At 62.6% G+C, this 56,258-nt stretch carries 52 protein-coding genes and 5 tRNA genes (1 of these 57 running past the window's edge); 37 read left to right on the plus strand and 20 right to left on the minus strand.

All coding sequences use genetic code 11. The annotated features are described in order from the left end of the window. Positions 1–367 precede the first annotated feature (367 nt). A complete protein-coding gene (locus tag J5M71_RS03005) occupies positions 368–1,786 on the plus strand; it encodes an amino acid permease (RefSeq protein ID WP_172827514.1) in 1,419 nt (472 codons plus the stop codon). Between the two features lie 176 nt (positions 1,787–1,962). Here the strand turns inward: J5M71_RS03005 and J5M71_RS03010 are convergent, their stop codons facing one another. Then, a complete protein-coding gene (locus J5M71_RS03010) occupies positions 1,963–2,847 on the minus strand; it encodes a LysR substrate-binding domain-containing protein (protein ID WP_207829551.1) in 885 nt (294 codons plus the stop codon). Positions 2,848–2,998: 151 nt separating this feature from the next. On the opposite strand from J5M71_RS03010, the gene J5M71_RS03015 reads away from it, so the two are divergent. Then, complete coding sequence (locus J5M71_RS03015) at positions 2,999–6,019, plus strand: FAD-binding and (Fe-S)-binding domain-containing protein (protein WP_207829553.1); 3,021 nt, start codon at positions 2,999–3,001, stop codon at positions 6,017–6,019. A gap of 140 nt (positions 6,020–6,159) precedes the next feature. Here the strand turns inward: J5M71_RS03015 and J5M71_RS03020 are convergent, their stop codons facing one another. The 4 genes from J5M71_RS03020 to phhA all read right to left on the minus strand — a co-directional run bounded on the left by J5M71_RS03020 (position 6,160) and on the right by phhA (position 9,052). After that, positions 6,160–7,356: an MFS transporter gene (locus J5M71_RS03020; protein WP_207829555.1), complete on the minus strand. Its 1,197-nt coding sequence runs from the start codon at positions 7,354–7,356 to the stop codon at positions 6,160–6,162. A gap of 91 nt (positions 7,357–7,447) precedes the next feature. Continuing rightward, positions 7,448–7,576 (minus strand): hypothetical protein, encoded by a 129-nt coding sequence (locus J5M71_RS29535; RefSeq protein ID WP_256202935.1) that lies wholly within the window; start codon positions 7,574–7,576, stop codon positions 7,448–7,450. 291 nt (positions 7,577–7,867) lie between these two features. Beyond that, the gene (locus J5M71_RS03025; protein WP_003254532.1) at positions 7,868–8,224 is read right to left on the minus strand and encodes a 4a-hydroxytetrahydrobiopterin dehydratase; all 357 of its coding nucleotides are present in this window, start codon (positions 8,222–8,224) and stop codon (positions 7,868–7,870) included. Between the two features lie 39 nt (positions 8,225–8,263). Beyond that, positions 8,264–9,052, minus strand: coding sequence for a phenylalanine 4-monooxygenase (gene phhA, locus J5M71_RS03030; RefSeq protein WP_003260109.1), 789 nt, complete (start codon positions 9,050–9,052; stop codon positions 8,264–8,266). Positions 9,053–9,308: 256 nt separating this feature from the next. Here phhA and J5M71_RS03035 point away from each other — a divergent pair, with 256 nt between their 5' ends. Further along, positions 9,309–10,868 carry a sigma-54-dependent transcriptional regulator gene (locus J5M71_RS03035; protein ID WP_063912891.1) on the plus strand — a complete coding sequence of 520 codons (1,560 nt, stop codon included), beginning with the start codon at positions 9,309–9,311 and terminating at the stop codon, positions 10,866–10,868. 155 nt (positions 10,869–11,023) lie between these two features. On the opposite strand, the gene J5M71_RS03040 is transcribed toward J5M71_RS03035, so the two are convergent. Continuing rightward, positions 11,024–11,278: a DUF2790 domain-containing protein gene (locus J5M71_RS03040; RefSeq protein ID WP_003260110.1), complete on the minus strand. Its 255-nt coding sequence runs from the start codon at positions 11,276–11,278 to the stop codon at positions 11,024–11,026. Between the two features lie 396 nt (positions 11,279–11,674). On the opposite strand from J5M71_RS03040, the gene acs reads away from it, so the two are divergent. The 13 genes from acs to astE all read left to right on the plus strand — a co-directional run bounded on the left by acs (position 11,675) and on the right by astE (position 26,389). Beyond that, complete coding sequence (gene acs, locus J5M71_RS03045) at positions 11,675–13,636, plus strand: acetate--CoA ligase (protein ID WP_207829557.1); 1,962 nt, start codon at positions 11,675–11,677, stop codon at positions 13,634–13,636. A 547-nt stretch (positions 13,637–14,183) separates the two neighbouring features. Beyond that, complete coding sequence (locus J5M71_RS03050) at positions 14,184–14,969, plus strand: ABC transporter substrate-binding protein (protein WP_075045965.1); 786 nt, start codon at positions 14,184–14,186, stop codon at positions 14,967–14,969. An 88-nt stretch (positions 14,970–15,057) separates the two neighbouring features. Continuing rightward, entirely contained in the window at positions 15,058–15,747 is a 690-nt protein-coding gene (locus J5M71_RS03055; protein ID WP_003260113.1) for an ABC transporter permease, read from the plus strand. Further along, positions 15,744–16,442: an ABC transporter permease gene (locus J5M71_RS03060; protein WP_063912889.1), complete on the plus strand. Its 699-nt coding sequence runs from the start codon at positions 15,744–15,746 to the stop codon at positions 16,440–16,442. The genes J5M71_RS03055 and J5M71_RS03060 overlap by 4 nt, the downstream gene beginning before the upstream one ends. A gap of 22 nt (positions 16,443–16,464) precedes the next feature. Further along, complete coding sequence (locus J5M71_RS03065) at positions 16,465–17,229, plus strand: ABC transporter ATP-binding protein (protein WP_025340127.1); 765 nt, start codon at positions 16,465–16,467, stop codon at positions 17,227–17,229. Positions 17,230–17,327: 98 nt separating this feature from the next. Then, positions 17,328–18,308: a transcriptional regulator ArgR gene (argR, locus tag J5M71_RS03070; protein WP_207829567.1), complete on the plus strand. Its 981-nt coding sequence runs from the start codon at positions 17,328–17,330 to the stop codon at positions 18,306–18,308. 431 nt (positions 18,309–18,739) lie between these two features. Further along, positions 18,740–19,960: an aspartate aminotransferase family protein gene (locus J5M71_RS03075; protein ID WP_207829570.1), complete on the plus strand. Its 1,221-nt coding sequence runs from the start codon at positions 18,740–18,742 to the stop codon at positions 19,958–19,960. 142 nt (positions 19,961–20,102) lie between these two features. Beyond that, positions 20,103–21,122 (plus strand): arginine/ornithine succinyltransferase subunit alpha, encoded by a 1,020-nt coding sequence (aruF, locus tag J5M71_RS03080; protein ID WP_063912886.1) that lies wholly within the window; start codon positions 20,103–20,105, stop codon positions 21,120–21,122. Positions 21,123–21,200: 78 nt separating this feature from the next. Further along, complete coding sequence (astA, locus tag J5M71_RS03085; RefSeq protein WP_063912885.1) at positions 21,201–22,229, plus strand: arginine N-succinyltransferase; 1,029 nt, start codon at positions 21,201–21,203, stop codon at positions 22,227–22,229. After that, positions 22,230–23,693, plus strand: coding sequence for a succinylglutamate-semialdehyde dehydrogenase (gene astD, locus J5M71_RS03090; protein WP_207829573.1), 1,464 nt, complete (start codon positions 22,230–22,232; stop codon positions 23,691–23,693). A 23-nt stretch (positions 23,694–23,716) separates the two neighbouring features. Then, positions 23,717–25,066 (plus strand): N-succinylarginine dihydrolase, encoded by a 1,350-nt coding sequence (gene astB, locus J5M71_RS03095; protein ID WP_063912883.1) that lies wholly within the window; start codon positions 23,717–23,719, stop codon positions 25,064–25,066. A 14-nt stretch (positions 25,067–25,080) separates the two neighbouring features. Then, complete coding sequence (locus J5M71_RS03100; RefSeq protein WP_063912882.1) at positions 25,081–25,371, plus strand: hypothetical protein; 291 nt, start codon at positions 25,081–25,083, stop codon at positions 25,369–25,371. A gap of 10 nt (positions 25,372–25,381) precedes the next feature. Continuing rightward, entirely contained in the window at positions 25,382–26,389 is a 1,008-nt protein-coding gene (gene astE, locus J5M71_RS03105) for a succinylglutamate desuccinylase (RefSeq protein WP_207830131.1), read from the plus strand. A 21-nt stretch (positions 26,390–26,410) separates the two neighbouring features. Here astE and J5M71_RS03110 read toward each other — a convergent pair whose 3' ends face one another. Further along, on the minus strand, positions 26,411–27,688 hold the full coding sequence (locus J5M71_RS03110; RefSeq protein WP_207829576.1) for a M91 family zinc metallopeptidase: 1,278 nt from the start codon (positions 27,686–27,688) through the stop codon (positions 26,411–26,413). A gap of 265 nt (positions 27,689–27,953) precedes the next feature. Here J5M71_RS03110 and alaS point away from each other — a divergent pair, with 265 nt between their 5' ends. The 8 genes from alaS to mgtE all read left to right on the plus strand — a co-directional run bounded on the left by alaS (position 27,954) and on the right by mgtE (position 34,788). Next, a complete protein-coding gene (alaS, locus tag J5M71_RS03115; RefSeq protein ID WP_207829579.1) occupies positions 27,954–30,578 on the plus strand; it encodes an alanine--tRNA ligase in 2,625 nt (874 codons plus the stop codon). A 102-nt stretch (positions 30,579–30,680) separates the two neighbouring features. Beyond that, a complete protein-coding gene (locus J5M71_RS03120) occupies positions 30,681–31,916 on the plus strand; it encodes an aspartate kinase (RefSeq protein ID WP_013973645.1) in 1,236 nt (411 codons plus the stop codon). 165 nt (positions 31,917–32,081) lie between these two features. Continuing rightward, complete coding sequence (gene csrA, locus J5M71_RS03125; RefSeq protein ID WP_003254503.1) at positions 32,082–32,270, plus strand: carbon storage regulator CsrA; 189 nt, start codon at positions 32,082–32,084, stop codon at positions 32,268–32,270. Positions 32,271–32,342: 72 nt separating this feature from the next. Beyond that, positions 32,343–32,433: transfer RNA gene (locus J5M71_RS03130), tRNA-Ser, on the plus strand. 106 nt (positions 32,434–32,539) lie between these two features. Next, positions 32,540–32,616 (plus strand) — tRNA-Arg (locus J5M71_RS03135). Positions 32,617–32,687: 71 nt separating this feature from the next. Continuing rightward, a tRNA-Arg gene (locus tag J5M71_RS03140) sits at positions 32,688–32,764 on the plus strand. 72 nt (positions 32,765–32,836) lie between these two features. Next, a tRNA-Arg gene (locus J5M71_RS03145) sits at positions 32,837–32,913 on the plus strand. Between the two features lie 432 nt (positions 32,914–33,345). Next, positions 33,346–34,788, plus strand: coding sequence for a magnesium transporter (gene mgtE / locus J5M71_RS03150; protein WP_025340118.1), 1,443 nt, complete (start codon positions 33,346–33,348; stop codon positions 34,786–34,788). 223 nt (positions 34,789–35,011) lie between these two features. Here mgtE and J5M71_RS03155 read toward each other — a convergent pair whose 3' ends face one another. After that, a complete protein-coding gene (locus J5M71_RS03155; protein ID WP_003254499.1) occupies positions 35,012–35,338 on the minus strand; it encodes an Arc family DNA-binding protein in 327 nt (108 codons plus the stop codon). Positions 35,339–35,407: 69 nt separating this feature from the next. On the opposite strand from J5M71_RS03155, the gene J5M71_RS03160 reads away from it, so the two are divergent. The 3 genes from J5M71_RS03160 to J5M71_RS03170 all read left to right on the plus strand — a co-directional run bounded on the left by J5M71_RS03160 (position 35,408) and on the right by J5M71_RS03170 (position 36,466). Beyond that, entirely contained in the window at positions 35,408–35,695 is a 288-nt protein-coding gene (locus tag J5M71_RS03160) for a hypothetical protein (protein ID WP_207830141.1), read from the plus strand. Continuing rightward, positions 35,685–36,278: a phosphonate metabolism protein/1,5-bisphosphokinase (PRPP-forming) PhnN gene (gene phnN / locus J5M71_RS03165; RefSeq protein ID WP_207829583.1), complete on the plus strand. Its 594-nt coding sequence runs from the start codon at positions 35,685–35,687 to the stop codon at positions 36,276–36,278. Before J5M71_RS03160 ends, phnN begins: the two co-directional genes overlap by 11 nt. Before the next feature lie 111 nt (positions 36,279–36,389). Continuing rightward, positions 36,390–36,466 (plus strand) — tRNA-Arg (locus J5M71_RS03170). 17 nt (positions 36,467–36,483) lie between these two features. Here J5M71_RS03170 and J5M71_RS03175 read toward each other — a convergent pair. From J5M71_RS03175 to J5M71_RS03185, 3 genes are all read right to left on the minus strand, one after another. After that, positions 36,484–36,810 carry an AzlD domain-containing protein gene (locus J5M71_RS03175; protein ID WP_207829587.1) on the minus strand — a complete coding sequence of 109 codons (327 nt, stop codon included), beginning with the start codon at positions 36,808–36,810 and terminating at the stop codon, positions 36,484–36,486. Continuing rightward, the gene (locus tag J5M71_RS03180) at positions 36,807–37,541 is read right to left on the minus strand and encodes an AzlC family ABC transporter permease (RefSeq protein ID WP_207829589.1); all 735 of its coding nucleotides are present in this window, start codon (positions 37,539–37,541) and stop codon (positions 36,807–36,809) included. Before J5M71_RS03180 ends, J5M71_RS03175 begins: the two co-directional genes overlap by 4 nt. 335 nt (positions 37,542–37,876) lie before the next feature. Continuing rightward, on the minus strand, positions 37,877–38,410 hold the full coding sequence (locus tag J5M71_RS03185) for a hypothetical protein (RefSeq protein ID WP_063912875.1): 534 nt from the start codon (positions 38,408–38,410) through the stop codon (positions 37,877–37,879). A 215-nt stretch (positions 38,411–38,625) separates the two neighbouring features. On the opposite strand from J5M71_RS03185, the gene J5M71_RS03190 reads away from it, so the two are divergent. Beyond that, a complete protein-coding gene (locus J5M71_RS03190) occupies positions 38,626–39,624 on the plus strand; it encodes a diguanylate cyclase (RefSeq protein WP_207829596.1) in 999 nt (332 codons plus the stop codon). A gap of 184 nt (positions 39,625–39,808) precedes the next feature. Here the strand turns inward: J5M71_RS03190 and lpdA are convergent, their stop codons facing one another. Genes lpdA through J5M71_RS03210 form a run of 4 tightly spaced genes read right to left on the minus strand, consistent with a single transcriptional unit; the run spans position 39,809 to position 44,755 of the window. Beyond that, on the minus strand, positions 39,809–41,188 hold the full coding sequence (gene lpdA / locus J5M71_RS03195) for a dihydrolipoyl dehydrogenase (protein ID WP_063912873.1): 1,380 nt from the start codon (positions 41,186–41,188) through the stop codon (positions 39,809–39,811). A gap of 2 nt (positions 41,189–41,190) precedes the next feature. Continuing rightward, positions 41,191–42,462, minus strand: coding sequence for a dihydrolipoamide acetyltransferase family protein (locus J5M71_RS03200; protein ID WP_207829599.1), 1,272 nt, complete (start codon positions 42,460–42,462; stop codon positions 41,191–41,193). After that, on the minus strand, positions 42,463–43,521 hold the full coding sequence (locus J5M71_RS03205) for an alpha-ketoacid dehydrogenase subunit beta (RefSeq protein WP_013973637.1): 1,059 nt from the start codon (positions 43,519–43,521) through the stop codon (positions 42,463–42,465). 1 nt (position 43,522) lies between these two features. Then, the gene (locus tag J5M71_RS03210) at positions 43,523–44,755 is read right to left on the minus strand and encodes a 3-methyl-2-oxobutanoate dehydrogenase (2-methylpropanoyl-transferring) subunit alpha (RefSeq protein ID WP_207829602.1); all 1,233 of its coding nucleotides are present in this window, start codon (positions 44,753–44,755) and stop codon (positions 43,523–43,525) included. 198 nt (positions 44,756–44,953) lie between these two features. On the opposite strand from J5M71_RS03210, the gene bkdR reads away from it, so the two are divergent. The 3 genes from bkdR to J5M71_RS03225 all read left to right on the plus strand — a co-directional run bounded on the left by bkdR (position 44,954) and on the right by J5M71_RS03225 (position 48,421). Beyond that, on the plus strand, positions 44,954–45,439 hold the full coding sequence (bkdR, locus tag J5M71_RS03215; RefSeq protein ID WP_012273540.1) for a Bkd operon transcriptional regulator BkdR: 486 nt from the start codon (positions 44,954–44,956) through the stop codon (positions 45,437–45,439). Positions 45,440–45,712: 273 nt separating this feature from the next. Further along, positions 45,713–46,954 carry a glutamine synthetase family protein gene (locus tag J5M71_RS03220; RefSeq protein WP_207830133.1) on the plus strand — a complete coding sequence of 414 codons (1,242 nt, stop codon included), beginning with the start codon at positions 45,713–45,715 and terminating at the stop codon, positions 46,952–46,954. A gap of 126 nt (positions 46,955–47,080) precedes the next feature. Beyond that, positions 47,081–48,421: an MFS transporter gene (locus tag J5M71_RS03225; protein WP_063912867.1), complete on the plus strand. Its 1,341-nt coding sequence runs from the start codon at positions 47,081–47,083 to the stop codon at positions 48,419–48,421. 200 nt (positions 48,422–48,621) lie between these two features. Here J5M71_RS03225 and J5M71_RS03230 read toward each other — a convergent pair whose 3' ends face one another. From J5M71_RS03230 to flgA, 5 genes are all read right to left on the minus strand, one after another. Further along, positions 48,622–49,194, minus strand: coding sequence for a hypothetical protein (locus tag J5M71_RS03230; protein ID WP_207829605.1), 573 nt, complete (start codon positions 49,192–49,194; stop codon positions 48,622–48,624). Positions 49,195–49,343: 149 nt separating this feature from the next. Then, positions 49,344–50,087, minus strand: coding sequence for a flagellar brake protein (locus J5M71_RS03235; protein ID WP_207829625.1), 744 nt, complete (start codon positions 50,085–50,087; stop codon positions 49,344–49,346). Between the two features lie 80 nt (positions 50,088–50,167). After that, positions 50,168–50,635, minus strand: coding sequence for a flagellar protein FlgN (locus J5M71_RS03240; protein ID WP_207829627.1), 468 nt, complete (start codon positions 50,633–50,635; stop codon positions 50,168–50,170). Positions 50,636–50,684: 49 nt separating this feature from the next. Continuing rightward, entirely contained in the window at positions 50,685–50,999 is a 315-nt protein-coding gene (gene flgM, locus J5M71_RS03245; RefSeq protein WP_063912863.1) for a flagellar biosynthesis anti-sigma factor FlgM, read from the minus strand. A 164-nt stretch (positions 51,000–51,163) separates the two neighbouring features. Then, on the minus strand, positions 51,164–51,916 hold the full coding sequence (gene flgA, locus J5M71_RS03250) for a flagellar basal body P-ring formation chaperone FlgA (RefSeq protein ID WP_207829642.1): 753 nt from the start codon (positions 51,914–51,916) through the stop codon (positions 51,164–51,166). A 77-nt stretch (positions 51,917–51,993) separates the two neighbouring features. Between flgA and J5M71_RS03255 the strand changes: the two genes are divergently transcribed. The 6 genes from J5M71_RS03255 to flgE form a co-directional block, all read left to right on the plus strand. Further along, positions 51,994–52,923, plus strand: coding sequence for a chemotaxis protein CheV (locus J5M71_RS03255; protein WP_207829652.1), 930 nt, complete (start codon positions 51,994–51,996; stop codon positions 52,921–52,923). A gap of 51 nt (positions 52,924–52,974) precedes the next feature. Further along, positions 52,975–53,802, plus strand: a complete 828-nt coding sequence (cheR, locus tag J5M71_RS03260; protein ID WP_207829657.1) for a protein-glutamate O-methyltransferase CheR — start codon at positions 52,975–52,977, stop codon at positions 53,800–53,802. Between the two features lie 366 nt (positions 53,803–54,168). After that, on the plus strand, positions 54,169–54,579 hold the full coding sequence (flgB, locus tag J5M71_RS03265) for a flagellar basal body rod protein FlgB (RefSeq protein ID WP_063912859.1): 411 nt from the start codon (positions 54,169–54,171) through the stop codon (positions 54,577–54,579). Between the two features lie 2 nt (positions 54,580–54,581). Then, positions 54,582–55,025 carry a flagellar basal body rod protein FlgC gene (gene flgC, locus J5M71_RS03270; RefSeq protein WP_024087485.1) on the plus strand — a complete coding sequence of 148 codons (444 nt, stop codon included), beginning with the start codon at positions 54,582–54,584 and terminating at the stop codon, positions 55,023–55,025. 12 nt (positions 55,026–55,037) lie between these two features. Continuing rightward, positions 55,038–55,739, plus strand: coding sequence for a flagellar hook assembly protein FlgD (gene flgD, locus J5M71_RS03275; protein ID WP_207829660.1), 702 nt, complete (start codon positions 55,038–55,040; stop codon positions 55,737–55,739). Positions 55,740–55,767: 28 nt separating this feature from the next. After that, on the plus strand, positions 55,768–56,258 hold the start of the coding sequence (gene flgE / locus J5M71_RS03280) for a flagellar hook protein FlgE (protein WP_207829663.1). The gene runs 832 nt beyond the window's last position; 491 of the gene's 1,323 nt are visible here — the first part of the coding sequence; the start codon lies at positions 55,768–55,770; the stop codon falls past the right edge of the window.

Raw genomic sequence — 56,258 nt, forward strand, 5'->3', positions numbered from 1 at the left:
GTGTTATAGCCGTCATTGCCGTGTGCAAAAGCCTGTCCACAGAGCCAGGCTGACAAAACAACAAATGGAGGCGCCATGTACGCCGATCACTCCGCCTTTCAAGGCCCACACCACAGGATCGCTGCGTTTTTTCCCAAGGAAACGATGCAACGCGTTGACGCCTGCGCGTTTGCAGGGGTATACAGTGCGCCGCGTTTTACCTGTGACTCCTTTGCGTACCGCGCACTCTTGATCACGCCTGGTTGACCCGCCCCGGCGGCACCTGAGGTCAAGAAACCCAAGGTAATCACCTTGCCCATTCCGCTGCGCCACGAGCGCGGTGGGTCCGATTCCGTCACAGATAAAAACAATGCAGGTGACTTCGTTCATGAGTGGACAAAACATGCATTCAGGCGAGCTCAAGCGGGGCCTGAAGAACCGCCATATCCAGTTGATCGCCCTCGGTGGTGCGATTGGTACCGGCCTGTTCCTCGGCTCGGCAGGCGTGATGAAATCCGCTGGCCCGTCGATGATCCTTGGCTACGCCATCTGCGGCTTCATCGCCTTCATGATCATGCGCCAGCTCGGCGAAATGATCGTCGAAGAGCCGGTGGCCGGCTCGTTCAGCCATTTCGCCCACACCTACTGGGGTGGTTTCGCCGGCTTCCTGTCAGGCTGGAACTGCTGGGTGCTGTACATCCTGGTGGGCATGTCGGAGCTTTCGGCGGTCGGCAAGTATGTTCACTACTGGTGGCCGGAGATCCCCACCTGGGTCACGGCGGCAGCGTTCTTCGTGCTGATCAACGCCATCAACCTGATGAACGTGAAGTTCTTCGGTGAGGCCGAGTTCTGGTTTGCCATCATCAAGGTGGTGGCCATCGTCAGCATGATCGGCCTGGGTGCCTACCTGCTGACCAGCGGCAGCGGCGGCCCTGAAGCCACCGTGGCCAACCTGTGGTCGCATGGCGGCTTCTTCCCCAACGGTGTCAGCGGGCTGGTGATGGCCCTGGCCTTCATCATGTTCTCCTTCGGTGGCCTGGAAATGCTCGGTTTCACCGCCGCCGAGGCCGACAAGCCGAAGACCGTGATTCCCAAGGCGATCAACCAGGTCATCTACCGTATCCTGATCTTCTATGTCGGTGCCCTGGTGGTGCTGCTGTCGCTGACCCCGTGGGACAACCTGGTCGCCAGCATCGATGCGTCCGGTGGCAGCTACGGCAGCAGCCCGTTCGTACAGGTGTTCTCGCTGCTGGGCAGTGACGTGGCCGCCCACCTGTTGAACTTCGTGGTCTTGACTGCGGCACTGTCGGTGTACAACAGCGGCACCTACTGCAACGCCCGCATGCTGCTGGGCATGGCCGAACAAGGTGACGCCCCGGCGGCGCTGGCCAAGGTCGACAGCCGCGGTGTACCGGTGCGTTCGATCCTGGTGTCGGCAGCCGTGACCCTGATTGCCGTGCTGCTCAACTACCTGATGCCGTCGAATGCGCTGGAACTGCTGATGTCGCTGGTGGTGGCCACCCTGGTGATCAACTGGGCGATGATCAGCTACTCGCACCTGAAGTTCCGCCAGCACCTGGACCGCACCGGCCAGAAGCCGCTGTTCAAGGCGCTGTGGTACCCCTATGGCAACTACATCTGCCTGGCGTTCGTGGTGCTGATCCTGGGCATCATGCTGATGATCCCGGGTATCCAGGTTTCCGTGTATGCAATCCCGGTGTGGCTGTTCGCCATGTTCGTGGCCTACATGATCAAGCCGCGTCGCAAGGCGCAGGCTGTTGGGGCGGCTGGTAGCGTGGCCCGATAAGGCGCTACAGGTAGCCTATGAAAAACCCGAAGTCAGGAACTGGCTTCGGGTTTTTTATTGCCTGTACCGGCCTCTTCGCGGGTAAACCCGCTCCCACAGGGATATCACCTGACCCGAGAGCAGCGCTACATCTGTGGGAGCGGGTTTACCCGCGAAGAGGCCGGCACAGCCAGAAATCAGATCTGCTCCAGCAACCAGCTACGAAACGCCCGCAGCGACGGCAACGCCTCATTCCTCGGCGGGTAGATCAGGTAATAACTGCGCTGGCTGGCAAATGCCCCCCCAGGGCTGTACAGCTCACCCTTGGCCAGTTCCTCCTCCACCAGTATGCGCGGCACCAGGCCGATGCCAATCCCGGCCCGTACCGCCTGGATCAGGTGCGAGGTCAGTTCGAAGCTCGGCCCCAGGCGCATCGCCCGGTGCGCCAGGCCATGGTGCGAGAACCACTCGCCCCAGGCATGCGGGTTGTTGGCCACATTCAGCAGCACCTCTTCACTGATGCGTGCCGGGCTCCAGCCCTGGCTGTCCGCGCCAGCCTCCGGCGGCAATATCACCACCAGTTCCTCGGCATGCAGCCGATGACAGACCAGCCCCGGCAGGTCGTGGCTGGCCACGCCGATGGCGGCGTCGATTTCGCTGGTGTCGAAGTTGATGGCTTCGATACGTGAATGAATGTGCACCAGCATGCCCGGGTGGGCGCTGTAGAACGCATGCAGCCGTGGTAGCAGCCATTTCGAGCCGAAGGTGGGCAGGGTGGCCAGGCGCAAGGTGCCCACCCCCGACTGGTAGGCCAGTGCCTGCAAGGTGGCGCTGCGGATGCGCCCGAGTGCCTCGCTGAGCTCGCGCTGGTACAGGCGACCTACATCGGTCAGCTGCACCTGGCGCCCTTCGCGGCGGAACAGGGTCAGGCCCAGCTGCTGCTCCAGTGCCTGCACCTGGCGGCTGACCGCGCTCTGGGTCAGCGACAGCTCGGCGGCGGCGCGGGTGTAGCTTTCATGCCGGGCGGCGGCCTCGAAAGCCAGCAGCAGCGACATGGATGGGGTCAGGTGGCGGTAATTCATTCATGAAAGTCATCGATAGCGGCAGGATTATCCGTTTGCCCCTGAAGCGAAACTACAGGAACATTGGCTTATACGTCATCCCTGCATGTCATTATCCATGCCGGAACGACAGGAATCCCGTGATTAGCCAATATCAAGAGGCCATCCTTCGATGATCGCCCAGCTGCCGACCATTGCCCCGAGCGCCAATTACCCCGAATTCCTCGAAGCCCTGCGCAACAGCGGCTTCCGTGGCCAGATCAGTGCCGACTACGGCACCCGCACGGTGCTGGCCACCGACAACTCGATCTACCAGCGCTTGCCGCAGGCGGCGGTGTTCCCGCTGGACGCCGACGATGTGGCGCGGGTCGCCACGCTGATGGCCGAGGCGCGCTTCCAGCAGGTCAAGCTGACCCCGCGCGGCGGTGGCACCGGCACCAACGGCCAGTCGCTGACCGACGGTATCGTCGTCGACCTGTCGCGGCACATGAACAAGATCCTCGAAATCAACGTCGAGGAACGCTGGGTACGGGTGCAGGCCGGTACGGTCAAGGACCAGCTCAACGCCGCGCTCAAGCCGCACGGGCTGTTCTTCGCCCCCGAGCTGTCCACTTCCAACCGCGCCACTGTCGGCGGCATGATCAACACCGATGCCAGCGGTCAGGGCAGCTGCACCTATGGCAAGACCCGTGACCACGTACTGGAACTGCACAGCGTGCTGCTCGGTGGCGAGCGCCTGCACAGCCTGCCGATCGACGATGCCGCGCTGGAACAGGCCTGTGCCGCGCCCGGCCGGGTCGGCGAGGTGTACCGCATGGCGCGCCAGATCCAGGAAACCCAGGCGGATCTCATCGAAACCACCTTCCCCAAGCTCAACCGTTGCCTGACCGGCTATGACCTGGCGCACCTGCGCGACGAGCAGGGCCGCTTCAACCTCAACAGCGTGCTGTGCGGTGCCGAGGGCTCGCTGGGCTATGTGGTCGAGGCCAAGCTCAATGTGCTGCCGATCCCCAAATATGCCGTGCTGGTCAACGTGCGCTACACCAGCTTCATGGATGCCCTGCGTGACGCCAATGCGCTGATGGCGCACAAGCCGCTGTCGATCGAGACCGTCGACTCCAAGGTGCTGATGCTGGCGATGAAGGACATCGTCTGGCACAGCGTCGCCGAGTACTTCCCGGCCGACCCCGAGCGCCCGACCCTGGGCATCAACCTGGTGGAGTTCTGCGGCGACGAGCCGGCCGAGGTCAATGCCAAGGTGCAGGCGTTCATCCAGCACCTGCAGAGCGACACCAGCGTCGAGCGCCTGGGCCACACCCTGGCCGAGGGTGCCGAAGCGGTAACCCGCGTCTATACCATGCGCAAGCGTTCGGTGGGCCTGCTGGGCAACGTCGAGGGTGAGGTACGCCCGCAACCGTTCGTGGAAGACACCGCGGTACCGCCAGAGCAACTGGCCGACTACATTGCCGACTTCCGTGCGCTGCTGGATGGCTACGGCCTGGCCTACGGCATGTTCGGCCACGTCGATGCCGGCGTGCTGCACGTGCGCCCGGCGCTGGACATGAAGGACCCTGCCCAGGCCGCACTGGTCAAGCCGATTTCCGACGCCGTGGCGGCACTGACCAAAAGCTACGGAGGCTTGCTGTGGGGCGAGCACGGCAAGGGCCTGCGCTCGGAATACGTGCCGGAGTACTTCGGCGAGCTGTACCCGGCGCTGCAGCGCCTGAAGGGCGCTTTCGACCCGCACAACCAGCTCAACCCGGGCAAGATCTGCACCCCGTTGGGCAGTGCCGAGGGCCTGACCCCGGTCGATGGCGTGACCCTGCGCGGCGACCTCGACCGTACCATCGACGAGCGCGTGTGGCAGGACTTCGGCAGCGCCGTGCACTGTAACGGCAACGGCGCCTGCTACAACTACGACCCCAACGACGCCATGTGCCCGTCGTGGAAGGCCACCCGTGAACGCCAGCACTCGCCCAAGGGCCGCGCCTCGCTGATGCGCGAATGGCTGCGCCTGCAGGGCGAGGCGAACATCGACGTGCTGGCGGCAGCGCGCAACAAGGTGTCCTGGCTCAAGGGCCTGCCGGCGCGGCTGCGCAACAACCGCGCGCGCAGCCAGGGCCAGGAAGACTTCTCCCATGAGGTGTACGACGCCATGGCCGGCTGCCTGGCGTGCAAGTCGTGCGCCGGGCAGTGCCCGATCAAGGTCAACGTGCCGGACTTCCGCTCGCGCTTCCTCGAGCTGTACCACGGCCGCTACCAGCGCCCGTTGCGTGACTACCTGATCGGCTCGCTGGAGTTCACCATCCCGTACCTGGCCCATGCGCCCGGGCTGTACAACGCGGTGATGGGCTCGAAGTGGGTGAGCAAGCTGCTGGCCGACAAGGTCGGCATGGTCGACAGCCCGCTGATCAGCCGCTTCAACTTCCAGGCTACCCTGACCCGCTGCCGCGTCGGCGTGGCCAGCGTGCCGGCCCTGCGTGAACTGACCCCGGCCCAGCGCGAGCGCAGCATCGTGCTGGTGCAGGATGCCTTTACCCGTTACTTCGAGACGCCGCTGTTGTCGGCCTTCATCGACCTGGCGCACCGCCTGGGCCACCGGGTGTTCCTGGCGCCTTACAGCGCCAACGGCAAGCCGCTGCACGTGCAAGGCTTCCTCGGTGCGTTCGCCAAGGCGGCGATCCGCAACGCCACCCAGCTCAAGGCCCTGGCCGACTGCGGCGTGCCGCTGGTGGGCCTGGACCCGGCGATGACCCTGGTGTATCGCCAGGAGTACCAGAAAGTACCGGGCCTGGACGGTTGCCCGCAGGTGCTGTTGCCGCAGGAGTGGTTGATGGATGTGCTGCCGGAGCAGGCAGCGACCGCGCCGGGCAATTTCCGCCTGATGGCGCACTGCACCGAGAAGACCAACGTGCCGGCCAGCACCAGGCAGTGGGAGCAGGTGTTCGCTCGCCTGGGCCTGAAGCTGGTGACCGAGGCGACTGGCTGCTGCGGCATGTCCGGTACCTATGGGCACGAGGCGCGCAACCAGGACACCTCGCGGACCATCTTCGAGCAGTCGTGGGCGACCAAGCTGAACAAGGAAGGCGAGCCGCTGGCCACGGGCTACTCGTGCCGCAGCCAGGTCAAGCGCATGACCGAACGGCAGATGCGCCACCCGCTGGAAGTGGTGCTCCAGTACGCCCGGCGCTGACCTTCAGGGCCTCGGGGGCTGCCTTGCAGTCCTCCTGGTTTACGCCGTCCCTGTAGGAGCAGCCTTGCGCTGCGAAGAGGCCGGTAGAGCCAATAGGTTTTCTTCGGCAGTAATGGCCTCTTCGCAGCACAAGGCTGCTCCTACAAGTCCCGTGCATGCCTTGAAGATGATGCCTGCCGATACAGATACAGACTCAACACCAACCCACAAGCCGCCGCCGCCGCGGCAAACAGAAACATCGAAGCAAAACCGAACCCCGCCGCCACCGCGCCCACCAGCGGCCCGGTCACCCCCAGCGACAAATCGATGAACAGCGAATACGCCCCCACCGCCGCCCCGCGGTTGGCCGCCGACACCTGGTTCACCGCCTCCACCCCCAGTGCCGGGAACACCAGCGAGAAGCCGAACCCGCTCAGCGCGGCCCCCGCCAAGGCCATTTCGGCGTTGGGCGCCAGCCACAACATCAGCAGCCCAAGCGTTTCCACCGACAGGCAGGCGATCGCCACCCGGAACCCGCCAATCCGGTTGATCAGGTTGCCGAACAGCAGTCGCGCGCTGATGAAGCTGGCGCCGAACAGGCTCAGGGTCAGCGCTGCATTGGCCCAGCCGTGGCTGGCGTAGTACAAGGTGATGAAGGTGGCGATGGTGCCAAAGCCGATCGAGCCCAGGGCCAGCCCCGAGCCGTGCGGGAACACCTTGCCCAGCACCCGCAGGAACGGCAGGCGCACGCCACTGACGATCGGCGCGGCTTGCCTGGGCCACGCCAGCAGCAACCCGAGTGCACACAGCAGGATGATGCTCACGCCCATGCTCCACAGCCCCAGGCCCTTGACCATCAGCACGCCCAGCGGGGCGCCGATGGCCAGTGCGCCATAGCTGGCGATGCCGTTCCAGGAGATGACCTTGGCCGTGTTTTCAGCGCCCACCCGGCCAATGCCCCAGCCAATCGCACCGGAGCCCACCAGGCTTTCGGCACTGCCGAGCACCAGGCGGCCTAGCAGCAGGCAGGCCAGGCTCAGCCACGGCAGGTGGGTGAGGAAGGCGCAGGCCAGCATGAACACCCCGCTGAGCCCGCAGCCGGCCAGGCCATACATGACCGCCTTCTTGCTGCCGTGGTTGTCGATGATGCGGCTGGCGGTGGGGCGGCTGAGCAGGGTGGCGAGGTATTGCACGCTGATCACCAGGCCCGCGACCACGGCACTGAAGCCCAGATCGTTGTGCACATAGCCGGGCAATACGGCCAGCGGGATGCCGATGTTCAGATAGCCGATGAAGGTGAAGAGGACGATGGAGACGACTTGCAGGGTGACCGCAAGGGGGCGCGGTGAGTGGGGCATGAGGGCCTACGTGGATTCTGGACGGTGTGAAAACGTGATGACGGGGGTGGCCCGCAGGTCAGCCGTTTTCACACAGTCGGGGGATGCGCGGTTATTCCTGGTCAGCGCTGGATTGATCGTCACCATCCTGCTCGACGGCAGTTGCCGGTTCGGCGTGAACGGTCACGGTTGGCTCTTCTGGGTTCAGGCTTGGGAAGGGAAGATTCGGGATTTCATGCATCTCGTCGTTCCTCGCAAGTGTGAGTGAAAAGTCTGCGCCAGGCGCGTTTGAAGCTTCGCAAAGCTGGGGCAGGATACACAAGTCTGGATGACAGTTTGGGTTTTTTACCGATCGTTTGTCGGTTTTGCGGGCGAACAGCGGACATTTTTCCTTCAAAAAACTGGGGCCGCTTCGCGCCCCTTCGCGGGCTTGCCCGCTCCCACAGTGATCGCGAAAATCAAGGATTACGCGGTCCCTGTGGGAGCGGGCAAGCCCGCGAAGGGGCGCGAAGCGGCCCCAATTCCCAAGCGGTTACTTGCGGCCTTCAGCCGTCTCCGCCACCTTGTCGGTGCGCGCGCACATGATGAAATCATTGCGGTGCAGGCCTTTGATCGAGTGGCTCCACCAGGTCACGGTGACCTTGCCCCACTCGGTCAGCAGGCCCGGGTGATGGCCTTCGGCCTCGGCGATCTCGCCCACGGCATTGGTGAACGCCAGGGCGTGCTTGAAGTTCTTGAACAGGAACACGCGCTCCAGCTCCATGTGGCCGTCACGTACTTCGATGTTCCAGTCCGGGATTTCGCGAATCAGCTCGGCCAGTTCTTCGTCGGTGACCTTTGGTGCGTCGGCGCGGCAGGCTTCGCAATGGGCTTGGTTCAAGGCATTCATGTGGTGTTTTCCGGTTCGAGTTGTTATCGGCAAGGTCGCTCAGGCAGCGACCTTGGGTGGAAACTTCGGTGCGTGCAGGCCCAGCTGCATGGCTTTGTGAACCATGCCCATGATGTCTTCGTGGGCCAGGTCGAACAGGCGCTTCATGTTCGGCAGTACGAAATACAGCGGCTGCAGGATATCGATGCGGTACGGTGTGCGCATGGCCTCGATCGGGTCGAAGGCCTGGTGCTCAGGCTCGCCAGACAGGCTGTAGACGGTCTCTTTTGGCGACGAAAGGATACCGCCACCATAGATCTTGCGGCCCTGCGCGGTTTCCATCAGGCCGAACTCGATGGTCATCCAGTACAGGCGCGCCAGGTATACGCGTTGTTCCTTGGTCGCGGCCAGGCCGAGCTTGCCATAGGTGTGGGTGAATTCGGCGAACCAGGGGTTGGTCAGCAGCGGGCAGTGGCCGAAAATCTCGTGGAAGATGTCGGGCTCTTGCAGGTAGTCCAGTTCTTCCGGGGTGCGGATGAAGGTGGCCACCGGGAAGCGCTTGCTGGCCAGCAGTTCGAAGAAGGTCTGGAAGGGGATCAGTGCCGGTACCCGGGCAACCTGCCAGCCGGTGGTGGCGCCCAGCACCTTGTTGATCTCGCCCAGTTGCGGAATGCGGTCATGGGGCAGCTTGAGCTGGTCGATGCCGTCCAGGTATTCCTGGCAAGCGCGGCCTTCGATCACTTTCAGCTGACGGGTGATCAGGGTGTTCCATACCGCATGCTCTTGCTGCGGGTAATCGATAAAACCATGCGCATCGGGCTCGCGTGCCACGTATTGCGTCTGTTTCATGTGGCTCTCCTGGTGAGGGCTTTTCTTGTTATGTGCAGGACATGCCTAAGGAATATCCCTTCGCTAGCCGCTTTGCACGGGGGTGGGCCACTGGCGGGGTCGGCTACTGGGGGTGATTTCGTAACGATAATTTTACAAAAAGGCGCAGGTGTCGGAAAATCCGAGGCATCTGGCTGATGCTTCGGCTGTTTTTGTCAGCTTATCTTTACGACTTTTCCGCGCGATGTTGAAAAACATTGGCGCTTCGAGAGCCCTCATGCGTATCAAAGTGCATTGCCAGAACCGCATTGGCATCCTGCGCGACATCCTCAACCTGCTGGTGGAATACGGCATCAACGTGCTGCGCGGCGAGGTGGGTGGTGACCATGGCAACGCCATCTACCTGCATTGCCCGAACCTGATCAATTTGCAGTTCCAGGCGCTGCGGCCGAAGTTCGAGGCCATCGCCGGAGTGTTCGGCGTCAAGCGTGTGGGGCTGATGCCCAGCGAGCGTCGGCACATGGAGCTGAATGCGTTGCTGGGGGCGCTGGACTTCCCGGTGCTGTCGATCGACATGGGTGGCAGCATCGTCGCCGCCAACCGTGCCGCTGCGCAGCTGCTGGGGGTGCGAGTGGACGAGGTGCCAGGCATGCCGCTGGCGCGTTATGTGGAGGACTTCGACCTGCCGGAGCTGGTGCGGGCCAACAAGTCGCGTATCAACGGCCTGCGCATCAAGGTCAAGGGTGATGTGTTCCTGGCCGATATCGCGCCGCTGCAGTCCGAGCACGACGACAGCGAGGCACTGGCCGGTGCAGTGTTGACCCTGCACCGCGCCGACCGTATCGGTGAGCGCATCTACAACGTGCGCAAGCAGGAGCTGCGCGGTTTCGACAGTATCTTCCAGAGCTCGCGGGTGATGGCGGCGGTGGTGCGTGAGGCGCGGCGCATGGCGCCGCTGGATGCGCCATTGCTGATCGAGGGTGAGACCGGCACCGGCAAGGAGTTGCTGGCGCGTGCCTGCCACTTGGCCAGCCCGCGCGGCCAGTCGCCGCTGATGGCACTCAATTGCGCCGGGTTGCCCGAGTCGATGGCCGAGACCGAGTTGTTCGGTTACGGCCCCGGGGCCTTCGAAGGGGCGCGGGCCGAGGGCAAGCTGGGGCTGCTGGAGCTGACCGCCGGTGGCACGCTGTTCCTTGACGGGGTAGGGGAGATGAGCCCGCGCCTGCAGGTAAAGCTGCTGCGTTTTCTGCAGGATGGCTGCTTCCGCCGCGTAGGCAGCGATGAAGAGGTGTACCTGGATGTGCGGGTGATCTGCGCGACCCAGGTGGATTTGTCCGAGTTGTGTGCCCGTGGCGAGTTTCGTCAGGACCTGTATCACCGGCTCAATGTGTTGTCGCTGCACATTCCGCCATTGCGCGAATGCATGGATGGCCTGGAAGGGCTGGTGCAGCACTTTCTCGATCAGGCCAGCCGGCAGATCGGCTGCGCCATGCCGCGCCTGGCGCCGGCAGCGATGGACAAACTCAGCCAGTACCATTGGCCGGGTAATGTCAGGCAGTTGGAAAACGTGTTGTTCCAGGCAGTTTCGTTATGCGAAGGCGGTGTGGTTAAAAGTGAACATATACGTTTGCCGGATTATGGTGTGCGTCAACCGCTGGGTGAGTTTTCGCTGGACGGGGATCTTTCGCAGATTGTCGGGCGCTTTGAAAAAGCGGTGCTGGAAAGTTTGATGGGGGAATTCCCGAGTAGTCGGGCTTTAGGGAAAAGACTGGGTGTTTCACATACCACGATTGCCAACAAGTTGAGAGATTATTCGTTGGGCAAGTCAGTGGATTAAGTAGTCGTTAATTAATAACCTGTTAATCAGTCGGTGGCTGCTTCGCGGGTAAACCCGCTCCCACAGGTATAGCGCTGGACTCAAGGCAGGCACTGTTCCTGTGGGAGCGGGTTTACCCGCGAATGGGGCCCGCAGGGCCCCCAATTCACAAGGTGTCAGCCGTTGGAGCAGCCGTTCCCCATCACGCGGTATTCGAGAATGTGCTTCTGGCCCTTGGAGTCCTCGTAGGTCATGCGCGCTGGCACGACTTCGCACACATTGGGCACTTCGCTCATGGAAATGACGCGGGCAATGTCCAGGTGCTGCGAGTAACTGTACTGTTCAACCGGAATCTGCTCGGCATCTTTGGCTTCGCCGGCCATCGCCGCGCCGCAAAGACTGCCAAGTACCAATACCAGTAAAGCTTTCATTTTCTATTTACCTGTCTAAGGTCGTGAGGGGGCACGCGGCGCTTATGGCGCCGCGAGTATTGCTGGTTTTAACTATCGGGTTTGGATGGGGATTAACGTTGCCTTCGTGGGGGCTGTTACCAGTTGTTAATCGCCTTGCCGTTGCTGGCGAGGTGAATTTTATGGCTGGGGCCCAGGCTGAAACAGTGGCTCTTTTGATAAAGTGTTTTGACAGAATCTGTAACAATCCTCGGGCAAACGGCCCCATTTTTCCTCGTCAGGGCTGGAAGGCGCATTCCAGAGCGCTTTGTCAGAACGGGCGTACCAAATTACTACCAACGTCGAATGGTTTTTGTCGCTCTGGTACAGTTACAAACGGTTCCATACAAAAACAACTATTACACCGAGGTAACACAGATGAGTGCGGCTCCACTGTATCCCGTTCGTCCCGAGGTTGCGGCCACCACCCTGACCGACGAGGCCACCTACAAGGCCATGTACCAGAAATCGGTGATCAACCCGGACGGCTTCTGGCGCGAGCAGGCCCAGCGCATCGACTGGATCAAGCCGTTCACCAAGGTCAAGCAGACCTCCTTCGATGACCATCACGTCGATATCAAATGGTTCGCCGATGGCACTCTGAACGTGTCCTCCAACTGCCTGGACCGCCACCTCGAACAGCGCGGCGACCAGCTGGCCATCATCTGGGAAGGCGACGACCCTTCCGAGCACCGCAACATCACCTACCGCGAACTGCACGAGCAGGTCTGCAAGTTCGCCAACGCCCTGCGTGGCCAGGATGTGCACCGGGGTGACGTGGTCACCATCTATATGCCGATGATCCCCGAGGCCGTGGTCGCCATGCTGGCCTGTGCCCGTATCGGTGCTATCCATTCGGTGGTGTTCGGCGGCTTCTCGCCCGAGGCACTGGCCGGCCGTATCATCGACTGCAAGTCCAAGGTCGTGATCACCGCCGACGAAGGCGTGCGCGGCGGCCGACGTACCCCGCTAAAGGCCAACGTCGACCTGGCGCTGACCAACCCTGAAACCAACAGCGTGCAGAAAATCATCGTGTGCAAGCGCACCGGTGGCGACATTGCCTGGCACCAGCACCGTGACATCTGGTACGAAGACCTGATGAAAGTGGCCTCCAGCCACTGCGCGCCGAAAGAGATGGGTGCCGAGGAAGCGCTGTTCATCCTTTATACCTCCGGTTCCACCGGCAAGCCGAAGGGCGTGCTGCACACTACCGGTGGCTATCTGGTATATGCCGCGCTGACCCATGAGCGCGTGTTCGACTATCGCCCGGGCGAGGTGTACTGGTGCACCGCCGACGTGGGCTGGGTCACTGGCCACAGCTACATCGTCTACGGCCCGCTGGCCAATGGCGCCACCACCCTGCTGTTCGAGGGCGTGCCGAACTACCCGGACATCACCCGTGTGTCGAAGATCATCGACAAGCACAAGGTCAACATCCTGTACACCGCGCCAACCGCCATCCGCGCGATGATGGCCGAGGGCGAGGCCGCGGTTGCCGGTGCCGATGGCTCCAGCCTGCGTCTGCTTGGCTCGGTGGGTGAGCCGATCAACCCTGAAGCCTGGAACTGGTACTACAAGGCTGTGGGCAAGGAGCGTTGCCCGATCGTCGACACCTGGTGGCAGACCGAGACGGGCGGCATCCTGATCAGCCCGCTGCCGGGCGCTACCGGCCTCAAGCCGGGCTCGGCAACCCGTCCGTTCTTCGGCGTGGTGCCAGCGTTGGTGGACAACCTGGGCAACCTGATCGAAGGTGCCGCCGAGGGCAACCTGGTAATCCTCGATTCCTGGCCGGGGCAGTCGCGCTCGCTGTACGGCGACCACGACCGTTTCGTCGACACCTACTTCAAGACCTTCCGTGGCATGTACTTCACCGGCGACGGTGCGCGCCGCGACGAGGATGGCTACTACTGGATCACCGGCCGCGTGGATGACGTGCTGAACGTGTCCGGTCACCGCATGGGTACTGCCGAGATCGAAAGCGCCATGGTGGCGCATGCGAAAGTGGCCGAGGCGGCGGTGGTGGGTGTGCCGCACGACATCAAGGGGCAGGGTATCTATGTGTATGTCACCCTCAATGCCGGTGTCGAGGCCAGCGAGCAGTTGCGCCTGGAGCTGAAGAACTGGGTGCGCAAGGAAATCGGCCCGATCGCCTCGCCGGATGTGATCCAGTGGGCGCCGGGGCTGCCGAAGACTCGTTCGGGCAAGATCATGCGCCGCATCCTGCGCAAGATTGCCACGGGTGAGTACGGTGCCCTGGGCGACATCTCGACGCTGGCCGACCCGGGTGTGGTGCAGCACCTGATCGATACCCACAAGGCCATGAGCCTGGCTTCGGCCTGATAGCGAAGCAGGGCGCACGCTGAAGGCTTTGTGCGCTCCCACAGGGTAAGGCGTGTGCTGTACCTGTGAGATCAGCCAATAAGAACCCCGTCCGGGCAACCGGCGGGGTTTTTTGCTTTACTGTTACCCGACATTCATCGGTAACTGTTCTGTCACCGGCCCCGCACCCTATCGGGGCGCCAGGAAACAATTGCGGCCCGTTTCGGTGCGTTCCCGCAGCCATTTTTTGCAACACAGCACGCTGCACTTGCCGTACTACAAGGCTTTGCCAATAATAGGCCCGGGAATTGCTAGGTCTATAGGTTCTATTTCTTGCGCTTTTGCATATTTTGCAATGGCTGTCAACATTGCCCGCTGCGGTTTCAAGCGCTTCTGTAAGTAGTTGTCGCTTTGAAGAAATATCGACTACCGGGCTGTCGTTAAAATGCCACTCACTCGCTCGTGGTCTGCGGCCTTGGTCGAACCCTGCGCGGCTCGCGTTGTACCCATTCGCATATCGGGCAGCCGTTACCTGCCTTGTATTGCCCCGTACCGATGGAGTTACCTGATGAAGAAGCTCGCACTGCTTGGCGCCCTGGCGCTGTCCGTGTTTTCCCTGGTGTCGCAGGCCGATGAAAAGCCGCTGAAAATCGGCATCGAAGCCGCTTACCCACCCTTCGCCTTCAAGCAGCCAGACGGCAGCATCGCCGGTTTTGACTACGACATCGGCAACGCCCTGTGCGAAGAGATGAAAGCCAAGTGCACCTGGGTCGAGCAGGAGTTCGACGGCCTGATCCCGGCGCTGAAAGTGCGCAAGATCGACGCCATCCTGTCGTCCATGTCGATCACCGAAGACCGCAAGAAATCGGTCGACTTCACCAAGCGCTACTACCTGACCCCGGCGCGCCTGGTGATGAAGGAAGGCACCGCTGTCAGCGATAGCCTGGATGAACTCAAAGGCAAGAAGATTGGTGTGCAGCGCGGCTCGATCCATGACCGCTTCGCCAAGGAAGTGCTGGGCGCCAAAGGTGCGACCGTGGTTCCTTACGGCACCCAGAACGAAATCTACCTGGACGTTGCGGCTGGCCGCCTCGATGGCACCGTGGCTGACGCCACCCTGCTGGAAGACGGTTTCCTCAAGACCGACGCCGGCAAGGGCTTCGCCTTCGTAGGCCCGTCCTTCACCGACGCCAAGTACTTCGGTGACGGCATCGGCATTGCCGTGCGCAAGGGTGACAAGGCCAACGTCGACCGCATCAACGCGGCCATCGACGCCATCCGTGCCAACGGCAAGTACAAAGAAATCGAGAAAAAGTACTTCAACTTCGATATCTACGGTCCAGACTCGAACTAAGACGTCGGGTTTCACCTGTGCAATGGTGCAAACAGCAGAGGCTCTGAGGTTTGCACCATTTTTCATTCTCTAGGTCGAGGACCTCATCATGTTGAAAGGCTACGGGGCAGTCATCCTCGACGGGGCGTGGCTGACGCTTCAGCTCGCCCTGTCGTCGATGGCCCTGGCCATCGTGCTCGGCCTGATCGGTGTGGCGCTGCGCTTGTCGCCGGTGCGCTGGCTGGCCTGGCTGGGCGATCTGTATTCCACGGTGATTCGTGGCATTCCGGACCTGGTCCTGATCCTGCTGATCTTCTACGGCGGTCAGGACATCATCAACCGGGTGGCGCCGCTGCTCGGCTATGAAGACTACATCGACCTGAACCCGCTGATCGCGGGTATCGGTACCCTGGGCTTCATTTTTGGCGCCTACCTGTCGGAAACCTTCCGCGGTGCGTTCCTCGGTATTCCGAAAGGCCAGGCCGAAGCGGGCGTGGCGTACGGCATGAGCAACCGCCAGGTGTTCTTCCGCATCCAGGTGCCGCAAATGATTCGCCTGGCGATCCCGGGCTTCACCAACAACTGGCTGGTGCTGACCAAGGCCACCGCGCTGATCTCGGTGGTGGGCCTGCAGGACATGATGTTCAAGGCCAAGCAGGCGGCTGACGCCACCCGCGAGCCTTTCACCTTCTTCCTGGCGGTGGCGGCCCTGTACCTGGTGCTGACCAGCATCTCGCTGCTGGCCCTGAAGTATCTCGAGCGCCGCTACTCGGTGGGCGTCAAGGTGGCTGAACTATGATCTTCGACTACAACGTCGTCTGGGAGGCATTGCCGATGTACTTCGGCGGCCTGCTGACCACCCTCAAGCTGCTGGCGATTTCGCTGTTCTTCGGCCTGCTGGCGGCCATTCCGCTGGGCCTGATGCGGGTGTCCAGGCAGCCAGCGGTCAATTTCGTGGCGTGGCTGTACACCTACGTGATCCGCGGCACGCCAATGCTGGTGCAGCTGTTCCTGATCTACTACGGTCTGGCGCAGTTCGAGGCGGTGCGCGAAAGCTTCCTCTGGCCGCTGCTGTCCAGCGCTACCTTCTGCGCCTGCCTGGCATTCGGCATCAACACCAGCGCCTACACCGCCGAAATCATCGCCGGCAGCCTCAAGGCCACGCCCCATGGCGAAATCGAGGCGGCCAAGGCCATGGGCATGTCGCGCATGAAGATGTACCGGCGCATCCTGCTGCCGTCGGCCCTGCGCCGGGCGCTGCCGCAGTACAGCAACGAAGTGATCATGATGCTGCAGACCACCAGCCTGGCGTCGATCGTCACCCTGATCGACATCACTGGCGCTGCGCGCACGGTCAATGCCCAGTACTACCTGCCTTTCGAGGCCTACATCACGGCGGGCGTGTTCTACCTGTGCCTGACCTTCATCCTGGTGCGCCTGTTCAAGATGGCCGAACGCCGCTGGCTCGGCTACCTGGCGCCGCGCAAGCACTGACCGCTTTGTGAGAATCGACAGCATGTACAAACTCGAAGTCCAAGACCTGCACAAGCGCTACGGCAGCCATGAAGTGCTCAAGGGCGTGTCCCTGTCGGCCAAGGCAGGCGATGTCATCAGCATCATCGGCTCCAGCGGTTCGGGCAAGTCGACCTTCCTGCGCTGCATCAACCTGCTGGAGCAGCCGCACGCCGGCAAGATCCTGCTCAACAATGAAGAGTTGAAGCTGGTGCCGGGCAAGGACGGCGCGCTCAAGGCTGCCGACCCGCGTCAGCTGCAGCGTATGCGCTCGCGCCTGTCGATGGTTTTCCAGCACTTCAACCTGTGGTCGCACATGACTGCGCTGGAAAACATCATCGAAGCGCCGGTCCATGTGCTGGGCGTGAACCGCAAGGAGGCCCTGGAAAAGGCCGAGCACTACCTGGCCAAGGTTGGTGTCGCGCACCGCAAGGACGCCTTCCCTGGGCACATGTCCGGCGGTGAGCAGCAACGGGTGGCCATTGCCCGGGCGCTGGCCATGGAGCCGGAGGTCATGCTGTTCGACGAGCCGACCTCGGCGCTGGACCCGGAGCTGGTGGGCGATGTGCTCAAGGTGATGCAGGCGCTGGCCCAGGAAGGCCGCACCATGGTGGTGGTGACCCACGAAATGGGCTTTGCCCGCGAGGTGTCCAACCAGCTGGTGTTCCTGCACAAGGGCCTGGTGGAAGAAACCGGTTGCCCGCGCGAAGTGCTGGCCAACCCGCAGTCGGAGCGCCTGAAGCAGTTCCTCTCCGGCAGCCTGAAGTAAAAACTGCATTTTTGCACCAGAATAGGGCATGCTGCGCGGCGAGCGCAGCCTGACCCGGCGCACAGACTCGAACGACCTCAGGTTTCGGACCGCACCCTATGACCACCCAGCGAATCGGTTTTCTCATCTGGCCCAGCACCAGGCCCCTGACCCTGGCGCTGGCCGAGGAAGTGTTGCTGGTGGCGCAGCGGGTGCATCCGGAGGTGGCCTATGAACTGGTCTTCTTGCAGGCGGAGCCGGCGCAGGAGGGCAGCTGGCGTCTGCCGGGCGAGGCGTGGAATGGTCGCCTGGATGGGTGTCACAAGCTGTTTCTGGTGGCCGACGAGCCGCCATCGGCGGTGGGGGCGGCGTTGTCGGCGGCGCTCAAGCAGCTGGCGCGCAGTGGCTGCATGATCGGCGGCCTGTCGGCCGGGGTTTATCCCCTGGCGATGCTGGGCATGCTCGACGGTTACCGCGCTGCGGTGCACTGGCGCTGGCAGGATGATTTTGCCGAGCGCTTCCCCAAGGTCATCGCCACCAGCCACCTGTTCGACTGGGACCGCGATCGCCTGACTGCCTGTGGCGGCATGGCCGTGACCGACCTGCTGCTGGCGGTGCTGGCCCGTGACCATGGGGCGGAGCTGGCCGGGGCGGTGTCGGAGGAGCTGGTGGTCGAGCGCATCCGCGAGGGTGGCGAGCGCCAGCGCATTCCGCTGCAGAACCGCCTGGGTTCGAGCCATCCCAAGCTGACCCAGGCGGTGCTGCTGATGGAGGCCAACATCGAAGAACCGCTGACCACCGACGAAATTGCCCAGCACGTGTGCGTGTCGCGCCGGCAGCTGGAGCGCATCTTCAAGCAGTACCTGAACCGCGTGCCGAGCCAGTATTACCTGGAGCTGCGGCTGAACAAGGCGCGCCAGATGCTGATGCAGACCAGCAAGTCGATCATCCAGATCGGGCTGTCCTGCGGCTTCTCGTCGGGGCCGCATTTTTCCAGTGCCTACCGCAACTTCTTTGGCGCAACGCCGCGGGAAGACCGTAACCAGCGGCGCAGCAGCAGCCCGTTCGAACTGAGCTCGGCGCCTGCCGAAAAAGGCTGATATTTCCTTATCCTGTGCCGGCCCTTTCGCGGCTGAAGCCGCTCCCACAGGGGGGCGCACAAGCTTCAAATCCTGCGCAGGTCGTGTGGGAGCGGGTTCACCCGCGAAGGGGCCAGTGCAGGCAGCACCATTTCTCTCGGGGCTGTGCGGTGTTTGAAACCTGTGCGGTCCATGTGGGAGCGGGCGTGCCCGCGAATGGGCCAGCACAGGCAACCACGCTTCTACATGTGAACACCCGTTCACCCAGCCCCCTCTCTCCCGTACACTGCGCGATTGCGACAGTGTTTGTCGCATTGCCGAAAGCCTTGTCAAAACTGGGTTTTGCGCTGTAACAAGTTGTCGCTTGGCCGCAAGGACAGGCGCGGATCAGTCCTTACAATCCCCCCATCGCTCGCCACTTCCAGGCCAGCGTTCCTCTTCAGGAGACTCAGATGTCCGTTGAGCAAGCCCCGGTGCAACGTGCCGATTTCGACCAGGTCATGGTCCCCAACTATTCTCCGGCGGCCTTCATTCCTGTGCGAGGCGAGGGTTCCCGTGTTTGGGACCAGTCAGGTCGCGAGCTGATCGACTTTGCCGGTGGCATCGCGGTCAACGCCCTGGGCCACTGCCACCCGGCACTGGTCAAGGCCCTGACCGAGCAGGCCAACACCCTCTGGCACGTATCCAACGTGTTCACCAACGAGCCGGCCCTGCGCCTGGCCCACAAGCTGGTGGACGCTACCTTTGCCGACCGTGCGTTCTTCTGCAACTCCGGCGCCGAATCCAACGAGGCCGCCTTCAAGCTGGCCCGTCGCGTTGCCCATGACCGCTTCGGCCCGGAAAAGCACGAAATCATCGCCACCGTGAACAGCTTCCACGGCCGTACCCTGTTCACCGTCAGCGTCGGTGGCCAGCCGAAGTACTCCGACGGCTTCGGCCCGAAGATCACCGGCATCAGCCATGTGCCGTACAACGACCTGGAAGCGCTGAAGGCACAGATTTCCGACAAGACCTGCGCCGTGGTGATCGAGCCGATCCAGGGCGAGAGCGGCGTGGTACCGGCCGACAAGGCCTACCTGGAAGGCGCGCGCAAACTGTGTGACGAACACAACGCCCTGCTGATCTTCGACGAAGTGCAGACCGGCGTGGGCCGTACCGGTTCGCTGTATGCCTACCAGCACTACGGCGTGACCCCGGACATCCTGACCAGCGCCAAGAGCCTGGGCGGCGGTTTCCCGATCGGCGCCATGCTGACCACCACCGAGCTGGCCAAGCACCTGGCCGTCGGCACCCACGGTACCACCTACGGCGGCAACCCGCTGGGCTGCGCCGTTGCCTGCGCGGTGCTGGACGTGGTCAACACTCCGGAAACCCTGGGCGGCATCAAGACCAAGCATGAGCGCTTCAAGGCCCGTCTGGAGCAGATCGGCCAGAAGTACAACCTGTTCAGCCAGGTGCGTGGCGTTGGTCTGCTGCTGGGCTGCGTGCTGACCGAGGCCTGGAAAGGCAAGGCCAAGGACGTGCTCAACGCTGCCGAGAAAGAAGGCGTGATGGTGCTGCAGGCCGGCCCGGACGTGGTCCGCTTCGCGCCAAGCCTGGTGGTTGAAGACGCCGACATCGATGAAGGCCTGGACCGCTTCGAGCGCGCCGTGGCTACCCTGACCCAGGGCTGATCCGCCTGCTGTCCCCTCACCGGCCACGGCGCAGGCTCAGCCCGTGCCTGGGCCGGTGATACCCGATTCCAGTGCAGGTGCCAATGCACCTGCCGTTTTTCCGTGCCGCCGTGAGCGGCCCGTATTCCAAAGGAGTGACACCATGCTGGTGATGCGCCCCGCGCAAATGGCTGATCTGAACGAAGTGCAGCGCATGGCTGCAGACAGCCCCATTGGTGTCACCTCGTTGCCGGACGACGCTGCTCGCCTGGGCGACAAGATCGCCGCTTCCGAGACTTCCTTCGCCGCCGAGGTCAGCTTCAACGGTGAAGAAAGCTACTTCTTCGTGCTCGAAGACAGCGAAACCGGCAAGCTGGCCGGCTGCTCGGCCATCGTCGCTTCGGCCGGCTATTCCGAGCCGTTCTACAGCTTTCGTAACGAGACCTTCGTGCATGCCTCGCGCGAGCTGAAGATCCACAACAAGATCCACGTGCTGTCGCTGTGTCACGACCTGACCGGCAACAGCCTGCTGACCAGCTTCTATGTGCTGCCGGAACTGGTGAACAGTGCCTGGGCCGAGCTCAATTCGCGTGGCCGCCTGCTGTTCATGGCCGCGCACCCGGAGCGTTTCGCCGACTCGGTGGTGACCGAGATCGTCGGCTACAGCGACGAACAGGGTGAATCGCCGTTCTGGGATGCCATCGGCCGCAACTTCTTCGACCTCAACTACGCCGACGCCGAGCGCCTGTGCGGCCTGAAGAGCCGCACCTTCCTCGCCGAGCTGATGCCGCACTACCCGATCTACGTACCGCTGCTGCCGGACCTGGCGCAAGAGGCTATGGGCCAGGTGCACCCGCGTGCGCAGATTACCTTCGACATCCTCATGCGCGAAGGCTTCGAGACCGAGCACTACATCGACATCTTCGACGGTGGCCCGACCCTGCATGCGCGTACCTCGGGTATCCGCTCGATCGCCCAGAGCCGGGTGGTGCCGGTGAAGATCGAGGACGCGCCGGTCAAGGGCGGGCGCCCATACCTGGTGTGCAACGGCCAGTTGCAGGACTACCGCGCAGTGTTGCTGGACCTGGACTGGGTGCCTGGCAAGCCGGTCAGCCTGAACCTGGCTGCCGCCGAGGCGCTGGGGGTGGGCGAGGGTGCCAGCGTGCGCCTGGTCGCGGTCTGAGGTCTGGCAACAGACGTTTGCGGATTGATGCGTTAGCAGAGTTTCGCGCCGGCTGCCGCCGTCGCACAAGGAGATAGCATGATCGTTCGTCCTGTACGCAGCAGCGATTTGCCTGCGTTGATCGAATTGGCACGCAGCACCGGGACCACCGGGCTGACCACGCTGCCGGCCAACGAAGAGCGCCTGGGGCATCGCGTTGGCTGGGCGGAAAAAAGCTTCCGTGGCGAAGCCGAGCGCGCCGACACCGACTACCTGTTCGTGCTGGAAAACGACGAAGGCCTGGTGGTTGGCATCAGTGCCATCGCCGGTGCCGTCGGCCTGCGCGAGCCCTGGTACAACTACCGGGTCGGCCTGACCGTCAGCGCCTCGCAGGAGCTGAAGATCTACCGCGAAATCCCCACCCTGTTCCTGGCCAACGACCTGACTGGCAACTCCGAACTGTGCTCGCTGTTCCTGCGCAGCGACTACCGCTCTGGCCTCAATGGCCGCCTGTTGTCGCGGGCGCGCATGCTGTTCATGGCCGAGTTCCCCGAGCTGTTCGGCAAGAAGATCATTGCCGAAATGCGCGGCATGTCCGACGAGCAGGGCCGCTCGCCGTTCTGGGAAAGCCTGGGCCGGCACTTCTTCAAGATGGAGTTCAGCCAGGCCGACTACCTCACCGGCGTGGGCAACAAGTCGTTCATTGCCGAGCTGATGCCGAAGTTCCCGCTGTATACCTGCTTCCTGTCCGAGGCAGCGCGCAACGTGATCGGCCGTGTGCACAAAGACACCGAGCCGGCGCTGGCGATGCTCAAGCAGGAAGGCTTCAACTACCAAGGCTACGTCGACATTTTCGATGCCGGCCCTGCCATCGAGTGCGACACCGACAAGATCCGCGCCGTACGCGAAAGCCAGACCCTGGTGCTGGCCGTGGGCACACCGGGCGATGACGCCACTCCTTACATCATTCACAACCGCAAGCGCGACGACTGCCGCATCACGGCTGCACCTGCGCGGTTGGCCGCCGGTACCCTGGTGGTCGACCCCTTGACGGCCAAGCGCCTGCGCATGGGTGCCGGCGACAACGTGCGCGCGGTGCCGCTGTCGGCAAGCCGGGAGGCCAAATAAATGACCACGCATTACATCGCAGGCAACTGGCAGGCCGGCCAGGGCGAAACCCTGCAGTCGCTCAACCCGGTGACGCAAGCTGTCGTATGGGAGGGGCAGGGCGCCGACGCCAGCCAGGTGGAGGCTGCCGTGCAGGCTGCGCGCCATGCCTTCCCGGCCTGGGCGCAGCTGAGCCTGGACGCGCGCATCGATGTGCTGGAGAAGTTCGCCTCGCAACTGAAGGCGCATGCCGAAGCGATGGCCCAGTGCATTGGCGAGGAAACCGGCAAGCCCCTGTGGGAGTCGGCGACCGAAGTCACCAGCATGATCAACAAGGTGGCGATCTCGGTGCAGAGCTATCGCGAGCGCACCGGCGAAAAGAGCGGCCCGCTGGCCGATGCCACGGCCGTGCTGCGGCACAAGCCCCACGGTGTGGTGGCGGTGTTCGGCCCGTACAACTTCCCCGGCCACCTGCCCAACGGCCATATCGTGCCGGCGCTGCTGGCGGGCAACTGCGTGGTGTTCAAGCCCAGTGAGCTGACGCCCAAGGTCGCCGAACTGACCGTCAATTGCTGGATTGCCGCCGGGCTGCCGGCGGGTGTGCTCAACCTGGTGCAGGGCGCGCGTGAAACCGGTGTGGCGCTGGCCGCCAACCCGGGCATCGATGGCCTGTTCTTCACCGGCTCCAGCCGCACCGGCAACCTGCTGCACCAGCAGTTCGCCGGCCGCCCGGACAAGATCCTGGCCCTGGAAATGGGTGGCAACAACCCGCTGGTGGTGGATGAGGTCAAGGACCTCGATGCGGCGGTGTACACCATTATCCAGTCGGCGTTCATTTCCGCCGGCCAGCGCTGCACCTGTGCCCGTCGTCTGCTGGTACCGCAAGGCGCCTGGGGCGATGCGCTGATCGCGCGGCTGGTCGAGGTGAGCAGATCCATCACGGTTGGCGCGTTCGACCAGCAGCCGGCGCCGTTCATGGGCTCGGTGATTTCGCTGCAGGCGGCGCGGGCGCTGATTGCGGCCCAGGCCGAACTGGTCGCCAAGGGGGGCGTGAAACTGCTGGAAATGACCCAGCCGCAGGCCGACGCAGCACTGCTGACCCCAGGCATCGTCGATGTCACCGCTGTGGCCGAGCGCCCGGACGAAGAGTTCTTCGGCCCGCTGTTGCAGGTGATCCGCTACGCCGACTTCGATGCTGCCATCGATGAGGCCAACAACACCCAGTACGGCCTGGCCGCCGGCTTGCTGTCCGATTCCCGTGCCCGTTACCAGTACTTCTGGCTGCGCAGTCGCGCAGGCATCGTCAACTGGAACAAGCAACTGACCGGTGCCGCCAGCAGTGCGCCGTTCGGCGGCGTGGGTGCCAGTGGCAACCATCGCGCCAGCGCCTATTACGCGGCAGACTACTGCGCGTACCCCGTGGCTTCGCTGGAGACCGCCAGCCTTGCCTTGCCGGCAACCCTGACGCCGGGCGTCACCCTATAACAACAGGTCACGGAGCCTAGCCGATGAAATCCTACGAAGTGAATTTTGATGGCCTGGTGGGGCCTACCCACAACTATGGCGGCCTGTCCTACGGCAACGTGGCTTCGCAGAGCAACAGCCAACAGGCTTCCAACCCGCGCGAAGCTGCGCGCCAGGGCCTGGCGAAGATGAAAGCGCTGGCCGACATGGGCTTCAAGCAGGGCGTGCTGGCGCCGCAGGAGCGCCCGGACGTGGCCGCACTGCGCCGCCTGGGCTTCAGCGGCAGCGATGCCGAAGTGATCCAGCGCGCCGCCAGGGAGGCCATGCCATTGCTGGTGGCCAGCTGCTCGGCCTCGAGCATGTGGGTGGCCAACGCCGCCACGGTCAGCCCCAGTGCCGACACCGCCGACGGCCGCGTGCACTTCACTGCTGCCAACCTCAACTGCAAGTACCACCGCAGCATCGAGCACCCGACCACCAGCCGCGTGCTGGGTGCCATGTTCAGCAACGACAAACACTTTGCCCACCACGCAGCGCTGCCTGCCGTGGCGCAGTTCGGTGACGAGGGCGCAGCCAACCACACGCGCTTCTGCCGTGCGTACGGCGAGGCCGGCGTGGAGTTCTTCGTCTACGGCCGCAGTGCCTTCGACAGCCGCTTCCCGGCACCGCAGAAGTACCCGGCCCGGCAAACCCTGGAAGCCTCCCAGGCCGTGGCTCGGCTGCATGGCCTGAGCGATGACGGCGTGGTCTACGCTCAACAGAACCCGGCCGTGATCGACCAGGGCGTATTCCACAACGATGTGATTTCGGTGGGCAACGGCGAGGTGCTGTTCTACCACGAGGACGCGTTCCTCGAGACCGACGCGGTACTTGGCCAGCTGCGGGCTAAACTGGCCAGCAAGGGTGGCAACTTCCAGGCCATCTGCGTGCCGCGGGCAGCGGTGACGGTGGAGGACGCGGTGCGTTCCTACCTGTTCAACAGCCAGCTGCTCAGCCGCGACGACGGCTCCATGCTGCTGGTGGTGCCGGAAGAGTGCCGCAACAACGAGCGGGTCTGGGCCTACCTCGGCCAGCTGACCGCCCAGGGCGGCGCGGTGAAGGAGGTCAAGGTGTTCGACCTCAAGCAGAGCATGCAGAACGGCGGTGGGCCGGCTTGCCTGCGTTTGCGCGTGGCGTTGAAGGAAACGGAACTGGCAGCGGTCAACCAAGGCGTTATCATGACCGCCTCGCTGTACGACACCCTGGTGCAGTGGGTCGACAAGCACTACCGCGATCGCCTTGGCGAAGCGGACCTGGCCGACCCGCAGCTACTGGTGGAATGCCGTACGGCACTGGACGAATTGACCCAGATCCTGAAGTTGGGCTCGGTGTATCCGTTCCAACGCCAACCTTGAAGAGAGACTTTGCAATGACCGACGCCCTGCGCCTGATCCTCGAAGATGAAGACGGCACCCAGCTGGAAACTTCCTGCACCCGCTTTGCCGTGGTCTGGCAGGGCAAGGAAGTGTGGATTCAGCAGGATGGCCGTGGCCAGCTGCTGATCGGCGTGGATGTCGAGGAAGACGACACCGAGTACGCCAACCTGCTATTGCGTCCGATGGCCACCAACCTGGTCAGCCTGCAGCTGGAAATGGAGCCGGCTGAAGTCGCTGAAGACGACGATCACGTCCATGGCCCTGACTGCGGCCACCACCACTAAGGAAGTCCCTATGCTCGCCCTTGGCAAATTGCTTGAGCTGACCCTCACCGATCACGAACCGGCCGAGAAGACCCAAGTGACACCCAAGGGCGCGCGTTTGCGCTGGCTGGGGGAGGGCGCGCTCGAAGTGCGCCCGGCCGAAAACGAGGATTGCGGGCTGGACTTGCTGTTGTCCGCCGGCATCCATGGCAACGAAACGGCACCGATCGAGTTGCTCGAGCGGCTGCTGCATGGCGTGGCCAACGGCAAGATCCTACCCAAGGCGCGGGTGCTGTTCCTGTTCGGCAACCCGGCTGCGATCCGTAAGGGCGAGCGCTTCATCGAGCAGGACATCAACCGCCTGTTCAACGGGCGCCACGAGCTGTCCAGTGGCCTCGAGGCATTGCGTGCCGCCGAGCTGGAACAGTTCGCCCGGGTGTTCTTCAGCAAGCCGGGGCGCAGCCGCCTGCATTACGACCTGCATACTGCCATCCGAGGCTCGAAGATCGAGCAGTTCGCCTTGTACCCCTATAAAGAGGGGCGCAAGCACTCCCGTCGCGAGCTGGCACGCCTGGCGGCGGCGGGCATGGAGGCGGTGTTGTTGCAAAGCAAGTCTTCCATTACCTTCAGCGCCTTCACCTACGAGCAGCTCGAGGCCGAAGCCTTCACCCTGGAGCTGGGCAAGGCTCGACCGTTTGGCCAGAACGAGCTGGTCAACCTCGACAAGCTGGAAGCGCGGCTGATCCACATCATCGAAGACACCGAGCCGCAGGGCGAAAGCTCGCTGGATGGCCTGCAACTGTTCAGTGTCTCCCGCGAGATCATCAAGCACAGCGACAGCTTCCACCTGCACTTGCCGGCGGACATCGAGAATTTCTCCGAGCTGAGCAAGGGTTACCTGCTGGCCGAAGACCTGGCCGAAACACGCTGGGTGGTCGAGGAGGAAGGGGCACGCATCATCTTCCCCAACCCCAAGGTCAAGAATGGCCTCAGGGCGGGGATTCTGATCGTGCCCGACTCCGGTCAGCGACTAGGCTGAGCTTGCCGCAATGGCCGGGGCTTACGCCTGTGTGCGCAGCTCCAGTTGTAGCGCCTGCCGTAGCCCGTTTTCAGTGAAGTCGGGTGGATTGGTGTTCAGGGCGGTGCTGGTGTCGAATGTGAACTTGCAATCGGTAGGCAAGCCGATGCTCTGTAGCAGCAGGTTGTCCACCGGATAAACGCCGTTTTTTCCTTGAACCTCTGTCTGGCCTGGAAAGACGGTTCCTGACACCGAGTTCCAGCCTTGGCACAGGCAGCGGTACAGGTCGAGTAGTGGCAGTTGCGCAGCGGTCGACCAGCCTGGGTTGTAGGCCAGGGTGCCACCGCTGTAACCCCAGCTGCTCTGGCTTTCATCGATGATGAAGTGGCCTTCGTCTTCATCCTCTTCATGATCGCTGGGTGTATAGGCGGTGAACTGGTGCCTGGAAGCTTCGATCACGCTGATCGGGTTCCCGGACTGCCCGGCTTTTTCATCCAGGCCCGCCAGCAGCGCCTGGCCGCAGGGGAGTTTGCGCAGTAGCTCCAGTGCGTCCTGAACCGCTTGCCGGAAATGGTCGCTACCTGTCACTCGGATGCCGACGTTGCCCAGGGACTGGTGTTCGGCCGCGACAGGTCTGGCCAGTTGCGCATCGTTTTCGGTATTGCGGTAGAGCTCTACCCTGGAAGATTCACGGCCAAGCAAGCGGTGCCCCGTGACGTTGACAACCGCGTCGCCTTTGTCGATGAGCACCGGGCCGCTACCCGCCACAATCTGGTGCGTGCCGGTGTGGGCATCGATGTGGACGATACCTGCGCCTGTCTCGATTTTGTTGCCGCTCCCTATCATGTCGATCAGCACCGTCTTCTTCACCTCCGGGGCGATGACAAGGTGGTGATTGCCATCCGTGAGGCGAATGGCAATGGCTTGAGCGGTATGCGCGGCGACCATGAATACTGCATCGTTGATGGTCACTTCCAGCAGGCATTCGCCAGGGGCGATACGTACCCGCTTTTTTTGCTCTTCCGGGCGCAGCACGCGCGGGGCCACGTTGAAGACCAGCAGCTCGCTGTTCTGTGTGTTGCGGTGATAGCGCCGCCCCAATGGATAGGTGCGCTCCAGGGTGATTCGCACATTGGTGTCAGCCTGGATGTACTTGACCTCGGTCTGCTGCTGAGGGTTCTTTTCATTGTCGAAAGCGGTCTGGGCGTAACCAGGTCGGCGAGCGTCGATGTAGTAGATCGGGTTCGGATTGGCCAGGATGGCCTTGTGGGGCAGCGGGTGTGGGTCCGAGTGGAGTTTGGACAGATCTGGCTCAGGCATCGTGTGCTCCGGAATCAGGGATGGGGGAGCATCCTCCCATCGCGCCCGGGGGCTCAGGTGTTGTTTATGTATAGCCTGCCTAACCCGTCAGGCTCGCTTTGCGGTGTTGGTCATGTCCATGAACGCCTTTTCATCCGCCGATTGCTGTTCTGGTGTACAAACACGCTGTATCTCCTGTTCAGGCTAGCTATAATGGCGCCCTTTGCCGTCGTTTCGTCGATTCGACGTATTAGCCCAAACGGCCGCCGTTTCCGTGGAAGAACCTATGAAAAGCGCAGAAATCCGTGAAGCCTTCCTTCGCTTCTTCGAAGAGCAGGGACATACCCGAGTCGCCTCCAGTTCGCTGATCCCGAACAACGACCCGACCCTGCTGTTCACCAACGCCGGCATGAACCAGTTCAAGGACTGCTTCCTCGGTGCGGAGAAGCGTGCCTACACCCGTGCCGTCAGCAGCCAGAAGTGCGTGCGCGCCGGTGGCAAGCACAACGACCTGGAAAACGTCGGTTACACCGCGCGTCACCACACCTTCTTCGAAATGCTGGGCAACTTCAGCTTCGGCGACTATTTCAAGCGCGACGCCATTACTTTCGCCTGGACCTTCCTGACTTCGGAAAAATGGCTGAACCTGCCCAAGGAAAAGCTCTGGGTCACCGTCTACGCCACTGACGACGAAGCCTACGATATCTGGACCAAGGAAGTCGGCGTGCCGGCCGAGCGCATGGTGCGCATCGGCGACAACAAGGGCGCCCCATACGCCTCCGACAACTTCTGGACCATGGGCGACACCGGCCCGTGCGGCCCATGCACCGAGATCTTCTACGACCACGGCCCGGACATCTGGGGCGGCCCACCCGGCTCGCCGGAAGAAGACGGCGATCGCTACATCGAGATCTGGAACAACGTCTTCATGCAGTTCAACCGCACCGCCGACGGCGTGCTGCACCCGCTGCCAGCGCCGTCGGTGGACACCGGCATGGGCCTGGAGCGCGTCAGCGCCGTGCTGCAGCACGTGCACTCGAACTACGAGATCGACCTGTTCCAGAACCTGCTGGCGGCCGCGGCCAAGGCCATCGGTTGCAGCAATGACGGCCAGGCCTCGCTGAAAGTGGTCGCCGACCACATCCGTTCGTGCGGCTTCCTGATTGCCGACGGCGTGCTGCCGTCCAACGAAGGCCGTGGCTACGTACTGCGCCGCATCATTCGCCGCGCCTGCCGCCACGGTAACAAGCTGGGCGCCAAAGGCAGCTTCTTCTACCAGATCGTTGCCGCGCTGGTTGCTGAAATGGGCGAGGCCTTCCCGGAACTGAACAGCCAGCAGGCGCACATCGAGCGCGTGCTCAAGGCTGAAGAAGAACAGTTCGCCAAGACCCTGGAGCAGGGCCTGCGCATCCTCGAGCAGGACCTGGCCCAGCTCAAGGGCGAAGTAGTGCCGGGCGACGTGGTGTTCAAGCTGTACGACACCTACGGTTTCCCGATGGACCTGACCGCCGATATCGCCCGCGAGCGCGAGCTGACCATCGACGAGGCCGGCTTCGAACGCGAGATGGACGCCCAGCGTGAGCGTGCCCGTTCTGCCAGCGCCTTCGGCATGGACTACAACAGCCTGGTCAAGGTCGACAGCGCCACCGAGTTCCTCGGCTACGATGCCACCGAGGGCCAGGGCAAGATCATCGCCCTGTACAAGGACGGCCAGGCCGTCGACCAGCTGGGCGAAGGCGAGCAAGGCGTGGTCGTGCTCGACCGCACGCCGTTCTACGCCGAGTCCGGTGGCCAGGTGGGTGACACCGGCTTCCTGCAGGCCGGTGCTGCGCGCTTCGACGTGCGCGACACCACCAAGACCGGCGGTGCCTTCCTGCACCACGGCGTGGTTGCCAGCGGTGCGCTGGTGATCGGTTCGCCAGTCGTGGCCAAGGTCGATGCCGACGTGCAGCACGCCACCTCGCTGAACCACTCCGCCACCCACCTGCTGCACGAAGCGCTGCGCCAGGTACTGGGCGAGCACGTACAGCAGAAAGGCTCACTGGTCGACAGCCAGCGCCTGCGTTTCGACTTCAGCCACTTCGAGGCGGTGAAACCAGAGCAGATCAAGGCCCTGGAAGACATCGTCAACCGCGAAGTGCGCAAGAACACTGCGGTGGAAACCGAACTGACCGACATCGAAACCGCCAAGGCCAAGGGTGCCATGGCGCTGTTCGGCGAGAAGTACGGCGACACCGTGCGTGTGCTGAGCATGGGCGGCGATTTCTCGGTGGAGCTGTGCGGCGGTATCCACGCCAAGCGCACCGGTGACATCAGCCTGTTCAAGATCATCAGCGAAGGCGGCGTGGCTTCTGGCGTGCGCCGTATCGAAGCGGTCACCGGCGCTGCTGCGCTGGCCTACCTGAACGCTGCCGAAGAGCAGGTCAAGGAAGCCGCACAGCTGGTGAAGGGTAACCGCGACAACCTGATCGACAAGCTGTCGGCTGTGCTCGAGCGCAACCGCCAGCTGGAGAAGCAGCTGGAACAGCTGCAGGCCAAGGCCGCCAGCGCCGCCGGGGACGATCTCTCCAACGCGGCCGTTGAGGTCAAAGGCGCCAAGGTGCTCGCCGCCCGCCTGGATGGGCAGGACGGCAAGGCCCTGCTGGCGCTGGTCGATCAGCTGAAGAACAAGCTCGGCCATGCAGTGATCCTGCTGGGCAGCGAGCATGAGGGCAAGGTCGTGCTGGTGGCCGGTGTGACCAAGGACCTCTCCAGCCAACTCAAGGCTGGCGATCTGATGAAACAAGCCGCTGCGGCGGTGGGTGGCAAGGGCGGTGGCCGTCCGGACATGGCCCAGGGTGGTGGCGTCGACGTCGCTGCACTGGACCAGGCCCTGGCGCTGGCCGTGCCATTCGCAGAGCAGGGACTTTGAGATGAGGGGGCCGGCGGTCTAGTGGCCACACAGGCCACTCCTGCCGGCCTCTTCATGTTGGATTGTTTTTTGGGGCCCTGTATGGGCTGAGGCACCATTGAAATGGCGTTGATCGTACAGAAATTTGGCGGCACCTCTGTCGGTTCCATCGAGCGGATCGAGCAGGTAGCCGATAAGGTCAAGAAACACCGTGAGGCGGGCGACGACCTGGTGGTTGTGTTGTCGGCCATGAGCGGTGAAACCAATCGCCTGATCGACCTGGCCAAGCAGATCACCGATCAGCCGGTTCCGCGTGAACTGGACGTGATCGTGTCGACCGGTGAGCAGGTCACCATTGCCTTGCTGACCATGGCCTTGATCAAGCGTGGTGTGCCAGCGGTGTCCTACACCGGCAACCAGGTGCGCATTCTCACCGACAGCGCGCACAACAAGGCGCGCATCCTGCAGATCGACGACCAGAAGATTCGTGCCGACCTCAAGGAAGGCCGCGTGGTCGTGGTGGCGGGCTTCCAGGGCGTCGACGAGCACGGCAGCATCACCACCCTGGGCCGTGGCGGCTCCGACACCACGGGCGTGGCCCTGGCGGCTGCGCTGAAGGCTGACGAGTGCCAGATCTACACCGACGTCGATGGCGTCTACACCACCGACCCGCGCGTTGTGCCACAGGCCCAGCGCCTGGAGAAGATCACCTTCGAAGAGATGCTGGAAATGGCCAGCCTCGGTTCCAAGGTGCTGCAGATCCGTTCGGTGGAGTTCGCCGGCAAGTACAACGTTCCGCTGCGCGTGCTGCACAGCTTCAAGGAGGGTCCGGGTACCCTCATTACCATTGATGAAGAGGAATCCATGGAACAGCCGATCATTTCCGGTATCGCCTTCAACCGTGATGAAGCCAAGCTGACCATTCGCGGCGTGCCGGACACCCCGGGCGTGGCCTTCAAGATCCTCGGCCCGATCAGCGCCTCGAACATCGAGGTCGACATGATCGTGCAGAACGTTGCCCACGATAACACCACCGACTTCACCTTCACCGTACACCGCAACGAGTACGAGAAGGCGCAGAGCGTGCTGGAAAACACTGCCCGCGAAATCGGTGCCCGTGAAGTGATCGGCGACACCAAGATCGCCAAGGTTTCGATCGTCGGCGTCGGCATGCGTTCGCACGCCGGTGTTGCCAGCCGCATGTTCGAAGCCCTGGCCAAGGAGAGCATCAACATCCAGATGATCTCCACCTCCGAGATCAAGGTTTCGGTCGTGATCGAAGAGAAGTACCTGGAGCTGGCCGTACGCGCGCTGCACACCGCGTTCGAGCTCGACGCTCCGGCACGACAGAGCGAGTAATACGCTGCCTGGAAGGGCGCGGCTTGCCGCGCCCTTCGCGTTTCTGCTCGCCACGCAGGCCTGTCCTGCCCTGTGTGGCGATCAACCGGGCCCTGGTCGTCGTCCACGACCAGGCCGCGACACCCAAGACTGTTACCCCTGAATGTTTTGCGTAAGGAGAAAGCTATGTTGATTCTGACTCGTCGGTGCGCCGAGAGCCTGATCATTGGAGACGGCGAGATCACCGTGACGGTGCTCGGCGTCAAAGGCAACCAGGTGCGTATTGGCGTCAGCGCCCCGAAAGAAGTGGCTGTGCACCGCGAAGAAATCTACCTGCGGATCAAGAAAGAGAAGGACGAGGAGCCAAGCCTTTAATTTTTTTGAAGTTTTTTTCAAAAAAAGGGTTGCAAACGAGGAAGAGCCTGTTTAATATTCGCCTCGTGTTGCGGTGAGGTGGCCGAGTGGCCGAAGGCGCTCCCCTGCTAAGGGAGTATACCTCATAAGGGTATCGGGGGTTCGAATCCCCCCTTCACCGCCATTATTCGCTTAGGGCGCTGTAAACAGTAAGAACGCTAAGTAGTTGATTTTAAACGAAAAAGTTCTTGCAAAAATGTTTCAGCGACCTATAATGCGCGGCAAGACACGGACTCATAGCTCAGCTGGATAGAGTACTCGGCTACGAACCGAGCGGTCGGAGGTTCGAATCCTCCTGAGTCCGCCACTTTTGAAGTGGCTTTGCTTGCAAGGCTGCTTCAAACAACCAGTGGTAACCTGGTCTAAAACTACCATCGCGGACTCATAGCTCAGCTGGATAGAGTACTCGGCTACGAACCGAGCGGTCGCAGGTTCGAATCCTGCTGAGTCCGCCACTTTTTGAAGTGGCTCTGCTTGCAAGGGCGCTTCAACCAACCAGTGGTAACCTGGTCTAAAACTACCACCACGGACTCATAGCTCAGCTGGATAGAGTACTCGGCTACGAACCGAGCGGTCGGAGGTTCGAATCCTCCTGAGTCCGCCACACCCAATCAAGAAGCCCGCTCAATTGAGCGGGCTTTTTGTTTTTCTGCGCCAATGAATTGTTGGTGATGTCGATCTAAGCTCTTCTGTAGATTGAGCATGTGCCTTTGGGGGCTGCAAAGCAGCCCCAAGATCGATCAGGCACCGCATACACATCCAGGCACACAACAAATGTAACTTGACCGCCAGACCCGCCGTCGCACTGATAGCTTCGAGCGTTGTCCCAGCTTTATCACGCAAACGATTGTTCTGGCCAAAATTTTAAGCGATCTGACAGCTCTAGCAGTGTATGATTGCGCCCGTCAGCCCCGCCGGGGCTTGTGGAAAACCACCATGGACTTACCCAGTAGTTACTCGCTAACAAGATTCATACAGAAAGATCTGACCGATTGATTCTCCCGGCGTGCTCCGCTGCTGGGAGTGGAGTTCGCCTATGACTGAAGTAGAAGTAAAAAAAGCGCAGGAAAGCCTGCAGGACCGCCTGGCCCAGGTGGTCGAACTGCTGCAACGCCAGCGCGTGGTCGAAGACCTGACCCACCGTCAGGAGGGCGCCCACAACGACCTGGTGGAAAACCTGGTCCACCGCCAGAACCTCGTCGAGCTGCAGCGCAAACTCGATGACCTGCACCCCGCCGACATCGCCTACATCCTCGAAGCCTTGCCCCTGGAAGACCGCCTGACGGTCTGGCAGCTGGTGCGCTCGGATCGCGACGGCGACATCCTGCTGGAAGTGTCCGACGCCGTGCGGCAATCGCTGATCGCCGACATGGACGATCACGAGCTGCTCGCCGCCGCCAAGGAAATGGACGCCGACGAGCTGGCCGACCTGGCGCCTGAGCTGCCGCGTGACGTTGTTCACGAGCTGATGGAAACCCTCGATGCCCAGCAACGCGAGCGCGTGCGTTCGGCGCTGAGCTACGACGAGGAGCAGGTCGGTGCGCTGATGGACTTCGAGATGGTCACCATCCGCGAAGACGTCAGCCTGGAAGTGGTGTTGCGCTACCTGCGCCGCCTGAAAGAGCTGCCGAACCACACCGACAAACTGTTCGTGGTCGACTATGACGGCATCCTCAAGGGCGTATTGCCGATCAAGCGCCTGCTGGTCAACGACCCGGAGAAGAAGGTGGCGGAGGTCATGGCGACCGACCCGGTCTCCTTCCACCCCGAGGAAGATGCCTATGATGCGGCGCAGGCCTTCGAGCGTTATGACCTGGTGTCAGCGCCGGTTGTGGACAAGAACGAACGCCTGATCGGCCGCTTGACCATCGACGAAATGGTCGACCTGATTCGTGAAGAAAGCGAAAGCGAAGTGCTGAACATGGCCGGTTTGCGCGAGGAGGAAGATATCTTCGCCTCGGTCTGGCGTTCGCTGCGCAACCGCTGGGCCTGGCTGGCCATCAACCTGATTACCGCTTTCGTTGCGTCGCGAGTGATCGGCCTGTTCGAAGGTTCGATCGAGAAGCTGGTGGCCCTGGCCGCGTTGATGCCGATCGTGGCGGGTATTGGTGGCAACTCCGGCAACCAGACCATCACCATGATCGTGCGTGCCATGGCGCTGGACCAGGTGTCGCCGGGCAACACCAGCCGCCTGATGCGCAAGGAGCTGGCGGTATCGCTGCTCAACGGCCTGATCTGGGGTGGGGTGATCGGTGCGGTGGCATTCTGGCTGTATGGCAGCTGGTCGTTGGGCCTGGTGATGACCGCGGCGATGACCTTGAACCTGCTGTTGGCAGCCTTGATGGGGGTGTTGATCCCGATGACGCTGACTCGTCTGGGGCGCGACCCGGCGATGGGGTCGAGTGTGATGATTACTGCCGTTACCGACAGCGGTGGCTTCTTCATCTTCCTCGGCCTGGCCACACTGTTCCTGCTGTAACCGATTAACTTCCAGACGCTGATGAGGTCTCTGTGGGAGCGGCCTTGTGTCGCGAAAGGGCTGCGAAGCAGCCCCGGATTTGTGCGGCGCTGCTGACATCGTGGGGCCGCTCTGCGGCCCTTTCGCGACACAAGGCCGCTCCCACGGAGATAGTGATCCCACAGCCGTGGTGAGCCCACAAAAAAGCCAGCTTACGCTGGCTTTTTCATGTTCGCTGCAAACCTCAGGAGGCGTCGGCGGCCATTTCCACATCGTGAGCGATGAGGGCAACCAGCGCGTTCTGCTGGCGGTGGGACAGTTGGCGGAAGCGTTGCAGCAACTCGCGTTCATGCAGGGACAGTTCGGGGCTGTCCAGACGCATGCTCAGCTCGTCACCCAACGCACCTTCCTGGATGAGGCTCTGTTCCAGGCGCGCGATGATCTCGGAGTTCATGCTGCGGTGATGGTTGCGCGCTACCTCGGCAATGCGCTCACGCATTCCGTCTGGCAGGCGGACGACGAACTTGTCAGCGGTGCGGCTCGAATAAATAGCCTGTTTCATTGGGCGCATATAAATTGACCGGATTTTGGTTCAGGGGAAGCGGTTCTCAAATTGGCCGCACGGGGTGGTAGTACGACCGTGACGACGACAAAATGTTCAACCGTCGGTGAAAAATGGATGCTCATCTTGCCTCATGGTCGCCGTTTCCTTGGCGTCAATTCTGTGACAAATAGTGAGCCGGATAAAGGCTTTATGCCAGTACCAATTATCAGAAATGAGTACTGGTTTGAAAAGTTTTACATGCGCCGGCTTGCCAAACTGTCAGACTTTTGCCGTCAAAAACTGGTAAAACGCAGCAAAAGGCCTGGAAAACCCCTAGAATGCGCCGGTTTCCCTTTCATAGAGCATAGTGGCTATGCAACATGACGCAAGCGACCGCCAAACAGGGACAGGCCGGTTGATATTTCTTATAGGACCGTCGGGGTCAGGGAAAGATTCCCTGATCGACGCTTCACGTGAGCGACTGGCCGCCGCCGGGGTGGAAGTCGCCCGTCGCGTTATTACCCGTTCGGCCGAAGCCAAGGGCGAAGCCGCCCATGGGGTCACGCCCGAGCAGTTCGAAACACTGCGCGCGCAGGGGGCGTTCGCCATGCATTGGCGGGCCAATGGCCTGGATTACGGTATTCCGCAACAGGTGGACCAGTGGTTGGCGGCGGGCAGGGCGGTACTGGTGAATGGTTCGCGGGCGTACCTGGCCGAGGCGCGCCAGCGTTACCCGAACCTGTTGGCAGTGCTGGTCGAGGTCAGGGCCGAGGTGCTGCGCGAGCGCTTGCTGGCCCGCGGCCGGGAAAGCGCAGAGGAAGTCGAGCAGCGCCTGGCACGTAATGACCGTTTGCAGGCGCTGGCCGATCCGTCGGTGCATGTGCTGGACAACTCCACCACCCTGGAAGCAGCGGTCGCGGCATTGTTCGCGCTGCTGCGTGATGAAGGTGTGTTGCCGCAGGTGTAGCATTGGCAGAAAAGGATTACGCGAAAAAGCCCGGTTGAGGCATGACAAATGCCAGCATGCTGGTTAACATGCTGGCCGTCCCGCTGTGCAGCGCTCGCTGTCGGCACTTGCGTCTCAGTAGCTCAATTGGATAGAGCATCCCCCTCCTAAGGGGAAGGTTGCAGGTTCAATTCCTGCCTGGGACGCCATTTCTCATCGCGTCTTCCTAGCCCCCCAAGTGCTTCAAAGCCCACAGCGCTCCCATGCCCACGATCAGCGTCAGCATCGTGCTGCGCGTACGCCACGCTACCAGCGCGGCCAGTATCGCTGCGGGTATCTGCGGGTTCATCCAGTCGAACCCCGCCAGCCGGTCAGGGAACACCACGGCCGGCAGTACCAATGCCGCCAGTACGCTGGCCGGCACATACGCCAGGGCACGGCGAAACAGTGGGGGGATGCGCAGCACCGTGTGCAGCTCGATGAACGACAGGCGGATGGCGAAGGTGCCCAGGCCGATCAGCATGAAGGTTATCCACTGGGTCATTTCGCTCATGATGCTTCCTGCTCGGTGTTGGCTTCAGGCCCGGTTTGCTGTTTTTGCCAGCTTTCGATGGCCAGCCCGGCAATGATGCCGCCCAGCGCGCCGGTCAGCAGGCCCAGGTTGTAGGGCAGATTGGCTGCCAGTACCGCCAGCACGCCCCCGGTAAGCGCCGCACCGAGGGTGGCAGCGTTACGAATACCAGGTATCAGCAATGCCAGGAACGACAACGGGATGGCGAAGCCCAGCGACCAGTCTTCAGGAATGCTCGCGCCCAGGTACATGCCCGCCAACACCGAGAGGTTCCAGCCGAAGAACATGGTGATTGCCGTACCGGCATAGTAGGGGTAGGCATACTGCCCCAGCCCACCCGAGCCCATCTTCAGTGTGCACAGGGCAAAGGACTGGTCTGACAGCATGTACGCCATGGGCCATTTGCGGTGACGTGGCAGCTGGCCCAGGTGCGGCGCAAGGCTGGCGCTGTACATCAGAAAGCGCAGGTTGATCACCAACGCGGTGACCACCATGGTCACCGGCAGGGCGGCGCTTTGCATCAACTGCATCACCACCATCTGCGCCGAACCGGAGTAGAACAGCAGGGTCATGCCGATGGCATCGGCCGGCGACAGGCCCATGCCGATCGCCGTGACCCCGGTGATCAGGCCGAAGGGCACGATGCCGGAGGTCAACGGCAGGGCGCTGTGGGCCCCCTGCCTGAACGCTTGGGTCCCGCTTGGATACGGCATTTGAGTTCCTTGAATGTACAGACGGTGCAACGGCGCTACCCCCCACGTTAATGCGTGTGAAAGTTGGACACAACGCTGCCAGGTGGCCGCTGTGGAAGAGGCGTCGTTGCAGTTGGCTTGAGCGCCCTCAAGCCCTGTGCAGTATCTGTGGGAGATGGCCCAGCCCTTTGGGCTGCGCTGTCGCGTAGATAACTGAAATTGCACGCAATCCGCGTACCCTGTGGGAGCGGCTAAAGCCGCTCCCACAACGCCCCTGCCATTCAATGAGTCATGTGCAGTTCAATGAGCGGGCGTGCCCGCGAACACCGGCGAAGCCGGTGCCATTCATCGCGGCGTCAGGCTTGAACTGTGCGCGCTGCCAGGTCCTGCTCATCCTCGGCGGTTTCCCGCGGGGCGGCCTGGGCGTTGATCTTCGCCTGAGTCTTTATCTCCACGTCTTCCTGCATGCGTTGGGCAAGCTGCTGGTCGATCTTTTTCCTCTGTTCGGGCGGCAAGGCGTTGTACTCGTCCTCGGTCAGGCCCAACTCACGCAACAGCTTCTCCTTGATCAACTCGCCCGGCGTCTTTTCCATGTAGTCGTGAAAGGCCTGGCGGGCGCTGCTGGTTTCTGTGGTCGCCACGTTACCCTGCTGGCTGGCGGCTGCCTCGGGGTTCTGCAGCTGTACCTTGAGCTTGGCAAAGGCTTCCTCGCGGGCGTCCTCGGCATCCTGCTGCGCAGTATTGCCCTGGCTGTTCTGTTGCGCCGTGGCATTGCCGGCGGCCACCGGCGGGCGGAACTGCGGTACATCGGCCAGGGTTTGCTCGTTGCTGGTGCGTTGTTGCTGATGCACTGTGGCCTGCCAGCCGAGGCCGGTGATGGCAATCGTCATGGGGTCCTCCTTGGAAAAGTGATTGGCAGGGTGGCGTGGCAAATGCCATGCCAGTCGTCAACACCGCGAAAACAGGGCGGTGGGGTATTCCGATGGCACCACGCTGGGCATATGCTTGCCCGTCAGAGGCATGACCTTGCCGCCTGCGGCAATGACCACCACTGTCGGCAGCCCCTTGATCGGAGCGCAGTTGCTGGGCATCAGGGAGAGCATCCATGAGTCAGGAAACCCGGCCGGTACCCGCCGGCTTCAGTGAGCAGCAGTTGCATACGCTGTTCGATTTGATCAGCGATGGTATCTGGGACTGGAATGCCAATACCGGCTACGTCTATCGCAACCCGGGCTGGTACGCCATGCTCGGCTACCCCAGCCACTCCATGGCCAACTCGGTGCTTACCTGGGAAAGCGTGATCCACCCGGAGGACTACCCGCGGGTAATGGCGCATTTCGAGGCGTACATCAATCAGCGCAATGAGCACTACCTGATCGAATACCGCTGTCGTTGCCACGATGGCAGCTACCTGTGGATCGAGGACAGCGGCTACATCATCGGCCATAACGAGGACGGCTCGGTGGCGCGCATGCTCGGTGCCCACCGCAATATCGACGCCAACAAGCGCCTGGTGGCGCAGCTGGAACAGAGAAACCAGTCCCTGGAAAGCCAGGTGGCCGAGCGCACCCGCGAGCTGTCCTGGGTGAACCAGCAGTTGCAGCGGCAACTGGACGAAAACCGCGAGCTGGCCGAGCGCGATGCATTGACCCGCACTGCCAACCGCTATCGGTTGGAGAAGGCGCTGCAGCTGGAGTGCGAGCGTGCCCAGCGCTTCCGCCAGCCGTTGTCGCTGATAGCCATGGACCTGGACGACTTCAAACCGATCAACGACCGCTATGGCCATGCCCGTGGCGATGCGGCGCTGGTACGGGTGGTCGACAACCTGCATACCTGCCTGCGTGAGCTGGACCTGCTGGCGCGCTGGGGTGGTGACGAGTTCATCATCGTACTGCCGCAGACCTCGCTGGGTGAGGCGCTGGAGGTGGCAGCGCGCTTGCGCCAGGCGATGGCGCAGGTGGAGCCGGTGGGCGACTGCCGGTTGACCATGAGCTATGGCGTGGTGCAATGGGAGGAAGGGGAGGACCGGCATGCGCTGCTGGCGCGTGCCGACAAGGCGCTGTACCGGGCCAAGGGGAACGGCAAGAACGCGATAGCCCAATAGATCGCGATCATTGTGGGAGCGGGCGCGCCCGCGAACACCGTGTTGGGGGCTTCGCGGGCATGCCCGCTCCCACAGAGACCGCGGTGGTTTCAGGTTTTGTGTTGGACCGCCGTAAGGGCTGAATGAAAAAAGACCCGCGGCGCCTTGGGCGCAGCGGGCCAAATCGGCCTCGGCCGCTTCAGTGTCAGATATGCAGGGCGTGCCCAAGGGCGCGCAGTGCTGCTTCCTGTACCGCTTCACCCAGTGTCGGGTGGGCATGGATGGTGCCGGCCACATCCTCCAGGCAGGCGCCCATCTCCAGCGACTGGGCAAACGCCGTCGACAACTCGGAAACCGCTACGCCAACCGCCTGCCAACCCAGGATCAGGTGGTTGTCACGGCGCGCCACCACTCGCACGAAACCGCTTTTCGATTCCAGGCTCATGGCCCGGCCATTGGCGGCGAACGGGAACTGCGCGACGATGCAGTCCAGCCCTTGCTGGCTGGCTTGCTCCGGGGTCTTGCCGACCACTACCACTTCCGGGTCGGTGAAACACACCGCGGCAATTGCGCTGGGTTCGAAACGGCGTGCCTTGCCGGCGATGATCTCCGCGACCATTTCGCCCTGGGCCATGGCCCGGTGCGCCAGCATCGGTTCACCGGCCACGTCGCCGATGGCCCAGACGTTGCGCATGCTGGTCTGGCAGCGCTCGTCGATGGCGACGGCAGCGCCGTTCATCTTCAGGTCCAGGCACTCCAGGTTGAAACCTTGTGTGCGCGGCCGGCGGCCAACGGCCACCAGTACCTGGTCGGCTTCCAGGCGCAGTTGCCCGCCCTGGCCATCACGGGCCAGCAGGTAGCCGCCTTCGTAACCCTCGACGCTATGGCCCAGGTGCAGGGCGATACCCAGCTTCTTCAGCGATTCGGCCACCGGGGCGGTCAGCTCGCTGTCGTAGGTCGGCAGGATGCGCTCGCGCGCTTCCACCACGCTGACCCGCGCACCCAGCTTGCGGTAGGCGATGCCCAGCTCCAGGCCGATATAGCCGCCGCCCACCACCACCAGGTGCTGCGGCAGGGCTTTCGGCGCCAGGGCTTCGGTCGAGGAAATGATCGGCCCGCCCAGGGGCAGCATCGGCAGTTCGACACTGCTGGAGCCAGTGGCCAGCAACAGGTGCTCGCACTGGATACGCTGGCCATCGACCTCGACCTGCTTGCCGTCGAGCACCTTCGCCCAGCCATGGATCACCTTGACCCCGTGCTTTTTCAGCAGGGCGGCAACGCCAGTGGTCAGGCGGTCGACGATGCCGTCCTTCCAGGCCACGCTCTGGCCGATGTCCAGGCGCGGCGAAGCGACGCTGATGCCCAGCTCCGACGGCCCGGCAAAGCGCGAGGTCTGGTGAAACTGCTCGGCCACGTGGATCAGCGCCTTGGACGGGATGCAGCCGATGTTCAGGCAGGTACCGCCCAGTGCCTGGCCTTCCACCAGCACGGTGGGGATGCCCAGTTGTCCGGCGCGGATGGCAGCCACGTAGCCGCCAGGGCCGCCGCCGATGATCAACAGGGTAGTCTGGATAGTCTGTTGCATGCTCACTCCACGAACAGGCAGGCGGGTTGTTCGAGCAGGCCGCGCACGGCCTGGATGAACAGCGCGGCGTCCATGCCATCGACCACGCGGTGGTCGAACGAGCTGGACAGGTTCATCATCTTGCGCACCACGATCTGGCCGTCGATCACCACAGGCCGCTCGACCATGCGGTTGACGCCGACGATCGCCACTTCCGGGGTGTTGACCACCGGCGTGCTGACGATACCGCCCAGGGCACCCAGGCTGGTCAGGGTGATGGTCGAACCGGACAGCTCATCGCGGTTGGCCTTGTTGTTGCGGGCAGCGTTGGCCAGGCGGGCGATTTCGCCAGCATTGCTCCACAGGCTGCCTGCTTCGGCATGGCGCAGCACCGGCACCATCAGGCCGTTGTCACCTTGGGTGGCGATGCCCACATGCACCGCGCCATGGCGGGTGATGACCTGGGCTTCGTCGTCATAGGTGGCGTTGATCTGCGGGAAGTCGCGTAGCGCCACGACCAGGGCGCGCACCAGGAACGGCAGCAGGGTCAGCTTGCCGCGGCTGTCGCCGTGCTTGCTGTTGAGTTGCTGGCGCAGGGCCTCCAGCGCGGTGACGTCGATTTCTTCCACATAGCTGAAGTGCGCGACCCGGCGCTTGGCGTCCTGCATGCGCTGGGCGATCTTGCGGCGCAGGCCGATCACCGGCACCTGCTCGCTGTCGGTGCGCTTGGCATAGCCACTCGATGCTTGCCCGCCAGCGCTCTGCGGCTTGCTCATGAAGGCGTCGAGGTCTTCGTGGAGGATACGCCCGGCCGGGCCGCTACCATGCACGTAACGCAGTTCGATACCGGCATCCAGGGCGCGTTTGCGAACCGCCGGCGAGGCCAGCGGTTTGTCGCCCGGCTGGCGCGGCACGATCGGGGCTGCCTCGTGATTGACAGGCGCCTGGCACGCAGCCGGTCTGGCTTCCTTCTGCGGCTCTGGCTTGGTGGCCGCCGGGGCGGCAGGGGCTTCCACCTGCTTGGCTTGCGGCACATCCACGTGGTTGCCGCTGCCTTCCACTTCGATACGGATCAGCTCGCTGCCGACCGCCATCACTTCACCCGGCTGGCCACCCAGGGCCAGCACCTTGCCGCTGACCGGCGAAGGGATTTCCACGGTGGCCTTGTCGGTCATGACATCGGCCACCACCTGGTCTTCGGCGATCATGTCGCCGACCTTGACGAACCACTCGACCAACTCGACCTGCGCGATGCCTTCGCCAATGTCCGGCATCTTGATGACGTGCGTGCCCATTCAGACCTCCATGACCTTTTTCAATGCCGCACCTACCCGCGAAGGCCCTGGGAAGTAAGCCCATTCCTGTGCGTGAGGGTAGGGGGTGTCCCAGCCGGTGACGCGCTCGATCGGCGCCTCCAGGTGGTGGAAGCAGTGTTCCTGCACCAGTGACACCAGTTCGGCGCCGAAGCCGCAGGTACGGGTGGCTTCGTGTACCACCACGCAGCGGCCGGTCTTTTTCACCGACTCGACGATGGTGTCCAGGTCTAGCGGCCATAGGCTGCGCAGGTCGATCACTTCGGCGTCGACACCGGTTTCTTCGGCAGCCACCTGGGCCACGTACACCGTGGTGCCGTAGGTCAGCACGGTGACGTCATTGCCGGGGCGGGTAATGGCTGCCTTGTCCAGCGGCACGCTGTAGTAGCCATCGGGCACGGCGCTTTGCGGGTGCTTCGACCAGGGGGTGACAGGGCGGTCGTGGTGGCCGTCGAACGGGCCGTTGTACAGGCGCTTGGGTTCGAGGAAGATCACCGGGTCATCGCATTCGATCGAGGCGATCAGCAGGCCCTTGGCGTCATACGGGTTGGACGGCATGACAGTGCGCAGGCCGCACACCTGGGTGAACATCGCTTCCGGGCTCTGGCTGTGAGTCTGGCCGCCATAGATCCCGCCGCCGCAGGGCATGCGCAGGGTCAGCGGGGCGATGAATTCGCCGGCCGAACGGTAACGCAGGCGCGCCATCTCGGAAACGATCTGGTCGGAGGCCGGGTAGAAGTAGTCGGCAAACTGGATTTCCACCACCGGGCGCAGGCCGTAGGCCCCCATGCCCACGGCGGTGCCGACGATGCCGCTCTCGGAGATCGGCGCGTCGAACACGCGAGACTTGCCGTACTTGTTCTGCAGGCCTTCGGTGCAGCGGAACACGCCGCCAAAGTAACCGACGTCCTGGCCGTAGATCACCACATTGTCGTCGCGCTCGAGCATGACATCCATGGCCGAGCGCAGGGCCTGGATCATGGTCATGGTAGTGGTGGCCATGGCGGTTTCCGGGTTGATGCTGTTGTTGTGGTCGTTCATCTCAAACCCCCAGTTCCTGGCGTTGACGGCGCAGGTGGTCAGGCATTTCCTTGTACACGTCCTCGAACATCGAGGCGGCACTCGGGATGTGACCGTTGGCCAGGGTGCCGTACTGCTCGGCTTCCTTCTGCGCGGCGATCACCGCGGCTTCGAGCTCGGCAGTGGCGGCCTGGTGTTCTTCTTCGGACCAGTGGCCGATCTTGATCAGGTGCTGCTTCAGGCGGGCGATCGGGTCGCCCAGCGGGAAGTGGCTCCAGTCATCGGCCGGGCGGTACTTGGACGGGTCGTCCGAGGTCGAGTGCGGGCCGGCACGGTAGGTGACCCACTCGATCAGGCATGGGCCCAGGCCGCGACGGGCGCGTTCGGCGGCCCAGCGCGAGGCCGCGTACACAGCGACGAAGTCGTTGCCGTCAACCCGCAGCGAGGCGATGCCGCAACCCACGCCACGGCCGGCGAAGGTGGTCGACTCGCCACCGGCGATGGCCTGGAAGGTGGAGATCGCCCACTGGTTGTTGACCACGTTGAGGATCACCGGAGCGCGGTACACGTGGGCGAAGGTGAGGGCGGTGTGGAAGTCCGACTCGGCAGTGGCGCCGTCGCCGATCCACGCGGAGGCGATCTTGGTATCGCCCTTGATCGCCGAGGCCATGGCCCAGCCGACCGCCTGCACGAACTGGGTCGCCAGGTTGCCGCTGATGGTGAAGAAACCGGCCTCGCGCACCGAATACATGATCGGCAGCTGGCGGCCCTTGAGCGGGTCGCGCTCGTTGGACAGCAGCTGGCAGATCATCTCGACCAGCGACACGTCGCGGGCCATCAGGATGCTTTGCTGGCGGTAGGTGGGGAAGCACATGTCGGTGCGGTTCAGCGCCAGGGCCTGGCCGCTGCCGATGGCTTCTTCACCCAGGCTCTGCATGTAGAAGGACATCTTCTTCTGGCGCTGGGCGACCACCATGCGGCTGTCGAAAATCCGCGTCTTGAGCATGGCGCGCATGCCTTGGCGGAGAACTTGCGGGTCGATGTCTTCGGCCCATGGGCCTTGCGCGTTGCCTTGCTCGTCGAGCACGCGGACCAGGCTGTAGGCCAGGTCGGCGGTGTCGGCAGCATCGACGTCGACAGGGGGCTTGCGGGTTTGACCTGCATCGTTCAGGCGCAGGTAGGAGAAATCGGTCTGGCAGCCTGGCCGGCCGGTAGGCTCGGGCACATGCAAACGCAGGGGGGCGTACTCGTTCATGCTTTTTACGCTCGCTCGGGTATTTGTTTTTGTGAGCTCTGAAGCGGCCGCCGCTGAGTACCGGCTTGTGACTGGTAGGTCAGCGTCCCCTACATCTTAGTGGCCCGGCAGGAGAATTTTTCTCTCAAGTTGATTGCCTTTGCCGAGCGGGGCAGATAAACATTCCGTATAAACACAAAAAACCGGTGATTTTGTCTCATGCGCAAACTCGATCGTACCGATATCGGCATTCTCAACAGCCTGCAGGAAAATGCCCGCATCACCAACGCCGAGCTGGCCCGCTCGGTGAACCTGTCACCCACGCCCTGTTTCAACCGGGTGCGGGCCATGGAAGAACTGGGGGTGATCCGCCAGCAGGTGACTTTGCTGTCGCCCGAGGCGTTGGGGCTGGATGTGAACGTGTTCATCCATGTGAGCCTGGAAAAACAGGTGGAGCAGTCGTTGCACCGCTTCGAGGAAGAAATTGCCGAACGGCCCGAGGTGATGGAGTGCTATTTGATGACCGGCGACCCGGATTACCTGCTGCGGGTGTTGTTGCCGAGCATCCAGGCGCTGGAGCGTTTTCTCGACTACCTGACGCGGTTGCCGGGGGTGGCCAACATACGTTCGAGTTTTGCCCTCAAACAGGTTCGCTACAAGACCGCCTTGCCACTGCCGGCCAATGGCATGACCTTGCGGGAATAGCCGTCTCCTGTGCCGGCCTCTTCGCGGGCTCGCCCGCTCCCACAACGGTACCACTGCCCTCAAGGCCAGCGCGGTCCCTGTAGGAGCGGGCATGCCCGCGAAGAGAGCCACGCGGTATCGAGAGTGCTGCTTGATATTTTAAACACCCCCAGCCTATGTTGTTGTCAGCCGACCACAACAAGGACAAGCGTCATGAACACCGGGCACCTGCAGGGCATCGATGAAATCGAATGCGTCACTCCCGACCTCAACGGCGTCCCGCGCGGCAAGGTGATGACCGCCGAAGGCTTCCGCGAAGGCCGCCGCCTGCAGATGGCCCGGGGTGTGCTGCTGCAATGCATCATGGGCGGCTACCCGCCGGCTAAGTTCTACGGCAGCGACGACGGCGACCTGGCGCTGGTGCCTGACTCCGGCCAGGTCCACCGCCTGCCCTGGAGCGACGACGGCCGTGCCCTGGCGATCTGCGATGCCAACGAACTGGATGGCCGGCCTTCGGCATTGTCCACCCGGGGGCAGCTCAAAGCCGTGATCGCCCGCTATGCGGCGCTGGGCCTGGCGCCAGTGGTGGCGACCGAGTTGGAGTTCTTTGTCTTTGCTCCGAATACCGACCCGCAACAGCCATTCCAGCCGCCCGTGGGCATCGACGGCCGCCGCGAGCTGGGCCATTCGGCGTTCAGTGTCAGTTCCAACAACGGCCTGCGCCCGTTCTTCAAGGAGGTGTATCGGTGCATGGCCGCGCTCGGCTTGCCGCGCGACACCTTCATGCACGAAATGGGCACCAGCCAGTTCGAGATCAATCTGCTGCACGGCGACCCGTTGCTGCTGGCCGACCAGACCTTGCTGTTCAAGCACCTGCTCAAGGAAGTGGCGCTCAAGCACGGCCTGACCGTGGTGTGCATGGCCAAACCGCTGGCACGCACGCCCGGCAGCTCCATGCACATTCACCAGAGCCTGGTGGAGGTGGGCAGCGGGCGTAATGTGTTCAGCGATGAGCAAGGTTTGCCGACCGAGACCTTCCACCATTTCATTGGCGGCCTGCAGGCGTGCATGGCCGACTTCACTGCGCTGTTCGCGCCCAATGTCAACTCCTACCAGCGGCTGTGCCACCCCTATGCCTCGCCGAACAATGCCTGCTGGTCCGAGGACAACCGTGCCGCAGGCCTGCGCATCCCGGCCAGCGCACCGGTGGCGCGGCGGGTCGAGAACCGCCTGCCCGGCGCCGACGCCAACCCGTACCTGGCCATCGCGGCCAGCCTGGCCGCCGGGCTGCACGGCATCGAGCAGCGCCTGCAGCCGTCGCCGGCCATCCAGGGTGAGTTCGAAGTGCCGGAGCACCTGAGCCTGCCGTGCACCCTGCATGCCGCACTGGAGCGGTTAAAGCGTAGCGCGCTGGCGCGGGAGCTGTTCGGCAGCGAGTTCATCGACGGCTATGTCGCCAGCAAGACCCTGGAGCTGAGTGATTTCTTCGACGAGATCACGCCGTGGGAGCGTCGGGTACTGGCGGCACAGGCCTGATCGCGACACGACCGACACCGGATACGCCCCCGCTGCACCAAATCGCAAGCGGGGGCCTGCGCCGGGCGTTTTTTCCCCTTATGCTTCTAGCACCCCGCCACCTGAACAGGGAGCTTTACGGGACCTATGCGAAATATATGGAAGCCGTTTCAGTCGTTGTATTTCGCCGCGCTGATGATGTTGATCGGCTCGGGCCTGCTCAGTACCTACCTGGCCCTGCGCCTGGCTGCCGACCATGTCGACAGCCTGTGGGTAGGTGCGTTGATGGCAGCCAACTACTTTGGCCTGGCGGTCGGCGGCAAGGTAGGCCACCGGTTGATTGGCCGGGTCGGGCACATACGCGCCTATGCCACCTGCGCCGGTATCGTCGGTGCGGCGGTGCTCGGCCATGGCCTGACCAGCTGGTTGCCGGCCTGGGTCGGGCTGCGGATGATCGTCGGCCTGGGGATGATGTGCCAGTACATGGTCATCGAGAGCTGGCTAAACGAGCAGGCCGATGTGAAGCACCGCGGCGCGGTGTTCAGCGGCTACATGATCGCCTCGTACCTGGGCTTGGTGCTCGGCCAGCTGATTCTGGTGGTGCACCCTCAGCTTGGCCTGGAGCTGCTGATGCTGGTGGCCATGTGTTTCACCCTGTGCCTGGTACCGGTCGCCATGACCCGGCGCATTCACCCGGCGCCGTTGCGCCCGGCACCGATGGAGCCGAAGTTCTTCATCAAGCGCGTGCCGCAGTCGCTCAGCACGGTGCTGGGCTCGGGGCTGATCGTCGGCTCGTTCTATGGCCTGGCGCCGTTGTACGCCGCCGGCCAGGGCATGACTACCGAGCAGGTCGGCCTGTTCATGGGTAGCTGCATTTTTGCCGGCCTGCTGGTGCAGTGGCCGCTGGGCTGGTTGTCCGACCGCTACGACCGGGCAGTGCTGATCCGCAGCGTGGCGGTAGGTCTGGCGCTGGCCTCGGCGCCGCTGGCGATACTGCCCAGCGTGCCGCTGGAGTTGCTGTTCGGCATAGGCTTTGTGATTTCGTTGCTGCAGTTCTGCCTGTACCCGCTGGCGGTGGCGTTTTCCAACGACCATGTGGAAAGCGAGCGACGGGTGTCGCTGACCGCGATGCTGCTGGTGACCTACGGCGTCGGCGCGTGCATCGGGCCGCTGGCCGCAGGCGTGCTGATGAAGGTGCTGGGCCCGCAGATGCTGTATGCCTTCTTCGTGTTCTTTGCCCTGGTGCTGGTGTGGCGCATTCGGCCGAAGGCGGTCACCGGGCTGCACCAGGTGCAGGATGCGCCGTTGGGCCACGTGGCCATGCCGGCGGCCGGTTCGCCGTTGTCGGCGGCGTTGGACCCACGGGTGGATGAGCAGACGGTGCAGGACATGATGCAGGCTCCGGTGGCGGCCGAAGATACCGAGGCGGAAGAGAAGGGGGCTGATAAGGCGCCTGAGCCGGAGGGTGAGGTAAGCAAATCGGTGTAAGCCTGTACCGGCCTCTTCGCGGGTAAACCCGCTCCCACAGGGGGTAACACCAACTCTGGGGGGCAGCGCATTACCTGTGGGAGCGGGTTCACCCGCGAAAGGGCCAGCACAGGAAAAGCACAAATGAAAACGCCACCTTGGCAGGTGGCGTTTTTGCATTCGGCCGACGATCATCGCTCGTTTTTGTCGAACCGCAGCTGTCAGGCGGCGCGGATGTCGCGCAGTTTGAAGCGTATCTTCTTCTTCTGAGCTTCCTTGTTCACGCTCACATAGTTGGCAAATGTAGAACTGACGGTCGCTCTTTTGCCGATTTCACCAGACGGAGAGACGGAGTCGTGCCTGTATGATTCTATCGACATCGCCTGGCCATACCTGTCCAGCAAATGAAACTCCACATTCCCCAAGGTTTTCAAATCGCCGTCCCATTCGCTCAGAGTCCGTATTCGCCAGCGTGGATCCGGGCCACGGGAGTTGGCCGCTGTCACATAATCCACAAGCCTGCCGACGACACCCAGCCCGTAAAGGCCCACCCACCCGGTAGTACTTGTCTGGACCAATGCGCCGGTATAGGCCCAACCCTCTGCAGCGCTGATGTGGTAGGACTTATCCCCGTCATGTTCACCTTGCAGCGTGAACGTAAACCTCATGGGCGAGAATTGGTCATGATTACTCGGGCATAGCCAGCCGTCCAGGCGTGGATTCAGGGTGGAGTCAACGACCCCGATAGTGCCTCGATCGGAACCCAGTTCTGCGGTGAAACTGTTAGCGTTCATGAAGCCTCCTGCTCAAAGGGCACCCGGTAGTGAGTGCGAGCAGGTACGATCGGCGCAGGGCTGTGCTCAAGGCAGCGGGAAGGTTTGCAGCGTGAGGGTAATGCGGTCAAAGGGAATGGGCGTTGCAATGACGCCCATCCACGGCAGGATCAGTAGTCGTCTTTGTCGAACCGCCGCGCTTCACGCTGCAGCTGGTACACAAAGCTCTCGACCTTGCGTTGCGCCTGCCCGGTGAGGTTATGGAAGCGCACGCCGGCAAAGGTGGTATTGATCCGCTCTTCATAGTGCAGGTGGCGCAGCTCGACCATGGTGTCGACCAGGCCCAGCGGGTTGCCCGCCTTGAAACGCTCGTACACCTGGCCCAGTTGCAGGCGATCCTCGACATTGCCTTCGAAGCGCAGTTTGCAGCCGGTGGCGGAGATGTCCAGCAGCTTGCCACGCAGGGCGCCGTTACCCTTGAGGTGGGCGCCATCGAGGATGATATCGACCAGCTGTGACAGCTTCAGCGCGGCGCGGAAGGCGTTGCGGCGCTGGTGGTAGGTCATCTCCTGGGGCATGGCGCCGCGGTAGCAGCGGTGGCCGTCGACTTCACTGATCTTCAACTCCTGGTTGCAGTCCCAGGCGATGCGTACGCCATCGTGGAAGCCTTCGACGCGGAAGTGTTCGCCGTTCTCGATGAATTTCTCACCGTCGCGCGGGATCATCTCGTCCAGCGCCAGGGTGTTGCTTTCACGGTCCACGTGCACCACGTAGCTCTGGAAACGCTGGCTGCGGTCATGGAAGGTGATGATCAGGGGGTCGTGGCTTTCCTGCAGCTGCCGCAAGTTGGCCGCAATCTCCAAAGGGGTGTTCAGCACCTTTGGCGGCTGCGGGGCATCGGATTCATTGAACACGGCTTATCGTTCTCCAGGCAAAAGCGACACACGCAATTAACGGCATTTTGCCAGTATGTTCCGTGCCTTGATAGAAAAAATCACACTTGGCTGAGGGCCCGTGGCTTGGCCAGCGGCGAGGTGCTGCCGCGGCTGTCGTAGAGCGACGGAGAATCGCCGCCCATGAGGATGCGGATCTGGTTGTTGGTGACGTGTTGCTGCACCTGGATGATCCGGCCATTGGTCTGATTGACCTGCTGGCAGCTGTCCATCAGTTGCGACAGCATGTCGAGCCGTTGCAGCATCGCTTCGCCATGGGGCGATTGCGCGGCCACCGCCTGCACACCGGCCCGATCGGCACTCAGGCCCAGGCTGCCGAGCAACTGGCTGCGGCGCTGGCCGTGCTGCTCGAGCAAGATGATCAACGACTGCTTGCGCGCCAGGATCTGCTCCAGCAGCGGCATGTCGCGGCCATGCAGGGCTATCGCTTCTTTTTGCAGAAGGTCCAGCAGTTCCTGCATCGGGGCAATGTCATCTTCGATCAGTTGCAGCAAGGTGGTGTCGTGCATGGCTAACTCTTGGCTTTTCTGGCGTCCGTGAAGTCAGCGCGCCGAACGGTCAGCGCTGGGCTTCGAAATCGAGCAGTTTGCTGGCGACCCGGCCGGCATCGACCTGGTAGCTGCCGTCGGCGATTGCCTGTTTCAACTGGGCCACACGGGCACTGTTGACCACCGGCTCGTCGCGCAGCTTGTCGCTGATCTTCTGCAACTGCTGGGCCTCTTGGCTGAGGTGTACCGCTTCTCCGCTGGCACTGGTGGCGGTTGCCGCTTCCTGGCTGGCTGCCGGTTTTTCGGCGCTGCCGGGCGCGGTGTTGCCGCGCACGCCGCCCGTGACGGACGGAGAGTTATTCAAACGACTGAAGTCGATGACCATGATCAGAAACCTCTGGGTATTTGGACGCTTGCCTTGTTTTCGGCCAACCCGAAAGAAACTTTAGGCACAAATGCATAGCCGCCTGTCAGCAAGCTCGCGAACCCGTTTTCTGACACAGTTTAGGAAAAGCGGTTCCTTACCGCCAGCGCAAATCCGTGGGCTGGCTACATACTGACCTCGACCTGGCCGGGGCCGGTCACCCTGGCCTTGACCACCCGTTTGGAATTGAGGTTGCGCACCCGGATCTGCTCGCTCAGGCCACCCTTGCTCAGGGCTTCGCCTGGCATGCGCACGCTCAGGCTGCCACTGCGGGCGATGATCACCACGTGGTCGCCCTTGCGTACCACCTCGGCCTGTTCCAGGTGTTGCGGGGTGAGGACCTGGTCGATCACCGTGGGGCGCAGCATCTTCATGCCCACCGCCTGATCCAGTTCGGTCAGGAAACCTTGGCCCAGGGTGCCGACATCGCGCTCGCGCAGGGCCACGTCGCCTTCGCCCACCACGTTGTCGCGCTTGAGCGGGCGGGTCACCACCACCACGTCGCGGAACAGCCGCACGGTGGCCGGCACGAACACGGTCCACGGTGCCGAGCCTTCGCAGCGCACCTTTACCGTGACGCGGCCCAGCGGCTGGGCCGGGCTTTCCAGCGAGGCGTCCAGTTGCTGGCTGCACAGCGGCATGCGCAGGCGCGGGTCCAGCGGGTTGACCTGGATTTCGTAGCGGCCGGCGGTCTGGGTGGTGGCCAGGTAATCTTCAACGCTGAATTCAAGAAACCCTTGGGTGACACCGATAAGCTGTTCAGGCAAGGTAAACGCGTCCGCTACTGTGCGAACGCCGGGCAGCAACAGGCACAGCATCGCCAGCGAGCCAGTCAGCAGGCGTGTCAATCGTCGGGAAAATGTCGTTTTCGTGTACATGGCGCTCAAAAAAGCAAAGCCCGTGCCGACTCTCTACCTGAGTTGCAACGAAAGGCTGAAACATAAAGGAGTCTGGCATGGCAGGAGTGATGGATTCGGTCAACCAGCGCACGCAGCTGGTGGGGCAGAATCGCCTGGAATTGCTGCTGTTCCGCCTCAATGGTGAACAGCTATACGGCATCAACGTATTCAAGGTCAGGGAAGTGCTGCAATGCCCTGCGCTGACCCTGCTGCCCAAGGCGCACCCGGTGGTGCGTGGTGTCGCCAATATTCGCGGGGCGACCATCCCGATCCTCGACTTGTCGATGGCCACCGGGTTGCGGTCGCTGCAGGAAGACACGCGCAACAGCTTCGTGATCATCACCGAGTACAACACCAAGACCCAGGGCTTCCTGGTGCACTCGGTGGAGCGCATCGTCAACATGAACTGGGAAGAGATCCATCCGCCACCCAAGGGCACCGGCCGCGACCACTACCTCACCGCGGTCACCCGGGTGGATAACCGCATGGTCGAAATCATCGACGTGGAGAAGGTGCTGGCCGAAGTGGCGCCGTCGTCCGAGTCGGTGTCGGACGGGGTGATCGATGCCGAGGTGCAGGACAAGGCCGTGCTGCTGCGGGTGCTTACCGTCGACGATTCGTCGGTGGCGCGCAAGCAGGTCAGTCGCTGCCTGCAGACCGTGGGGGTCGAGGTGGTGGCGCTCAACGACGGCCGCCAGGCCCTGAACTACCTGCGCCAGCTGGTGGATGAGGGCAAGAAGCCGGAAGAAGAGTTCCTGATGATGATCTCGGACATTGAAATGCCGGAAATGGATGGCTATACGCTAACGGCAGAGATCCGCAGCGATCCGCGCATGCAAAAATTGCACATCTGCCTGCATACTTCGCTTTCCGGGGTGTTCAACCAGGCAATGGTCAAGAAGGTCGGTGCCGATGACTTCCTGGCCAAGTTCAAACCGGACGACCTGGCCCAGCGGGTGGTCGACCGGATCAAGGCAACGCATTGACGCGGCCGGGGGCAGGCCCCCGGCACCAGTGATTGAAAAGAGGCGGCAGTAGTGTCTACGGGTAATTTGGATTTCGAACAGTTCCGGGTATTCCTGGAGAAAGCCTGTGGCATCCTGCTGGGCGAGAATAAGCAGTACCTGGTTTCCAGCCGTCTCAAGAAGCTGATGGAGCAACAGGGCATCAAGAGCCTGGGCGAGCTGGTGCAGCGCATCCAGGTCCAGCCGCGTGGCGGCTTGCGCGAGCAGGTGGTCGATGCCATGACCACCAACGAGACCCTGTGGTTTCGTGATACCTACCCGTTCGAGGTGCTGAAGAACAAGGTCATCCCCGAGTTCATCCGCAACAACCCCGGCCAGCGCCTGCGCATGTGGTCGGCGGCCTGTTCGTCGGGGCAGGAGCCGTATTCCATCTCGATGGCCATCGACGAGTTCGAGCGCAGCAACCTCGGCCAGTTGAAGATGGGGGCGCAGATCGTTGCCACCGACCTGTCCGGCACCATGCTGACCAACTGCAAGACCGGCGAATACGACAGCCTGGCGATTGCCCGCGGTTTGTCCCAGGAGCGCCTGCAGCGTTACTTCGACACCAAGGGGCCGGGGCGCTGGGCGGTCAAGCCGGCGATTCGCAGTCGCGTCGAGTTCCGCGCCTTCAACCTGCTCGACAGCTACGCCAGTCTGGGCAAGTTCGATGTGGTGTTCTGCCGCAACGTGCTGATCTACTTCTCGGCGCAGGTGAAGAAGGACATCCTGTTGCGCATTCACAGTACCTTGAAGCCAGGTGGGTATCTGTTCCTCGGGGCTTCCGAGGCGCTGAACGGGCTGCCGGACCATTACCAGATGGTGCAGTGCAGCCCGGGGATCATCTACCAGGCCAAGTAACCAAGAGGGCCGGCAGCGAAAGTTGCCGGCCTTTTTGTTTGTCTGTGCCGGCCTCTTCGCGGGCATGCCCGCTCCCACAGGAACCATGCAAACCTCAGGGTCGCACTCTACCTGTGGGAGCGGGCGTGCCCGCGAAGAGGCCGGCTCAGGCAAAATGCTGACGTCAATTTTTTGTTTTGCCGCTTTTGCCGCCCGGCAATTGCCGCTTTCGCCGCCCAAGGCGGAAGGCCTTTGCCGCTTTTCTGGCATCACTATGACAGCACTGCGCTCTGCAGGCCCGTATTTCCGGGCTTTTCGTTGGTTGGCATAGCCCTTGCTACACCTTGCCCAACGATATTCCGGTCAACCTCCGAAGGTTTCCCCGACATGAGCATCAGCTTCGACAAGGCGCTTGGTATCCACGAAAAGGCCCTGGGCTTCCGCGCCCAGCGCGCCGAAGTGCTGGCCAACAACATCGCCAACGCCGACACGCCCAACTACAAGGCGCGTGACATGGACTTCGCCTCGGTGCTCGCCGCCGAAAGCGACAAGCAGCAGAGCGGTGGCCGCTTCAGCCTCGAACGTACCAACAGCCGTCATATCGAGGCCGAGGGCCTGGCCATGGCCGACGATACCCTCAAGTACCGCACGCCAACGCAGCCGTCGATCGACCAGAACACCGTGGACGCGCAGATCGAGCAATCGAACTACACCGAAAACGCCGTCGGCTTCCAGGCCAGCTTCACCTTGCTCAACAGTAAATTCAAAGGGCTGGTTTCGGCCCTGCGGGGAGAATGACCATGTCCCTTTCCAGTGTCTTCAACATTGCCGGTAGCGGCATGAGTGCGCAGAACACGCGCCTGAACACCGTTGCTTCGAACATCGCCAACGCCGAGACCGTGTCCTCGAGCATCGACCAGACCTACCGCGCGCGCCACCCGGTGTTCGCCACCACCTTCCAGGACGCGCAGGCCGGCAGCAGCCAGTCGCTGTTCGAGGACCAGGGCGAGGCAGGGCAGGGCGTGCAGGTAAAAGGCATCGTTGAGGACCAGAGCACCCTGGAAGCCCGTTACGAGCCCAACCACCCGGCGGCGAACAAGGACGGCTACGTCTACTACCCGAACGTCAACGTGGTCGAGGAAATGGCTGACATGATCTCTGCCAGCCGCGCGTTCCAGACCAATGCCGAGCTGATGAACACGGCCAAGAGCATGATGCAGAAAGTTCTGACCCTGGGGCAGTAATAGGAAGCCGACATGACCACCACCAATTCCACAACCGAGGTCGGCAGCGCGTACCTGACCTCGCTGCAGAAGCAGACGTCGAAAACCGACAGCAGCACCGGCGCTGCCGGCAGCGCCCTGGGCAAGGATGCATTCCTGCAGCTGCTGGTTACCCAGATGAAGAACCAGAACCCGCTCGATCCGCAGGAGAACGGCGAGTTCGTGGCACAGCTGGCGCAGTTCAGTAGCCTCGAAAGCATGCAGTCGCTGAATGATTCGGTGACCTATATCGCGGCGGGGCTGCAGTCATCCCAGGCCCTGCAGGCGTCGTCGCTGGTCGGGCGCAATGTCATTGTCGAGACCAACAAGGCTGTGGTCGACACCAGCAAGGACATGAAAGGCACTGTCAACCTGACGTCGTCCAGCACTGCCACCTCGGTTGGTATCTACGACAAGGACGACAAACTGGTGCGCACCATCGACCTGGGTACGCAGAAAGCCGGCAAGATCGACTTTACCTGGGATGGCCTGAATGACGACGGCGAAGCCGTGGCGGCAGGTACCTATACCTTCAAGGCCACCGCTTCGATCGACGGCAAGGCCACCACCATGACCACCAACCTGCCGGCCTCGGTCACCAGTGTGACCATGGGTACCAACGGTTCGGAGATGACGCTCAACCTGGCTGGGCTGGGCAGTGTTGCGCTTTCCAAAATCCAAAGCATCGGCATTTAGGGCCTGAGCAAAACGACAGGAGTTACACATGTCTTTCAATATCGGCCTTAGCGGCCTCTATGCAGCAAACAAGGCCCTGAACGTAACTGGCAACAACATTGCCAACGTTGCCACCACCGGCTTCAAGTCGTCGCGTGCCGAGTTCGCCGACCAGTACTCCAACTCCGTGCGCGGCACCAGTGCCGGCAAGAACGTGGTGGGTACTGGCGTGAAGACTGCTGCCGTGTCGCAGATGTTCACCCCGGGCAACATCAATGGCACCGGCCAGGCGCTGGACATGGCCATCGATGGCAACGGCTTCTTCGTGATGAACGACAACGGCTCGAAGATCTACACCCGTGCCGGTGCGTTCTACAGCGACAAGGACGGTTACGTGGTCAGCTCGTCGGGCGCCAACCTGCAAGGTTATGCCGTGGATGCCAACGGCAAGATCATCCAGGGCGTGCTGACCAACCTGCAGATCGATACCTCGAACCTGACGCCGAACCCGACCGGAAAAATCTCCGAGAATGTCAACCT

Origin of the sequence: Pseudomonas sp. 43(2021) (assembly GCF_017490805.1) — a bacterium.
In the GTDB taxonomy this organism is placed as follows: domain Bacteria; phylum Pseudomonadota; class Gammaproteobacteria; order Pseudomonadales; family Pseudomonadaceae; genus Aquipseudomonas.

Bases quoted from the DNA above. Each gene is read 5' to 3' on its own strand.
- argR (WP_207829567.1), top strand. From the start codon at position 17,328: ATGACCACCCAGCGAATCGGTTTTCTCATCTGGCCCAGCACCAGGCCC.
- flgM (WP_063912863.1), bottom strand. From the start codon at position 50,999: ATGGTCATCGACTTCAGTCGTTTGAATAACTCTCCGTCCGTCACGGGC.
- bkdR (WP_012273540.1), top strand. From the start codon at position 44,954: ATGCGCAAACTCGATCGTACCGATATCGGCATTCTCAACAGCCTGCAG.
- phhA (WP_003260109.1), bottom strand. From the start codon at position 9,052: ATGAAACAGACGCAATACGTGGCACGCGAGCCCGATGCGCATGGTTTT.
- J5M71_RS03185 (WP_063912875.1), bottom strand. From the start codon at position 38,410: ATGACGATTGCCATCACCGGCCTCGGCTGGCAGGCCACAGTGCATCAG.
- J5M71_RS03225 (WP_063912867.1), top strand. From the start codon at position 47,081: ATGCGAAATATATGGAAGCCGTTTCAGTCGTTGTATTTCGCCGCGCTG.
- J5M71_RS03240 (WP_207829627.1), bottom strand. From the start codon at position 50,635: ATGCACGACACCACCTTGCTGCAACTGATCGAAGATGACATTGCCCCG.
- phnN (WP_207829583.1), top strand. From the start codon at position 35,685: ATGCAACATGACGCAAGCGACCGCCAAACAGGGACAGGCCGGTTGATA.
- J5M71_RS03005 (WP_172827514.1), top strand. From the start codon at position 368: ATGAGTGGACAAAACATGCATTCAGGCGAGCTCAAGCGGGGCCTGAAG.
- J5M71_RS03205 (WP_013973637.1), bottom strand. From the start codon at position 43,521: ATGAACGACCACAACAACAGCATCAACCCGGAAACCGCCATGGCCACC.
- aruF (WP_063912886.1), top strand. From the start codon at position 20,103: ATGCTGGTGATGCGCCCCGCGCAAATGGCTGATCTGAACGAAGTGCAG.
- J5M71_RS29535 (WP_256202935.1), bottom strand. From the start codon at position 7,576: ATGCATGAAATCCCGAATCTTCCCTTCCCAAGCCTGAACCCAGAAGAG.
- J5M71_RS03255 (WP_207829652.1), top strand. From the start codon at position 51,994: ATGGCAGGAGTGATGGATTCGGTCAACCAGCGCACGCAGCTGGTGGGG.
- J5M71_RS03020 (WP_207829555.1), bottom strand. From the start codon at position 7,356: ATGCCCCACTCACCGCGCCCCCTTGCGGTCACCCTGCAAGTCGTCTCC.
- J5M71_RS03055 (WP_003260113.1), top strand. From the start codon at position 15,058: ATGTTGAAAGGCTACGGGGCAGTCATCCTCGACGGGGCGTGGCTGACG.
- J5M71_RS03040 (WP_003260110.1), bottom strand. From the start codon at position 11,278: ATGAAAGCTTTACTGGTATTGGTACTTGGCAGTCTTTGCGGCGCGGCG.
- alaS (WP_207829579.1), top strand. From the start codon at position 27,954: ATGAAAAGCGCAGAAATCCGTGAAGCCTTCCTTCGCTTCTTCGAAGAG.
- J5M71_RS03180 (WP_207829589.1), bottom strand. From the start codon at position 37,541: ATGCCGTATCCAAGCGGGACCCAAGCGTTCAGGCAGGGGGCCCACAGC.
- J5M71_RS03200 (WP_207829599.1), bottom strand. From the start codon at position 42,462: ATGGGCACGCACGTCATCAAGATGCCGGACATTGGCGAAGGCATCGCG.
- flgA (WP_207829642.1), bottom strand. From the start codon at position 51,916: ATGTACACGAAAACGACATTTTCCCGACGATTGACACGCCTGCTGACT.
- J5M71_RS03220 (WP_207830133.1), top strand. From the start codon at position 45,713: ATGACCGCCGAAGGCTTCCGCGAAGGCCGCCGCCTGCAGATGGCCCGG.
- J5M71_RS03190 (WP_207829596.1), top strand. From the start codon at position 38,626: ATGAGTCAGGAAACCCGGCCGGTACCCGCCGGCTTCAGTGAGCAGCAG.
- J5M71_RS03075 (WP_207829570.1), top strand. From the start codon at position 18,740: ATGTCCGTTGAGCAAGCCCCGGTGCAACGTGCCGATTTCGACCAGGTC.
- J5M71_RS03230 (WP_207829605.1), bottom strand. From the start codon at position 49,194: ATGAACGCTAACAGTTTCACCGCAGAACTGGGTTCCGATCGAGGCACT.
- J5M71_RS03175 (WP_207829587.1), bottom strand. From the start codon at position 36,810: ATGAGCGAAATGACCCAGTGGATAACCTTCATGCTGATCGGCCTGGGC.
- astB (WP_063912883.1), top strand. From the start codon at position 23,717: ATGAAATCCTACGAAGTGAATTTTGATGGCCTGGTGGGGCCTACCCAC.
- lpdA (WP_063912873.1), bottom strand. From the start codon at position 41,188: ATGCAACAGACTATCCAGACTACCCTGTTGATCATCGGCGGCGGCCCT.
- astD (WP_207829573.1), top strand. From the start codon at position 22,230: ATGACCACGCATTACATCGCAGGCAACTGGCAGGCCGGCCAGGGCGAA.
- J5M71_RS03065 (WP_025340127.1), top strand. From the start codon at position 16,465: ATGTACAAACTCGAAGTCCAAGACCTGCACAAGCGCTACGGCAGCCAT.
- astE (WP_207830131.1), top strand. From the start codon at position 25,382: ATGCTCGCCCTTGGCAAATTGCTTGAGCTGACCCTCACCGATCACGAA.
- J5M71_RS03060 (WP_063912889.1), top strand. From the start codon at position 15,744: ATGATCTTCGACTACAACGTCGTCTGGGAGGCATTGCCGATGTACTTC.
- J5M71_RS03155 (WP_003254499.1), bottom strand. From the start codon at position 35,338: ATGCGCCCAATGAAACAGGCTATTTATTCGAGCCGCACCGCTGACAAG.
- J5M71_RS03210 (WP_207829602.1), bottom strand. From the start codon at position 44,755: ATGAACGAGTACGCCCCCCTGCGTTTGCATGTGCCCGAGCCTACCGGC.
- J5M71_RS03110 (WP_207829576.1), bottom strand. From the start codon at position 27,688: ATGCCTGAGCCAGATCTGTCCAAACTCCACTCGGACCCACACCCGCTG.
- mgtE (WP_025340118.1), top strand. From the start codon at position 33,346: ATGACTGAAGTAGAAGTAAAAAAAGCGCAGGAAAGCCTGCAGGACCGC.
- J5M71_RS03050 (WP_075045965.1), top strand. From the start codon at position 14,184: ATGAAGAAGCTCGCACTGCTTGGCGCCCTGGCGCTGTCCGTGTTTTCC.
- flgB (WP_063912859.1), top strand. From the start codon at position 54,169: ATGAGCATCAGCTTCGACAAGGCGCTTGGTATCCACGAAAAGGCCCTG.
- J5M71_RS03100 (WP_063912882.1), top strand. From the start codon at position 25,081: ATGACCGACGCCCTGCGCCTGATCCTCGAAGATGAAGACGGCACCCAG.
- flgD (WP_207829660.1), top strand. From the start codon at position 55,038: ATGACCACCACCAATTCCACAACCGAGGTCGGCAGCGCGTACCTGACC.
- J5M71_RS03010 (WP_207829551.1), bottom strand. From the start codon at position 2,847: ATGAATTACCGCCACCTGACCCCATCCATGTCGCTGCTGCTGGCTTTC.
- J5M71_RS03025 (WP_003254532.1), bottom strand. From the start codon at position 8,224: ATGAATGCCTTGAACCAAGCCCATTGCGAAGCCTGCCGCGCCGACGCA.
- flgC (WP_024087485.1), top strand. From the start codon at position 54,582: ATGTCCCTTTCCAGTGTCTTCAACATTGCCGGTAGCGGCATGAGTGCG.
- J5M71_RS03035 (WP_063912891.1), top strand. From the start codon at position 9,309: ATGCGTATCAAAGTGCATTGCCAGAACCGCATTGGCATCCTGCGCGAC.
- J5M71_RS03015 (WP_207829553.1), top strand. From the start codon at position 2,999: ATGATCGCCCAGCTGCCGACCATTGCCCCGAGCGCCAATTACCCCGAA.
- csrA (WP_003254503.1), top strand. From the start codon at position 32,082: ATGTTGATTCTGACTCGTCGGTGCGCCGAGAGCCTGATCATTGGAGAC.
- acs (WP_207829557.1), top strand. From the start codon at position 11,675: ATGAGTGCGGCTCCACTGTATCCCGTTCGTCCCGAGGTTGCGGCCACC.
- J5M71_RS03120 (WP_013973645.1), top strand. From the start codon at position 30,681: ATGGCGTTGATCGTACAGAAATTTGGCGGCACCTCTGTCGGTTCCATC.
- astA (WP_063912885.1), top strand. From the start codon at position 21,201: ATGATCGTTCGTCCTGTACGCAGCAGCGATTTGCCTGCGTTGATCGAA.